At 55.3% G+C, this 57,184-nt stretch carries 56 protein-coding genes and 5 tRNA genes; 39 read left to right on the forward strand and 22 right to left on the reverse strand.

Annotated elements, in window-relative coordinates; translation table 11 throughout:
• The 7 genes from PHN51_09595 to PHN51_09625 form a co-directional block, all read left to right on the forward strand.
• Positions 1–1,285, forward strand: a 1,285-nt coding sequence (locus PHN51_09595) for a hypothetical protein (protein ID MDD2819030.1), incomplete at its 5' end; no start/stop codon positions are given.
• Positions 1,286–1,384: 99 nt separating this feature from the next.
• The gene (locus PHN51_09600) at positions 1,385–3,040 is read left to right on the forward strand and encodes a HEPN domain-containing protein (protein ID MDD2819031.1); all 1,656 of its coding nucleotides are present in this window, start codon (positions 1,385–1,387) and stop codon (positions 3,038–3,040) included.
• Between the two features lie 1,006 nt (positions 3,041–4,046).
• The gene (locus PHN51_09605; protein ID MDD2819032.1) at positions 4,047–4,766 is read left to right on the forward strand and encodes a hypothetical protein; all 720 of its coding nucleotides are present in this window, start codon (positions 4,047–4,049) and stop codon (positions 4,764–4,766) included.
• Positions 4,767–4,843: 77 nt separating this feature from the next.
• Positions 4,844–7,585, forward strand: coding sequence for a hypothetical protein (locus tag PHN51_09610; protein ID MDD2819033.1), 2,742 nt, complete (start codon positions 4,844–4,846; stop codon positions 7,583–7,585).
• A gap of 595 nt (positions 7,586–8,180) precedes the next feature.
• Entirely contained in the window at positions 8,181–8,498 is a 318-nt protein-coding gene (locus tag PHN51_09615; protein MDD2819034.1) for a helix-turn-helix domain containing protein, read from the forward strand.
• A gap of 290 nt (positions 8,499–8,788) precedes the next feature.
• Positions 8,789–10,213, forward strand: a complete 1,425-nt coding sequence (locus tag PHN51_09620; protein MDD2819035.1) for a hypothetical protein — start codon at positions 8,789–8,791, stop codon at positions 10,211–10,213.
• 419 nt (positions 10,214–10,632) lie between these two features.
• The gene (locus PHN51_09625; GenBank protein MDD2819036.1) at positions 10,633–11,118 is read left to right on the forward strand and encodes a hypothetical protein; all 486 of its coding nucleotides are present in this window, start codon (positions 10,633–10,635) and stop codon (positions 11,116–11,118) included.
• Positions 11,119–11,358: 240 nt separating this feature from the next.
• Here PHN51_09625 and PHN51_09630 read toward each other — a convergent pair.
• The 4 genes from PHN51_09630 to PHN51_09645 form a co-directional block, all read right to left on the reverse strand.
• A tRNA-Phe gene (locus PHN51_09630) sits at positions 11,359–11,435 on the reverse strand.
• A 47-nt stretch (positions 11,436–11,482) separates the two neighbouring features.
• Positions 11,483–11,559: transfer RNA gene (locus PHN51_09635), tRNA-Asp, on the reverse strand.
• A gap of 13 nt (positions 11,560–11,572) precedes the next feature.
• Positions 11,573–11,645, reverse strand: a tRNA-Glu gene (locus PHN51_09640).
• An 80-nt stretch (positions 11,646–11,725) separates the two neighbouring features.
• Positions 11,726–12,697 (reverse strand): L-threonylcarbamoyladenylate synthase, encoded by a 972-nt coding sequence (locus PHN51_09645; GenBank protein ID MDD2819037.1) that lies wholly within the window; start codon positions 12,695–12,697, stop codon positions 11,726–11,728.
• Between the two features lie 126 nt (positions 12,698–12,823).
• On the opposite strand from PHN51_09645, the gene PHN51_09650 reads away from it, so the two are divergent.
• The gene (locus PHN51_09650) at positions 12,824–13,960 is read left to right on the forward strand and encodes a trypsin-like peptidase domain-containing protein (GenBank protein MDD2819038.1); all 1,137 of its coding nucleotides are present in this window, start codon (positions 12,824–12,826) and stop codon (positions 13,958–13,960) included.
• 29 nt (positions 13,961–13,989) lie between these two features.
• Positions 13,990–14,892 carry an oxygenase MpaB family protein gene (locus PHN51_09655; protein MDD2819039.1) on the forward strand — a complete coding sequence of 301 codons (903 nt, stop codon included), beginning with the start codon at positions 13,990–13,992 and terminating at the stop codon, positions 14,890–14,892.
• A gap of 8 nt (positions 14,893–14,900) precedes the next feature.
• Here PHN51_09655 and PHN51_09660 read toward each other — a convergent pair whose 3' ends face one another.
• Positions 14,901–15,269, reverse strand: coding sequence for a hypothetical protein (locus tag PHN51_09660; protein MDD2819040.1), 369 nt, complete (start codon positions 15,267–15,269; stop codon positions 14,901–14,903).
• On the opposite strand from PHN51_09660, the gene PHN51_09665 reads away from it, so the two are divergent.
• From PHN51_09665 to PHN51_09685, 5 genes are all read left to right on the forward strand, one after another.
• Positions 15,238–16,974 (forward strand): heparinase II/III family protein, encoded by a 1,737-nt coding sequence (locus tag PHN51_09665; GenBank protein ID MDD2819041.1) that lies wholly within the window; start codon positions 15,238–15,240, stop codon positions 16,972–16,974. The two genes, PHN51_09660 and PHN51_09665, sit on opposite strands and share 32 nt — an antisense overlap.
• A 4-nt stretch (positions 16,975–16,978) precedes the next feature.
• Positions 16,979–17,428, forward strand: coding sequence for a ribose 5-phosphate isomerase B (gene rpiB, locus PHN51_09670; GenBank protein MDD2819042.1), 450 nt, complete (start codon positions 16,979–16,981; stop codon positions 17,426–17,428).
• 59 nt (positions 17,429–17,487) lie between these two features.
• Positions 17,488–18,042, forward strand: coding sequence for a LemA family protein (locus PHN51_09675; protein ID MDD2819043.1), 555 nt, complete (start codon positions 17,488–17,490; stop codon positions 18,040–18,042).
• A gap of 2 nt (positions 18,043–18,044) precedes the next feature.
• A complete protein-coding gene (locus PHN51_09680) occupies positions 18,045–18,944 on the forward strand; it encodes a M48 family metalloprotease (GenBank protein ID MDD2819044.1) in 900 nt (299 codons plus the stop codon).
• A gap of 69 nt (positions 18,945–19,013) precedes the next feature.
• Positions 19,014–19,088, forward strand: a tRNA-Lys gene (locus PHN51_09685).
• Between the two features lie 13 nt (positions 19,089–19,101).
• Here PHN51_09685 and PHN51_09690 read toward each other — a convergent pair.
• Together PHN51_09690 and PHN51_09695 are read right to left on the reverse strand one after the other, a co-directional pair.
• Entirely contained in the window at positions 19,102–20,235 is a 1,134-nt protein-coding gene (locus tag PHN51_09690) for a hypothetical protein (GenBank protein MDD2819045.1), read from the reverse strand.
• Positions 20,236–20,348: 113 nt separating this feature from the next.
• Entirely contained in the window at positions 20,349–21,530 is a 1,182-nt protein-coding gene (locus PHN51_09695) for an FAD-dependent oxidoreductase (GenBank protein MDD2819046.1), read from the reverse strand.
• A 47-nt stretch (positions 21,531–21,577) separates the two neighbouring features.
• Between PHN51_09695 and purU the strand changes: the two genes are divergently transcribed.
• Positions 21,578–22,429, forward strand: a complete 852-nt coding sequence (purU, locus tag PHN51_09700; protein MDD2819047.1) for a formyltetrahydrofolate deformylase — start codon at positions 21,578–21,580, stop codon at positions 22,427–22,429.
• 12 nt (positions 22,430–22,441) lie between these two features.
• Here the strand turns inward: purU and glgA are convergent, their stop codons facing one another.
• Positions 22,442–23,620, reverse strand: a complete 1,179-nt coding sequence (glgA, locus tag PHN51_09705; GenBank protein ID MDD2819048.1) for a glycogen synthase — start codon at positions 23,618–23,620, stop codon at positions 22,442–22,444.
• A gap of 53 nt (positions 23,621–23,673) precedes the next feature.
• Here glgA and glgC point away from each other — a divergent pair, with 53 nt between their 5' ends.
• Positions 23,674–24,897, forward strand: coding sequence for a glucose-1-phosphate adenylyltransferase (glgC, locus tag PHN51_09710; protein MDD2819049.1), 1,224 nt, complete (start codon positions 23,674–23,676; stop codon positions 24,895–24,897).
• A complete protein-coding gene (locus PHN51_09715; protein ID MDD2819050.1) occupies positions 24,894–26,177 on the forward strand; it encodes a serine protease in 1,284 nt (427 codons plus the stop codon). Before glgC ends, PHN51_09715 begins: the two co-directional genes overlap by 4 nt.
• Positions 26,178–26,186: 9 nt before the next feature.
• Here the strand turns inward: PHN51_09715 and PHN51_09720 are convergent, their stop codons facing one another.
• Genes PHN51_09720 through PHN51_09740 form a run of 5 tightly spaced genes read right to left on the reverse strand, consistent with a single transcriptional unit; the run spans position 26,187 to position 32,439 of the window.
• On the reverse strand, positions 26,187–27,110 hold the full coding sequence (locus PHN51_09720; GenBank protein MDD2819051.1) for an NUDIX hydrolase: 924 nt from the start codon (positions 27,108–27,110) through the stop codon (positions 26,187–26,189).
• A gap of 2 nt (positions 27,111–27,112) precedes the next feature.
• Entirely contained in the window at positions 27,113–28,645 is a 1,533-nt protein-coding gene (locus PHN51_09725) for a CYTH and CHAD domain-containing protein (GenBank protein ID MDD2819052.1), read from the reverse strand.
• The gene (locus PHN51_09730; GenBank protein ID MDD2819053.1) at positions 28,642–30,723 is read right to left on the reverse strand and encodes an RNA degradosome polyphosphate kinase; all 2,082 of its coding nucleotides are present in this window, start codon (positions 30,721–30,723) and stop codon (positions 28,642–28,644) included. Before PHN51_09730 ends, PHN51_09725 begins: the two co-directional genes overlap by 4 nt.
• A gap of 40 nt (positions 30,724–30,763) precedes the next feature.
• On the reverse strand, positions 30,764–31,693 hold the full coding sequence (gene mshD / locus PHN51_09735) for a mycothiol synthase (protein ID MDD2819054.1): 930 nt from the start codon (positions 31,691–31,693) through the stop codon (positions 30,764–30,766).
• Between the two features lie 11 nt (positions 31,694–31,704).
• A complete protein-coding gene (locus PHN51_09740; protein ID MDD2819055.1) occupies positions 31,705–32,439 on the reverse strand; it encodes a response regulator transcription factor in 735 nt (244 codons plus the stop codon).
• Between PHN51_09740 and PHN51_09745 the strand changes: the two genes are divergently transcribed.
• From PHN51_09745 to PHN51_09755, 3 genes are all read left to right on the forward strand, one after another.
• Positions 32,420–33,280 carry an alpha/beta fold hydrolase gene (locus PHN51_09745; protein ID MDD2819056.1) on the forward strand — a complete coding sequence of 287 codons (861 nt, stop codon included), beginning with the start codon at positions 32,420–32,422 and terminating at the stop codon, positions 33,278–33,280. The two genes, PHN51_09740 and PHN51_09745, sit on opposite strands and share 20 nt — an antisense overlap.
• Positions 33,268–33,741 (forward strand): thioredoxin family protein, encoded by a 474-nt coding sequence (locus tag PHN51_09750; GenBank protein MDD2819057.1) that lies wholly within the window; start codon positions 33,268–33,270, stop codon positions 33,739–33,741. Before PHN51_09745 ends, PHN51_09750 begins: the two co-directional genes overlap by 13 nt.
• A gap of 75 nt (positions 33,742–33,816) precedes the next feature.
• Positions 33,817–34,281 carry a DUF4395 domain-containing protein gene (locus tag PHN51_09755; GenBank protein ID MDD2819058.1) on the forward strand — a complete coding sequence of 155 codons (465 nt, stop codon included), beginning with the start codon at positions 33,817–33,819 and terminating at the stop codon, positions 34,279–34,281.
• A gap of 3 nt (positions 34,282–34,284) precedes the next feature.
• Here PHN51_09755 and PHN51_09760 read toward each other — a convergent pair whose 3' ends face one another.
• A complete protein-coding gene (locus tag PHN51_09760) occupies positions 34,285–34,644 on the reverse strand; it encodes a DsrE family protein (protein ID MDD2819059.1) in 360 nt (119 codons plus the stop codon).
• 141 nt (positions 34,645–34,785) lie between these two features.
• Between PHN51_09760 and PHN51_09765 the strand changes: the two genes are divergently transcribed.
• Genes PHN51_09765 through PHN51_09775 form a run of 3 tightly spaced genes read left to right on the forward strand, consistent with a single transcriptional unit; the run spans position 34,786 to position 36,723 of the window.
• Positions 34,786–35,331: an FABP family protein gene (locus PHN51_09765; protein MDD2819060.1), complete on the forward strand. Its 546-nt coding sequence runs from the start codon at positions 34,786–34,788 to the stop codon at positions 35,329–35,331.
• Positions 35,306–35,770 (forward strand): Fur family transcriptional regulator, encoded by a 465-nt coding sequence (locus tag PHN51_09770; GenBank protein ID MDD2819061.1) that lies wholly within the window; start codon positions 35,306–35,308, stop codon positions 35,768–35,770. Before PHN51_09765 ends, PHN51_09770 begins: the two co-directional genes overlap by 26 nt.
• On the forward strand, positions 35,767–36,723 hold the full coding sequence (locus PHN51_09775; GenBank protein MDD2819062.1) for a hypothetical protein: 957 nt from the start codon (positions 35,767–35,769) through the stop codon (positions 36,721–36,723). The genes PHN51_09770 and PHN51_09775 overlap by 4 nt, the downstream gene beginning before the upstream one ends.
• Here the strand turns inward: PHN51_09775 and dtd are convergent.
• Positions 36,686–37,135 (reverse strand): D-aminoacyl-tRNA deacylase, encoded by a 450-nt coding sequence (gene dtd, locus PHN51_09780; GenBank protein MDD2819063.1) that lies wholly within the window; start codon positions 37,133–37,135, stop codon positions 36,686–36,688. The genes PHN51_09775 and dtd overlap by 38 nt on opposite strands.
• A gap of 48 nt (positions 37,136–37,183) precedes the next feature.
• Between dtd and PHN51_09785 the strand changes: the two genes are divergently transcribed.
• Positions 37,184–37,471, forward strand: coding sequence for a DUF2516 family protein (locus tag PHN51_09785; GenBank protein ID MDD2819064.1), 288 nt, complete (start codon positions 37,184–37,186; stop codon positions 37,469–37,471).
• Here the strand turns inward: PHN51_09785 and PHN51_09790 are convergent, their stop codons facing one another.
• From PHN51_09790 to phoU, 4 genes are read right to left on the reverse strand one after another with little or no spacing between them, the layout of a single operon-like run.
• Entirely contained in the window at positions 37,472–38,242 is a 771-nt protein-coding gene (locus PHN51_09790; GenBank protein MDD2819065.1) for a phosphoglyceromutase, read from the reverse strand.
• Positions 38,243–38,269: 27 nt separating this feature from the next.
• Positions 38,270–38,773 carry a YbjN domain-containing protein gene (locus PHN51_09795; GenBank protein ID MDD2819066.1) on the reverse strand — a complete coding sequence of 168 codons (504 nt, stop codon included), beginning with the start codon at positions 38,771–38,773 and terminating at the stop codon, positions 38,270–38,272.
• Between the two features lie 12 nt (positions 38,774–38,785).
• Positions 38,786–40,087, reverse strand: a complete 1,302-nt coding sequence (mshA, locus tag PHN51_09800; GenBank protein MDD2819067.1) for a D-inositol-3-phosphate glycosyltransferase — start codon at positions 40,085–40,087, stop codon at positions 38,786–38,788.
• 60 nt (positions 40,088–40,147) lie between these two features.
• Positions 40,148–40,846 carry a phosphate signaling complex protein PhoU gene (phoU, locus tag PHN51_09805; protein MDD2819068.1) on the reverse strand — a complete coding sequence of 233 codons (699 nt, stop codon included), beginning with the start codon at positions 40,844–40,846 and terminating at the stop codon, positions 40,148–40,150.
• A gap of 152 nt (positions 40,847–40,998) precedes the next feature.
• Here phoU and PHN51_09810 point away from each other — a divergent pair, with 152 nt between their 5' ends.
• Together PHN51_09810 and PHN51_09815 are read left to right on the forward strand one after the other, a co-directional pair.
• A complete protein-coding gene (locus PHN51_09810) occupies positions 40,999–42,129 on the forward strand; it encodes an ATP-binding protein (GenBank protein MDD2819069.1) in 1,131 nt (376 codons plus the stop codon).
• Complete coding sequence (locus PHN51_09815; protein ID MDD2819070.1) at positions 42,126–42,806, forward strand: response regulator transcription factor; 681 nt, start codon at positions 42,126–42,128, stop codon at positions 42,804–42,806. The genes PHN51_09810 and PHN51_09815 overlap by 4 nt, the downstream gene beginning before the upstream one ends.
• Positions 42,807–42,809: 3 nt before the next feature.
• Here PHN51_09815 and PHN51_09820 read toward each other — a convergent pair whose 3' ends face one another.
• Positions 42,810–43,388: a hypothetical protein gene (locus PHN51_09820; GenBank protein ID MDD2819071.1), complete on the reverse strand. Its 579-nt coding sequence runs from the start codon at positions 43,386–43,388 to the stop codon at positions 42,810–42,812.
• A gap of 74 nt (positions 43,389–43,462) precedes the next feature.
• Between PHN51_09820 and PHN51_09825 the strand changes: the two genes are divergently transcribed.
• Genes PHN51_09825 through rlmB form a run of 5 tightly spaced genes read left to right on the forward strand, consistent with a single transcriptional unit; the run spans position 43,463 to position 47,550 of the window.
• The gene (locus tag PHN51_09825) at positions 43,463–43,945 is read left to right on the forward strand and encodes a CarD family transcriptional regulator (protein MDD2819072.1); all 483 of its coding nucleotides are present in this window, start codon (positions 43,463–43,465) and stop codon (positions 43,943–43,945) included.
• A 2-nt stretch (positions 43,946–43,947) separates the two neighbouring features.
• Positions 43,948–44,658: a 2-C-methyl-D-erythritol 4-phosphate cytidylyltransferase gene (ispD, locus tag PHN51_09830; GenBank protein ID MDD2819073.1), complete on the forward strand. Its 711-nt coding sequence runs from the start codon at positions 43,948–43,950 to the stop codon at positions 44,656–44,658.
• Positions 44,651–45,157 carry a 2-C-methyl-D-erythritol 2,4-cyclodiphosphate synthase gene (gene ispF, locus PHN51_09835; GenBank protein ID MDD2819074.1) on the forward strand — a complete coding sequence of 169 codons (507 nt, stop codon included), beginning with the start codon at positions 44,651–44,653 and terminating at the stop codon, positions 45,155–45,157. Before ispD ends, ispF begins: the two co-directional genes overlap by 8 nt.
• Before the next feature lie 9 nt (positions 45,158–45,166).
• Positions 45,167–46,561 carry a cysteine--tRNA ligase gene (gene cysS / locus PHN51_09840; GenBank protein MDD2819075.1) on the forward strand — a complete coding sequence of 465 codons (1,395 nt, stop codon included), beginning with the start codon at positions 45,167–45,169 and terminating at the stop codon, positions 46,559–46,561.
• A 38-nt stretch (positions 46,562–46,599) separates the two neighbouring features.
• Entirely contained in the window at positions 46,600–47,550 is a 951-nt protein-coding gene (gene rlmB, locus PHN51_09845; protein ID MDD2819076.1) for a 23S rRNA (guanosine(2251)-2'-O)-methyltransferase RlmB, read from the forward strand.
• On the opposite strand, the gene PHN51_09850 is transcribed toward rlmB, so the two are convergent.
• Positions 47,547–48,815, reverse strand: a complete 1,269-nt coding sequence (locus tag PHN51_09850) for a DUF4032 domain-containing protein (GenBank protein MDD2819077.1) — start codon at positions 48,813–48,815, stop codon at positions 47,547–47,549. The genes rlmB and PHN51_09850 overlap by 4 nt on opposite strands.
• A 90-nt stretch (positions 48,816–48,905) precedes the next feature.
• Here PHN51_09850 and PHN51_09855 point away from each other — a divergent pair, with 90 nt between their 5' ends.
• A complete protein-coding gene (locus PHN51_09855) occupies positions 48,906–49,343 on the forward strand; it encodes a hypothetical protein (GenBank protein ID MDD2819078.1) in 438 nt (145 codons plus the stop codon).
• Between the two features lie 58 nt (positions 49,344–49,401).
• On the opposite strand, the gene PHN51_09860 is transcribed toward PHN51_09855, so the two are convergent.
• Positions 49,402–49,474 (reverse strand) — tRNA-Thr (locus PHN51_09860).
• A 241-nt stretch (positions 49,475–49,715) separates the two neighbouring features.
• Between PHN51_09860 and PHN51_09865 the strand changes: the two genes are divergently transcribed.
• The 7 genes from PHN51_09865 to PHN51_09895 all read left to right on the forward strand — a co-directional run bounded on the left by PHN51_09865 (position 49,716) and on the right by PHN51_09895 (position 57,156).
• On the forward strand, positions 49,716–50,168 hold the full coding sequence (locus tag PHN51_09865; protein MDD2819079.1) for a hypothetical protein: 453 nt from the start codon (positions 49,716–49,718) through the stop codon (positions 50,166–50,168).
• A gap of 217 nt (positions 50,169–50,385) precedes the next feature.
• Entirely contained in the window at positions 50,386–52,521 is a 2,136-nt protein-coding gene (locus PHN51_09870; GenBank protein ID MDD2819080.1) for a DEAD/DEAH box helicase, read from the forward strand.
• A 49-nt stretch (positions 52,522–52,570) separates the two neighbouring features.
• On the forward strand, positions 52,571–53,332 hold the full coding sequence (locus PHN51_09875) for a CPBP family glutamic-type intramembrane protease (protein MDD2819081.1): 762 nt from the start codon (positions 52,571–52,573) through the stop codon (positions 53,330–53,332).
• A gap of 60 nt (positions 53,333–53,392) precedes the next feature.
• Entirely contained in the window at positions 53,393–53,689 is a 297-nt protein-coding gene (locus tag PHN51_09880) for a DUF3263 domain-containing protein (protein ID MDD2819082.1), read from the forward strand.
• A 5-nt stretch (positions 53,690–53,694) separates the two neighbouring features.
• Positions 53,695–54,942 (forward strand): extracellular solute-binding protein, encoded by a 1,248-nt coding sequence (locus PHN51_09885; GenBank protein MDD2819083.1) that lies wholly within the window; start codon positions 53,695–53,697, stop codon positions 54,940–54,942.
• A 138-nt stretch (positions 54,943–55,080) separates the two neighbouring features.
• The gene (gene groL / locus PHN51_09890) at positions 55,081–56,715 is read left to right on the forward strand and encodes a chaperonin GroEL (protein ID MDD2819084.1); all 1,635 of its coding nucleotides are present in this window, start codon (positions 55,081–55,083) and stop codon (positions 56,713–56,715) included.
• 66 nt (positions 56,716–56,781) lie between these two features.
• Complete coding sequence (locus PHN51_09895; protein MDD2819085.1) at positions 56,782–57,156, forward strand: hypothetical protein; 375 nt, start codon at positions 56,782–56,784, stop codon at positions 57,154–57,156.
• Positions 57,157–57,184: the final 28 nt, after the last annotated feature.

Genomic DNA, 57,184 nt, shown 5'->3' on the forward strand with positions numbered 1-57,184 from the left:
TGGCGTGTCGCTGCTGCTTGTATTGGCTCCCAATCGACATCAGATATTGCGGTCGTTCTCGGGAGCCTGTCGGGCGTTGACGGCACGCAAGATCCTTGTCGTTCTGGGTTCGTACCTAATGTGGTCCGCGCTAGTCGTCTATGGCGCGTACCGCCTCGGACTGTGGTCGGTCGAGCTGACGAAGGACACGGTCATCGTCATTGTCTTCGCCGGGCTGCCGCTCGTCTTTGCCGCGGGCAAGTTCGACGGCGGAAAGCAGATCATGCGGAAAGTAGCCACGGAGGTGCTAGGCATCTCGGCGCTGCTAGTCGTCTACCTCAGCCTCGCATTGTTCCCGCTGTGGGCCGAAATTCTGTTGCAATCGCTCCTCCTCATTCTCGTAATGCTTGTGACTGTCGGCGCACGGCAAGCGAGCACGGCGAAGCTGACCGGGTGCCTGAACGCGATAGTCGCCTCCATCACTCTCGGGGTCGCCATCTACGTCGCACTTCAGGTGTATTGGAACTTTGGGTCGTATGACTGGACCGAAGAGGCTCGCACCTTCGCGCTGTCGATTTGGCTGCCGATCGCCCTCATTCCGTTTGTCTACATTTGGGGGTTTCGCATGGCCTGTGAGTTGACCCTGCTCCGCGTGCGATGGCAAGGCGAGGATCGTTCTGTCCCTCGGCGCGTCCAACTTGCGATCGTTCTGGGCTTCCTTGGAAGTCTTCGTTATGCGACCCGATTCAAGCTTCACTGGATCGGAGATCTGGCGAGAGAAACCTCCTTCCGAGGCGCGTGGCGTGCCATGCGCGAATTCCGTCGCGCTGTCCGCGTTAACCGGCGCGCAGAACGTGCACGTAAGGCTCGCCTTGAGCGCTTCGCGGGTGTTGTCGGTCTCGATTCTGCAGGGCTTCAACTCGACCGCAGAGAATTTCACGAGACCAAGGACGGACTTATCGATGTCTACTACACGCAGTCCGGGTACTTCAGCCAGCACCGTCGATACGAGTCCGACGCGGAAGCCATCTTTCGACTGAGCTTGCTCTCCAAGTTGCCTGACGAGCACCAGATCCAGTTTCGAGTTAGCAAGGATCGCAGGACATGGAGAGCCTGGCGTCAGACGCCTGCAGGCTACGTCTTCGCCGTTGGAGGGACGAAGGACATCAACCAGGAATGGCGATTCGATGGTGACGATCCTCCCGAAGACTTTCCGCGTCAGGGGGGCCGGCGGTGGCGAGACATGATGATCGAGGATGAGTCACCAGAGTGGGCCAAGGACGACGCGCCGATTCCAGACGCGTGAGACGCGGCACCCGTCCCCGCTGAGTTCTGTTGGAGCCGGCTTACAGCGGGGATCCCGCCGCCGACGGCAGATCTCATCGGCGTCCGGCAGACTTGTGTCGTGACCGATCCCAACGAAAACACGCTTGCAGCGATGGCCAGCCAGCCGTCGCGGCCCGAGATGTGGAAACTAGCACTCCCGGCTATCCGGGACGTCATACGAGCGATTGAGGACTACCTCGCCGATCCTGGGTGGGTGCCACGACTGAGCGACGGCACTCTGACGTGGTCCAATCGCGGATGGCCCTCCGTTTCCACACCAGTGATTGGCCCACAAGACGGTCGAATCGACTACGCAGCTCTCATCGGAAAGGGCCACAGACCGATCGATGCGACCTCATTTGAGAGTGTTCGGAATTTTGTCGCCTTCGTGCTTGCGGATCCAACTATCTCGCCGCGTCTAAAGCCCGCCATGGATGGAGTCGCTGCGGACACTGTTACGTACTTTGCCGGCAGCCTCGCGAGTGCGTTGCCGATCGACATAGCGACGCACTCCATGACGATCGGGCTGACGGCGGAGGATGACCTTCGTGACCTGTACTGCCAGATCGAGCGCTATTGGCTGGCTCCGACCCTCTCAGTTGACTACGTCGTTCCTTTGGTGCTCACAGCGCTTGACGGTGTGGACCCTATTGAGGTCACGGCGTCAACGCGTTTGGTGAGGATGGACGACGACATGCTTCACGCGCGCGCGATGGCAGGGCAGATGAATGTGCTCGACCCAGTGCCGTCCCCGATAACCGGTGCTGCGACCCACGCGCTAGTGATCGGGACGTTCCAACGGGATAACCAAGGTCCGTTAGAAGCAATGATCTCGCGGCGTAGCCTCGACTTAGACGATGTCCTTAGCGAGGCGGACCTGGCTTGTGAATCGTTGCGCATCCTCGGTGTGAAGGTGGTCGGATACGCAAGTGTCTTCCTGGTCCCGCGCGATTTCTCTTCCGGCTGGCATCGTCGCGGACTTCCAGAGCTATCGCTAGTCAAGACGATGCGACGCTACCCGGAGATTCTCGACAACTATGGCTGGCTTGCCGATATCCCGGCATTCCCAATGAGGTGGCTCGACGGGCTCCCGACGGTCGCGTCCGCGCTGGCACAGGCATCGCCTCGCGTACGGCTGGCCTCGCGACGATTGACACAATCGATGCTCAGATCCGATGAGCTCGACAGACTGCTAGACGCATGCATCGGAATAGAAGCGCTAGTCGGCGGCGACGACAACAACGAGATCACCCATCGGCTCGCGCAGCGAGTCGGGGTTGCCTTGGCGACGTCCCGCACAGCCGACGGTCGCCGTCGGTCGCTTGGTTCGACCGACCTCGACAAGGTGTACGAGACCATGAAGGCGGTCTACTCGGATAGGTCCAAAGTCGTCCACGGCACTACCCATGTACCGAAGACTCGCGACTTCCGTGGCGAACTCATTCCCACACACCTCCTCGCTGGTGACATCCTGCGATACCTACTCATTGAGGCGCTTGACCGCCCCGACGAGATCTCCGGCAAGAAGCTCGACCAACGTCTGCTGCATGGCGCTACACGCGACCTCGCCGAATACTCAACACGCATCAAAGCTTCAGAGGGCACGGTGGCACGCGCAGCAATCAATGCATCCGGTCGAATGGACGAGCCGCCGTTACGACCTCATCCTGATCGCGCTGATCCCCAGGTACCGACCTCACCGCGCTATCCAGACCACGACGGGAACGGTGCCTGATAAGTCGTCACGGGCGAGCGGATCAACGCCGAAGGCTCGCGGCTGGCGACGACCGACACAGGGAGGGGTATATCTTGGGCGGGCTGTGGTGCAGCAACAGAAATCGAATGTGCCAAACGACTCGTAATGCGCAGGTCCGGGGTTCAAATCCCCGAGGCGGCTCCACGCAAAACGGACATTTTTTGTCCCTAATAACCCGCTAATAACCCGGCGTCTTGCGCGATCTTCGCCGAGCCATAGGCCGAGGCGGTGGCTTCATCAGCCGCACGGAACTCGCTGCTCTAGAGGTGTGGGGTAGAGCCAGCGACGCTTGTGCGTCGGGAATGGACCGGCGAAGCCCAGCGCCTGGACCTGACGCTTGCCATCGTCATCGGAAGGCCTATTGCGGCAAGGAGGTACCCCAGCCTCGGGAAGAAGTGGCAATTCGGGGACGTTCTACACGCGCGCCGAAGAGCGTGATCCGCACGCTTCATCCGAGGACGCTCCAGGGTGGCTGAGGAACGAACCCACCTGCAGTCGTTAACATCGGCACGCTTCCATGCGAACCCACTGACGCAAAGAGGAAGATTCAGCGAAATTCCGTTACCACAAAACGCTTGAAAACAAAGGGTTTTTGCGCACCGAGGAAAACAAGGAACCACCCAGATTAATAATCTGGTACTCGTGGGTTCGAGCCCCCTCACGCCCCACTCAGCGAGAGTCGTTGTCCTGCAACGACTCTTGCTTGCGCAGGTTCCCTCCAATTTGCTGGCTAGTGGCTCTCTCATGCCCCCTAAGTGGCACGCTGATGGCGCGGACTCCCTCACGGATTTGGGTCCGGAATATGGGCGTTGGCACGTAGGAGGCACGCTAAGGACGACCAGATTGCGTCCTGCCTCGACCAATTCGGTGAGACCGTGGCCAGGCGGATGTCAGCGTGCGGGACCATGCTTATCCTCGAACTGGACGAATCTTGCCGAAATCGGATGGGTCGAACGTTGCGAGGACAGGTGAAGGGAGAAACGCCGTGGCGTTAGACGAAGGCCAGGTGGCCCGCGTGGTCATCCCGTTCGGCGGCGTCGTACGACACCCCTCAGCAGGGTTGTCGTACATCGTTGAGTCTGGAATCCCCAAGTTCCACGACCTTGAGTTGCGCGACGAAGTCTGGCCGCACTGGATGGCCATGGCGCGCGATTCCTTAGCCAATGCTCTGGCCGCACGGGAAAGGAATCCGGGCTACTCCGTCGAAGGTGAGACCGCCTTCGGTGAGGCCCTGCAACTCGAGATGCGCTCGTCCATGGCAGCCATTTGTAACGCCGCGTTCTCGCTCGAAGCGTTCACGTCCTCGGTCGTTCACTACAATATGGCTGCCGACGTCGAAGTCGAGGGTGCGGCGGCCCGCATTCACCAATCCTTCTGTCGTAGCTTCAGGCTGGACAACACGCAAAGCACCGCCGTTCGCGGGGAGTTGGGGCGGATGTTCGCGTTGCGAAACCGTGCGGTCCACGCACCCGGTAACTTCACACATGTCGGCTATCGAGCGGACTTCCAGGTACACGTGCACCCACGCTTTGTGGACTTCTCGGCACCGGTTGCACAGGTCGTGGTCGATTTCGCCAGCAACCTCGTGAGGCAACTTCTGGAGGTCCCACGTCCGCACTGCTCCGAGCTCGTCGCCTGGAGCGCTGACATGCGGGAGACGCTCAGCAAGGCACGAGAGGCGTCCAACGCGTACTACCCGTTCTGAAGTGGAGGCAGAGGCAAGCGTTGCCACGCCCCAGCAGACGGTTGACGTTAGGCTCACAGTCAACGGGGGGGGGTGTGATGAAGGCTCGAAGTCTGCCGGAGATTGAGGCGGCTCTTGAACAGCTCGTGGATAGATGGAGTCGGTATTCCGGGACCGAGCGCTCCGGGTCGCAAACCTTCCTCAACCAGCTCATCCGTGCTTATACCGGTGCCGAGGATGTCATCGAGGCTGGGGCGACTTTCGAGCAGTTCGGGCCACGCGACGAGGGCGTCGGTTTCATGGACCTCTACTGGCCCGGGGTCACCATCGTCGAGATGAAGGCGCCAAAGGAGTCGGGGCGCCTGGACTCGCACCGTGCTCAGGTCCTGGACTACTGGCGAAATAGCGCTGACCCCGCCACGGGCACGCCTGCGCCGCCGTTCCTCGTGCTATGCAGCATCCGCAGCTTCGAGGTCTGGGAGCCGGGCCGGTTCCCGAATGCTCCGCGCGACGTCTTCACGATCGAGGAACTCCCAAGCCGGGCAGAAGCGCTCCTGTTCCTCGCCGGCAAGACTCCTGTTTACGGTGGGCCCGGGGCAGCTGTCACGCAGGAGGCCGCCCAGCACATGGTCGACCTGTACTTCCAACTGCTCGATCGTGAGGCGGCGCCGGCCGAGGAGCTCAGGCGCTTCATCGTCCAGGCAGTGTGGGTGCTTTTTGCCGAAGACCTCGGACTGGTGCCCGAGCGTGTATTCGCTAACCTCATTGACGCTCTCGCTACGGACTCAACTCGCGACAGCGCCGTCGAGATCACTGACCTGTTCCGTAGGTTCAACCAACCGGACGCTGAGCGACGAGATCGGGGCCGTAGCGTGGCAGTGCCGTACGTGAACGGCGAGTTGTTTGCTGCGACTCCAGAGGTACCGCTCAACCCGGGAGAGTTACGCCACTTGCAGGCCGCGGCCGCTTACGACTGGCGCTGGGTCAACCCGACGGTCTTTGGATCCCTCCTCGAGGGCTGCCTCGGACATGATCATCGATGGGAACTCGGCGCGCACTACACGAACGAGGAGGACATCCTCTCGATTGTCCGTCCGGTCATCGTGCACCCGTGGGCAGCGCGGATCGAGGCTGTCGACGACCCTAAGAAGGCTGTGAAGCTACTGGTCGAACTGACCCAGTTCCATGTACTCGATCCCGCGATGGGCTGCGCCAACTTCCTTGCAATCGCCTACCGCGAGCTGCGCAAGCTCGAGCGACGATTGTCCGACAGGATCTCCGATCTCTACACAGCCGCCGGTATGTTCCCTCCCACGCTTCCTCGCTACCCCCTCCGCAACATCCACGGCATCGAGATCGATCCCTTTGCAGTCGAGATCGCCAAGGCGACCCTGTGGATGACTCATGCACTCATGGCACGCCAGTACGGAGCAGCCGAGGACCCCTTGCCGTTGCAGTCTCTCGACACACTTGACTGCGCCGATAGCCTCAAGATCGAGTGGCCGAAAGTCGACGCGATCATTGGGAACCCGCCTTTCCACGGTGACCGTCGTCTGCGTGAGGTTGTGGGGGACGCGTACATCGACGGGCTCAAGTCCGAGTTCGGTGTCGGCGTGAAGGACCACTGCGTTTACTTCTTCCGCAAGGCGCATACGCACCTTAGCAAGGGTCAACGTGCCGGACTTGTCGCGACGAACACGATCAGTCAGGCCAAGAACCGTGACGCTTCCTTGGTGTGGATCGTCGCAAATGGCGGCACGATCTTCGAGGCCACCAGCACCAAGCCGTGGTCCGGCGACGCAAAGGTGCATGTGTCGATCGTGTGCTGGGAGAAGGGCGTCGTCCCGCCCCCTCCCTACTTACTCGATGGTCGCGAAGTTGAGGGCATCACGCCGTCGTTGACGGCAGGAACAGAGCATCGTGCAGCCGTGAAGCTCGCCGGGAACGCGGGCGTCGGATTCGTTGGGTACTTCCCAAACGGAATGGGGTTCGTCCTTGACGAGGACGAGGCAGCTTCGCTGCTCGGCGGGACCGATGCCGACTATTCGACCGTTGTGTTCCCCTTCATCAATGGCGAGGACATCGTCGATCGGGTTTCGTCCGACCCCAGCCGATGGATCATCGACTTCGGGAGAAGGGCTCTCGAAGAGGCTGGGGCGTTTCCCGCTGCCCTTGACATCGTTCGCGAGAAGGTAAAGCCGTTCCGAGATGGAGTCAGCCGCAAGGCTCACCGCGAACGCTGGTGGCAGTTCGCCGAAACGCGCCCAGGCATGACGGCGGCCCTCGCGCCCCTCACCAGATACGCGCTGGCAGGCCTCACGGGGAAGCGCTGGATCGTCGCGTGGGGTCAGCCAGGGTGGCGCCCGTCGCACGCGCTCGCGGCCTTCGCGTTCGACGACGACTACTCCTTCGGAGTGCTTGCCTCCCGGCCACACGACCTATGGGCGCGCGCCAATGGGTCGACTCTCAAGGGCGACCTGCGATACACGCCGAGCACTTGCTTCGACACGTTCCCGTGGCCGACCAACCCGAACGACGGTAGGCGCGCGACCGTGGCCGAGGCCGCGCGCCGGATCGTGACGGAGCGGAGCGCCGCGTGCCAGTCACTCGGCAAAGGCTTGACCGCTGTTTACAACGCGATGGATGAGGGAGCGTTCGTGAACCTAAAGAAGGCACACGACGACCTCGACCGCGCAGTCCTGGCCTGCTACGGCCTTCCTGCTTCACTAATCAAGGACCGACCTGCCTTGTTGAGTGCCCTGTTCGACCTCAATGAGAAGGCTGCTGCGGACTCCATCTATGACCCTTTCGGAAGGCGAGACTCCGGTGGCCATTCCTGATTTCCAGTCGTTGTTCCGGCCGGTGTTAGAGGCCGTGGCTGATGGTGCGGTGTGGCTGTTGGTGGAGGTCGACACGATCGCCCAGATAGCCGAGAACTGAGGTCGGTTGCTCGGGCGGCGCGGCGCCACTTCTTGGTATCCGGGGCTCCGGTCTGACGCGATTTCAGCCTGATTTCAGATCAAGAAGCCTCCTAAATTCACCCCAAAACGATCCGAAGAATGACTGTTACGAGGTCGTTAACAAGGCCCTCAAGATCCGCAGGCAGAACAACCAACTGCATTGACCCCAACACCTCCCGGGCTGGCATCACAATGCTCCTTCCGGCACCAACGCATCGGGATGCCAGCCCGGGAGGTGTCTGGTCTGTTCTTGTAGGTCGTTGGTGGTTGGTTTTGGAGGCTTGTCATGGACTCTTTGTGGTGGCTGTATTTGTGGATTCTCCTTGGCTTGTCTTTTGCTCTTGTTGTGATTCCGGTGATTTCAGCGTTCTTTGCATCTTTCGCCGGGCGGGAGGTGTAAATGCGATGTACCAAGCACCCCACACCGTTGAGGGGGTATGGCGACCACGTTGGCGCTAGCGAACGGAGGACCACGATGAAGAACGAATTCATGATTGAGACCAAGCGTGCGATGTATCGGTTGCGCAATCTTCAGTACTGCCACGTCAAGATGCGCGAGAAGTCCGATGCACGTCTACGAGTAGCACAGGAGCGCCATGCGCTCGAGATCTCCCGGGCAGAGATGGTCGAAGCCAAGGGGTGGAACGAGCTGATGTCGATTACCGGCATGACGATTCCGACGGCAGCTGCGATCTTGCAGGTCAGCGAATCGACGGTGAGCCGCTGGATTGCGCGCCACGGCAAGGGAGTCGAAGCCACCCCTTCCGCGGATACGTCGGCAGGTGGCGCATGAGTGCCGTGGCATTGACGTCGAGTGTCACGCCACCCGGGCTAATGAGAGCGTTGTTCATCGCCGAGGAAGTTGCCCTCGCCCTGGCAGTTTCGGAAACGCTGGTGCGTCAGCTCACTTTGTCAGGTGAGCTTCCCTGCCGTCGGATAGGGCGACTCGTCCGTTACACCCAGGCTGACCTCGATGCCTTTGTGGACCATTGCGATCAGCGTGGTTACTCGGTGGATTCGAGGACGAGGTGATGTCAGAGGTACAAGCCAGAATTCAAGGAAGGGATCAGGAGAGGATTATCAATGGCTAGGCGCAAAGGAGTGGAGGGATCGGTTCGGGAGATTCCGGCCGGTTCGGGTCCCTGGCAGGCGCGCCTTCCTTCGCGACTGGACGCGTATCGCAGACCGTTGCCGGAGACTTTCGCGAGCGAGTCGATCGCCTGGACGGCACTGCGTGTGGCCATCGTTGACATGGATCGGAACGCGGGCCTTCGCCCATTGGGCAGACCAAGCGGGACGGTGCGCAAAGTTCGCGAGGTGCTCAGCGACTACATCGCAGCACGCCAGAACTCTGCTCTGGCTCCTATAGCGATCCGAACGGTGCGTGACTACCGAAGTGTTCTGGAGAATCACGTTTCCCGGAAGCATGCTGACATTGGCCGAGTCCCGATTCACAAATTGACCGGCCGCGACATCAGGGCGTGGATGGATGACCCCGCCGCCGACGGAGTGAAAGCCGGCACCATTGCAAACGCACGACGGGTGCTTGGCGCGGCTCTGGCATGGGAGGTGCGCGAGGGCCGTTTGGGAGTCAATCCCGCGACTCACGTTCGAGTGGAGACGAGCAAGGCCCGCCGGGCGACGATGCAGACCGTTGATCCGGTATTGCTTCCGTCTTGGGCTGAATTTGCGACGATCGTCGAAACACCGGAATTCGAGCACGACCGACTGCTGCTCGCCCTGATGGGTTGGTGCGGGCTGCGCTGGGGTGAAGCCGTGAGTCTTCACGAGCAGGCGGTGTGGCGGGATCGTCCGCAGATCACAATCGATCGGGTTTTGGTCCGCAGGACGCAGAAGGAAGTTGATGCGCACTCTGGTGTTGGGCTGCACCTGCTCGAAAACAACTACTGGCAGCAGGAGCCGCCGAAAGCTGGCATGACTGCCACTGTCCCGGTACCGCGGCCACTGTGGTTGCGCCTCGTTGCGTTAGCTGACCAACGCTTGCGCGAGACACCGATGCCAATGCCAGCCGGCCGCCTACTTTTTCGACGTCCGATGCTCTCGCCTGGCAATACGCACAGCATTGGCGTGCTCGACAACACCAACTTCCGCCGCGATGTGTGGGTGCCTGCGCGCCTTGCTGCAGGCCTGGTCGGGGATGAGTCTTTACCGGCGCTCGATCCACGGCGTTACCCGATGAAGGTGAAGGACCTGCGCGCCTTTGCTGCCTCGGTACTGCTCGATAGTGGCAGCAGCCTGACCGAGGCGGCGCTCCTACTGCGACATTCGGACAAGCGCACCACTGAGCGGCACTATGCGCGGGCGATGCAAGAACGATCCCATGATCGGGCTCGGCGGGCTGTCCAGATCGACCAGAGTGCGAGCCTGCCCGAGCGGCTTGATGCCCTCTGGGAGGCCTGGGTTGGAGCTTTCCCAACGGTCGTGGCACGTCTCGGGTTGGATGCGGACAACGTCATCGACCTCGGTGCGCGCCGGGGCCGGGCATGAGGGATACGCATGGGTCGGCTGAAGTGGTAATTTTCTAGGGCTGGGCTGGCCGAGAGGCCCTGGTCCACCCTGTAGGCGGGGATATCCCCCGCGTACTGCTACGCGAGCATTTCTCAAATGAGGCGCACCCCATTTCGCGAGCACTCTAGATGAGTCTCGTCGCGGGGTTTACATAATGCGTCGCTCATGCGACTATTTATGTCATGGCGTCAGCGACCGAGACGATGACCAGTTCCGAGGCGGCTCGGCGACTGGGCGTCGGCATGCGGCAGGTCGAGAGACTATTGGCGGCTGGTGACCTCACGCGGGTGGGGACAGTCGGCCGGGCGGCGCTCATCGATGCGGTGTCGGTGCACCGGCTACGCACCCGAGGAGTCCGGCGTGGTCGGCCATGGTCTGCCGCAACGAGTAGCGCAGCCATGGACCTGCTGACCGCCGGGGAGACCGGACGGCTCGGGTCTATCGAACGATCACGCCTGATATCGCGACTGCGCCACATGTCAGCCGAGGATGTGGTGCGGGCGACTCGGGGGCGTGCCAGCGTCCGGCGCTATCGCGCATCCGCCTCGTTCATCGACCGGATCAGGCAGGAGGTGACGCTGACAGGGTCCTCGGCGATCGACGCGGACGGAGCCATCGCCGGGCAGTTTGGACTTGCAGCAGCTCGGCACGATGAGGTTGACGGATACGTCGACCCTGCAACCGCTCAGCAGTGCATTGCCCGTTTTCATCTCGTCGAGGATGCTCGGGGCAACGTGACGTTGAGAGTCGCGGACAACGAACAGGGGGGCAGACGGGTAGCCAGCGCCGTCATCGTTGCCCTAGACCTTGCGGAATCCCTTGACTCGCGCGAGCGCGCAGCTGGGTTGGCGCTGCTGCGAGACCGGTTGGAGTTGCTGCAGTGACCTTGGTGCGCAGGCTCGGGCTTGACGAGCCATACCGGACGGCAGGACAGGACACCCTTCGGATCCTCGCCTCGCCAGCGTGACGATCCCCGAACACATTCCCTCAAACAGACCAATCGGACAGGTTATCCACAGATTGTGCGCTTGTGAAAGGGCAAAAGAAAGGGCAAAAGCGCTTTCCCTGCTAGTTCAGTAGGAATTGCCGAGCACCGAAAGTCGTTGCGCTGCAAGGGATCTTGATGGTGGCCAGGGCCGGGGTCGAACCGGCGACCTTCCGAGTTTCAGTCGGACGCTCGTACCAACTGAGCTACCTGGCCGTGGCTGACGTTCCAGCCGCGATGAATCGGGGTTTCCCCCGAATCGTTGGCGACCCTGACCGGACTTGAACCGGCGACCTCCGCCGTGACAGGGCGGCGCGCTAACCAACTGCGCTACAGGGCCTTAAATGAAGCCGTATCCCCAACGGGATTCGAACCCGTGCCGCCGCCGTGAAAGGGCGGTGTCCTAGGCCACTAGACGATGGGGACCTATATCTCCGTCGACCTTTGTGGATGCCGTTGGTGACCTGAGAACTATAGGGGATGGGTGGCCGGAGGGGTAATTGAGGTCAATTCGGGTGGGCGGCCCGGGTCAGCCGGTCTTTGATCGCGGCCCCAATTCCGCCTATGGGTGGGGCAACCGCCAGCACCTTGGAAAGCTTCAAAGCGTCGGCCTCGCGAAGGGCTGAATAGAGCTGTTGGGCGTACTCCTCGCGGGTGACCGGCGCACACAGGCGCACCATGCCTGCAGGTGTTGGATGTTCGGCCAACGCGATGAGTCCGATGCTTGCGGTGGCGAACACAGGCTCGAGTAGTGCTGCTGCATCAACCAGTTCGACTGTTGCGGTGGGACTGTAATGAGACTCCAAAGTTCCACTTGCGCGAATCTGTGAATCAGTTGTGCAAGGAAGTCCTGTTATCTCTTCCACCTGCTCAACACTGATCGCACCTGGTCGAAGCAATCGCGGATTGTTACCAGTGCAATCAATGATTGTGGATTCAACACCGACAGCACATTCACCACCATCGAGAACAACATCCTCCGCACTCGTGAATTTATTGAGTTCCTCGAGCACGTGCTGCGCAGTTGTAGGACTTACTTTTCCAAAACGATTTGCGCTGGGTGCCGCAATTGCAATGGAAGGATCACCTGTAAGTTCAACAAGAATTCTTTGTACCTCTTGCATTAATGGATGTGCAGAGACTCGAACCGCAACGGAGTTCTGACTGCCCGTGATGAAGTCACCAGCTCGCGGTGAGCGCGGAATAACAAGGGTGAGCGGACCTGGCCAAAAACTCTTCGCTAGTTGATATGCATATTCAGGAATATTTCTTCCCCAGTCATTCATTGCCTCGATCGTTGCAAGATGAGCGATCAGCGGATGGTCGGCTGGACGCCCTTTTGCGGCATAAATCTGAGCGATGGCATGTGGATCATCGGTACGAGCTCCAAGCCCATAGACGGTCTCCGTTGGCACAGCGGCTAGATGCCCAGCGGCCAAGGCAAGTGCTGCCTCTCGGGGACTGGCAACTGCTCGCATGTGCCTATTCAATCTGCTCTTTGTAAGAGGTTTGTCAGGACTCTAGGTTTTCGTGCCCGAACGGGAACGAAATCACTGGTTGGGGTGTCTCATGTCTATATGAGTTCGCCCCACGAAGGAGACCCCGTGTCCACCCCACTTCCACCTTTCACGCCCGCTGAACCGATCGCGACCAGCATTGCTCCGGTCTGGGAACGACCTGCGCCAAAGAAGCGTGGCCGTGGTCCCGCAATTGTTGGCGGGCTATTAGCTACTGCATTAGTTGCAGGCGCGGCAGGTGGTGCCGTGGGATTTGTTGCGGCAAAGCAAACATTGCCGACCTCCGTGGTGGCATCGGCAACTGCTGATTCGAGCTCACCGTCACTACCCGCAGGGAGTTCCATTGCAGATGTTGCTGCTGCTGTGCAGCCTGCCGTGGTTCAACTGAATGTGAGTGGCACTGACGGTGAAGGCACGGGTTCGGGTTTCATTATTAGCAAAGACGGGTACATCATCACCAACAATCACGTTGCAGGTTCTGCGAAAGATGGCGGGATTGATGTGTTGTTCTCCGATGGCACCAAGGCGAAGGGCACCTTGGTGGGTGCCAATGCGGGCTACGACCTTGCAGTCGTCAAGGTAGATAAGCCGGGAGTTAAAACTGTTCCGCTTGGCAAGTCATCAACACTTCGAGTAGGAGACGAAGTCATTGCGCTTGGTTCGCCACTTGGCTTACAAGGAACTGTGACCTCGGGAATTGTCAGTTCACTGAATCGGCCCGTTACCGCAGGAGATGAGTCGTTCATCAACGCGATCCAAACGGATGCGGCAATTAACCCAGGCAACTCCGGCGGACCACTTGTCAATGGCAACGGCGCTGTTGTCGGTGTGAACTCGGCAATCGCCTCGATGGCATCAGGTGAAGCCCAAGCGGGATCTATTGGCCTTGGCTTCTCAATTCCTATCGATACCGCAAAGCGCATTGCGAACGAGATCATCAATACGGGTTCAGCGAAGACTCCAGTGATCGGCGTCCAGCTCGCCATGGACTTTGAAGGTCCAGGTGGAAAGGTTTCGTCGGTTACCTCAGGTGGAGCGGCGCAAAAGGCTGGCATCAAGACCGGTGACATCATCACCAAGGTCAATCGGCAAGTGATTGCTGATGGCACTCAGTTGATCGTGACTGTTCGTTCCTTTGCACCTGGCGATCGAGTACAGCTCACGGTAGATCGCGGCGGGGAAACATTGACCCTTCCACTGAACCTGACGGCCTCGAAGGCATAGACGAAACCACCCTGCGGCAGGCTATGGGCATGAACCCCTTGGCAAACGTGCTCGATCCACTGCGCGATCGCGCTGCCGCAGGGTTTCGTCGCATCGTTTCTGGTGATCCCACTGGGGTTCCAGAATGGGTTGCGCAAATGCGCGAGGGCGAAGGCATCGGCTACTTCGGCCCAGATTCAGCCGCGTGGGCAGTGCATGGTGGGTTACCAACATTGGTCGGTGGGATTCGTGCGCTCTTAATGCAGGCACTACATCCAGCGGCACTCGCTGGAGTGATGCAGCATTCACGTTACGAAGAAGATGCGCTTGGCCGATTAGCAGGCACCACGCAATGGCTCACAGTCGTGACCTTTGGTGACAAAGCACAAGCTGATCGTGAATGCGCACGCGTTCGCGGTATGCATCGTCGAGTCAATGGCGTGTACACGGTCGATGGCGTTGAGTTTCCCTATGACGCAACAGATCCGGATCTCTTGCGGTGGGTGCACATTGCATTTACTGATTCATTTCTTGCAACACACCTAGTGTGGGGCGATCCAATCCCTGGTGGCCCGGACGCTTATGTGCGCGAATGGGCGAAAGCTGGAGAGCTCGTCGGCGTAGAAAACCCTCCGCGCTCAGTCACCGAATTGCGAACGGCGATTGCTGGATATGTATCTCAATTGCGAAGTAGCCGTGAAGCCAAAGAAACCGCAGCGTTTATTCGTAAACCGCCACTTCCGTTTGCCGCACAAGGCCCGTATGCAGCGTTGCTCCTCGGGGCTTTATCAACCATGTCACCACGACACCTCGCAATGCTGGGATTACCTCGGGTCCCGCAAGTAGTCGCTCGCCCTGCAGTGACGGCCATGTTGGGAACGCTCGCATTCGCTCTTGGCCCAACATCCCCTTCCCAACAAGCGGCGATGTCCCGGATTGATAGCAACTCGTAACATTCGAATTACTGATTTCGCGTATTTATGGGTGATGATGGTCGAATGCTTCCCCAGCGCCGCAAGACCAAGACCCTGACGTTCGCATTGACTGTTATGGCGTCGGGTTCGGTCTTGTTGAGTGCATTGCCAGCACATGCTGCTGAAACGCCAGCGCCGTCGACCTCGCCGGCAGTTTCAGCGTCGCCAACGCCAACGCCAACGCCTACACCCAGCCGTACGGCGTCAGCCTCACCCACGGCAACACCAACCATGAGTCCCAGCGTTACACCGAGCGCGACGCCGTCGGTAACAACGCCCGCGTCACCTATGCCTACAGCAGTTCCCGCTGCACCACCCGTGGTGATGCCAACTGCGCTTGGTAGTTGGTGCCGCACGATTTTTCCGCAAACATCGGCTGCAAGTGAACGAGTAGCGGCTCAAAAATTATTGACCAGCGGAACCATTAATTTTGGTAAAGGTGGCACGTATCAGTTGACAGAACATCCAGATTGGAAGCCACAGGCAACGTCTGACACTTCAGGTGATCGGCATGTGAACTCTCTCAATTGGGCATTACCGCTTCTGTTTCGAGGGGTGCAAGTCCAAAACCAAGCAATGGTGGATCGTTTCCGTCAAATTCTTTTGTACTGGATTGCCGACCATCAAGGTAGGCGCGGTGCGTGGGTTGACTCTTCCATTTATGGAGGACTACGCACGGAAACGTTGGTGTGTGCTGCGCAAACCTTGAACGATCCAGTGATCACCGCAGCTGCTATTCGCGATGCGCAAACAATGGTGAAGTCAAATGCAGGAGCACGCGCAATCGCCATTGGTTCAAACAACACCGACTTGATTCGACAGACAGGCGCGCTAGCTGCGTTTTGTTGGACGGGTGACACAGCATTGCGCGACAAGGCCTGGCGGAATCTTGTTGCGATTGCCAATGGAGTCGTTCAGCCTGACGGTAGCGATGTAGAGGGTTCACCTGGCTACGCGGTGTACATTGAGAATTTACTTGGAGATGTGCAAGCGGCCGCCAACACGTGCGGAATTCCGGCCGACCCAATTCCAACTTTGCGTAATAAGTTGTATGACTTTGTTGCGCAATCGATTCGCCCGGACTTTCTCGTTGAGTCGCTCGGTGACAGCATCAATGAATCTCTCAAGGGGTCGTTCGGCGCTGCTGACGGCCAAGCTGAATGGGTGCGTACCGGTGGGAAAAGTGGAACTCCACCTGCACCGATTTATTCGGTGTACGACGGCGGCTATGTGTTTGGACGCGCTGGTTGGCAGCCACAACCTGGGATGCCGGATAGTTTCTATTCAGTACGTTCAAGTTCTACGCGTCCGGCAACTGCTCACACGCATGATGACGGAACTGGTTTGACGTTCTATTCAAAGGGCGTTGAGTGGATAGGCGATCCGGGCCCTTTCCGTTACGAAAACAGTGATTCATTGCGTGCATATTTGAAAACTAGGGCTGCGCATTCGGCATTAACTGTCGGCAAGGTGGCTCGTAGTAAGTGGTCGGGAACCAAACGCATAGTTGCGCAAAGTGACTGGGCCACTGGCGGTAATGACACCACCTGCGTCCAGGACAACACTTGGAAGACAGTGACCCTGGTTCGATGCACGCAATATGTGCGCAGTGTCGATGCGATGATCGTCACCGATTACATCAATGCTGCTCGCGGCGGCAAAAAAGCCAAGGGTCGCTTTACTTGGCAACGATGGCAAATTCCTAACGGCGTTGATACCGGTTACGAAGGCAACAGATTGGTACTGACAAAAGGCGATAAGAAACTTGATGTCGTGAAGTCGGGAACTGATGCGTGGGTGGTTGATCATGCGCAGCCTGGGGGCAAGCAAGGCTGGTTCACTGGCACCTGGGGAACCAAACTTCCAGGTCAGGTCGTAAATCGTCAGGTGCCGATTCCAAAGGCTGGAGTGCGCCAAGCGTTAGTGACAGTTCTCGTTGCACGTAATGCAGGTGAAAGCGTTCCTGTGACCATCAGCTCTACTGGTGTCACGGTTACCCGCAATGGACAAACGATCACAACGCCAGCACCAATGCCTCAGTTGGGTGCTGCATTACTCTGATCCCATGATCATCGCGATTGGTTCTGACCATGCAGGTTTCGTTCTCAAAGAACACTTGCGCGGCTGGCTTGTTGAACAAGGTCACGATGTGATTGACCTTGGGGCGTACTCCTCAGATCGCGTCGATTACCCGCATTTTGGTGCAGAAGTTGGTCGAACAGTGGCATCTGGCAAGGCTGCGTTTGGTGTTGCAGTGTGCGGAAGTGGTCAGGGCATTTGCATGGCTGCGAACAAGGTCCCAGGGGTTCGTGCAGGGATTATTCGGGACACTCAAGATGCCGCGATGACCCGGCAACACAACAATGCCAACGTTGCCTGCTTTGGCGAGCGCGTGACAGACCCAGATGTGGCGGTAGGAGCACTCAAAGTCTTTCTCGAAACAGCCTTTGAGGGTGGCCGTCACGAGGCGCGCGTGGAGCAGCTGGCTGAACTCGATGCGGGTCAAGCAATCTAGTTCTCAGTCAGCAGATTCTGGCTCTCGATAAGTTCGGGAATCGAGCGTAGAATCAAAGCATGTGGATCTTCATTGTTATTGCTGTCCTTGTCATACTTGCGATCTATTTAGTCGCGACCTACAACCGTCTGGTAAAAGCCAATGTTGCGGTTGATGAAGCTTTCGCGCAGATTGAGGTGCAACTCAAGCGCCGCAGCGATTTGATCCCTAATTTAGTGAGCACTGTTAAGGGATACGCTGCCCATGAAAGTGGCACATTAGAAAAGGTAACTGCAGCTCGAGCAGTGGCCGAACACGCAAATGGCGTAGCAGAAGTCGCTGCAGCGGATGGTCAGTTAACACAGGCTCTTCGTGGCTTGCTTGCAGTCGCTGAGGCGTATCCAGATTTGAAAGCATCTGCGAACTTCCTGTCACTTCAAGAAGAACTTTCTTCAACGGAAAACAAAGTGGCATTTTCACGCCAGTTCTACAACGATTCGGTTCGAACCTTGAACACCGCAATTGTCACTATTCCCACCAAGTTCTTCGTTGGTATGACCGGTGTGCATGCTCGCGAATTCTATGAAGTGCCAAATGAAGCGGATCGCAACGCTCCTACTGTTTCCTTCGAGTAATTATGGCGGTCTCGTTTAGAGCCGAGCAGTCAGCGAACAAACGCAAAACCTGGTTGCTGCTCGCATTGATGTTCTTTGCTGTGATTGCCGTTGTTTGGGCAGCAGGCACGATCTTAAATTTCGATGCGTATTGGCTCGTTCCGATGGCTGTCGGGATTTCATTGATTGGAGTGTGGACTTCATATTGGAAATCAGACACTTTGGTCCTCGCGATGACGCACGCAAAAGTAGTCAGTCACGACGATGCACCACAGCTTTACAACATCGTTGAAGAAATCACCATGGCAGCGGGTTTACCAATGCCAAAGGTCGCGATCGTTGATGACCCCGCTCCAAATGCGTTTGCGACAGGCCGTGATCCAGAGCATGCGGTGATCGCATTTACGACAGGAATTCTTCGCGTGATGGATCGCGAGCAACTTCAAGGAGTCGCGGCACACGAAATGGCGCACGTGGGTAACCGCGACACGTTGGTCATGGCTGTTGCCGCCACCACAGCGGGACTGCTCGCGGTGATCGCCGACATGGGCGCCCGCATGGCGTTCTTCAGCCGCAGAGATCAAAACAGCAATCCATTTGCGATAGTGATCTCATTGGTGATTTTGATTCTCGCACCCATTGCAGCACTTCTTATTCGTGCGTCCATTTCGCGCAAACGCGAGTCCCTCGCCGATGCCACAGCAATTGAGTTCACACGCAACCCTTCTGGGCTTCGCCGAGCGTTAGAGACCCTGGCTGCGGACAACACGGTCGTGCAGCAAAAATCGACTGCTGTGGCTCATGTGTGGATTGAATCCCCATTGGATGGCAAGTCGAAATCCATGTTTGATACCCATCCGCCACTGAGTGAGCGCATAAATCTGCTGCGTCAAATGGAAGGTCTTCCGCCGTTAGGGCAGTAGTGCCGGTGAGCTCCAAAGCGCTTGGCGATAGCCTTATCCCTCAGGTTTGTGGGGGAACTCGCAATCCGCGGGATGCTAGCTCAATGGTAGAGCTGCGGACTTTTAATCCGTAGGTTCGGGGTTCGAGCCCCCGGCGTCCCACCACAGGCTCCAGTTCTTACTTCTGGATGATCCTTTTCTTGGCGGCACTGACCTTCTTAAGCAGCCGTTGATTGATGCTCGGCGCTTCCTTAACTGCACCGTCCCCGAGCGCACCAAGGATCGCAGCAACTGCGGCATCGATTGGCAGATCTGCAACATCAGTGTCGGAAATATGTTCCGGACCAGTGAAGCGTGCGCTCAACAGACTGAGGTCACCCATCACATTGACACCCGATGTCCTAATAGCCGCGACATAGGTCGCTCCAAACTCTGCGGCGCGGTCGAGGGCCCACTGTGGAGTTTGCAGTTTCACTTCATCGGCACCTGGAGTGCGACCTTCAACCATTCCTTTAATAAGTCCGTCGTGGACTTCATGGGAATAAGGTTTCCATCCTTTGCCGCCACCGATGGATTGGTTGATGCGTCGGAGTAACTCAGCTTCCGCGAGAGTCAGTGACCGATTCATTGACGTAGGTTTGTTTTGAAGCAAGAACCCTTGAGGCAAACCAGTTAAGGATTCAAAATCTCGATAGATGCTGTCACGATCAGAATCGTCGACCACAACAACAGTCACTCGTTCACTGCCAACAATGTTTGCCCAGCGGCTCACGACTGCATCATGGCGATGTCGAAGCCAAAATACTTCTGATTTGGGTTCGAGTTGTTCTGAGCCCAGCACGTTATTGAGCCAGTGAAGATAACCAAACTCATAACCGGACTTCAAGATTTGTTGCCAAGCCGATGGAAGTATTTTTGCAAGGTTTCGCAGGGTGATCACCACATGGATGTTCTCTTTGCCTATGCGATCAACGATCCGTTCGGCCACTTCGCTGGAAGCCTCGGCAAAAAACTCGCTTGAACACACGGTAATTCCGTCAAAATTCTCGGCCTCACTGACAAACGTTTCCCAAAGTTTGGGATCTGGTGGTGGGGAACCACCTGGGCGCCAACCCACACGACGATTCATTGCTGATGAAGCAATGGCACGATGCGCCTGGCCGGTTCCCGGATATGAGATCCCGAATTCTGTAAGCCGTGCTCGGTTCTGTGCGAAGGCATCTTGGATCGTTGTCGTCCCCGTTTTGTGGACTCCGATATGGAGCAAAATTCCCCCATCTTTCAGGTGAGGATTCTTCACAAAATCGGGCACGAACAGATTCTAGGTATAAGAGGTGAATGCGTGACAAAGCGCAGTGCAATCGGGCACAATCAATCTCGCAAGACCCGTGCAATTGCCCCCCAGCTGCACGGGTCTTTGCATATTTATATGCGCCCGGCAAGGGATCTGCGGTAGCCAGCTATCTGGCTTGTGCGGTTTATCCCGACAACGCCAACGAGCCCTGAGGAATCGAAGTATTCGGCAATGCAACTGCCATCGTCAGCAGATTCAATAATGTTTACTTCGGTCGCGATGGAAGGTATTCCAAAGCTTTGAATTTGGAGGTCGTACTGATCTGACCAAAATGCAGGCACAGCGGCAAATGGGACCTCTGGTTCATTCACAGCATTGAGTTGCTTGGCAAGGCCGCGCCCTGCGTGAGCACCCAGGTCTGCGGCGGTAGTCCAGTGTTCAATTCGGCGAGGCGTCATCCCAAACAGTGCATTTGGATGACGAGCAATGTCACCACAAGCGCGTACCGGTGCAGTTGTTCCAACAGCCTGAAGGTACTGATCCGTCAAGACTCCATTTGATAAGTCAAGGGTGTTTCCGTTTAACCAATCGATATTAGGAATAGATCCCACAGCCTCGACAACGACATCTGCTTGAACTTCGGTTCCATCATCAAGAAGAAGACTTGTGGCTCGTTCGTCACCTCCAAACGCAGCAACAATTCGCTTGGTGCGGAAATTCACTCCGTGGCGTTCATGTTGATTCGCAATTCTTTGGCCGACTTCATCACCAAGGGCCGAACTTAACGGCACCGCTTCTGGAGATACCACCGTGACTTCGCAGCCACGCTCGGATGCGATTGCCGCAACTTCGCACCCAATAAACCCTGACCCGACAATTGCAATACGCGCTCCCGTAACCAGCATCGGTTCGAGAAGTTGCGCGTCGGCAATCGTTCGAAGGGTGAATCGCCCAGCGGTGGGACCGGGCACTGTCAGATGTCGAGACCGAAGACCGCTAGCGATGATCAAACCGTCAAAGTGGATAGTCGATGTCTGGCCATCGGGGTCGGACACCCAAAGGTGCTGTCCATCAAGAGAGCAGTTCACCACTCCATGACCAATGAGCCAGGTGAACTCATCAGCGCTGCGCTTCATTGGCATGCCAAAGCCGTCCAGCACCCTGGATTTGAGGGCTTCCTTGGAAACAGCTGGCCGGTAACTCGGTAGTTCCGGGTCGATAATCAGGATTTCGCCGAGATATTTATGAGCTCGAATTGCCTCTGCGGCGCGGATGCCGGCAATACCGCTTCCCACAACCACCACTGGATTCATCTGGGGCACGCTACCTTCCCACCCAGGTATCTCGTAGATTGCGCCATGTGAGCACTGTTGAGCCGTACATCCTGACCCTGCGTTGCGCCGATGGGCCGGGCATTGTGCATGCGATCACAGGCTCGTTGTTAGGGATTCAGGGCAATATTTTGGAGCAGGCTCAGTTCACCGATGAAGACTCCGGGATTTTCAGTCTGCGCACCAAGTTTGAATCACCCAAAGCCATTGAAATTGTGCGCGCTGCGGTTGAAGCGGCAGCTGCACCATTTAATGCAGAAATGTCCCTGCGCCATGAAAGCGATCGTCGCAGGGCTTTGATTATGGTGTCGAAGTTCGATCATTGTCTTGTTGATTTGCTTTACCGCCATGAAATCGGCGAGTTACCAATCGAGATTCCAGTAATTGTCTCTAATCACCGCGATTGCGAACACATCGCAAACCGTCATGGGATTCCGTTCGTGTATTTGCCTGTCACCTCTGAAACAAAACCAGAACAAGAATCAGCTTTATTAAACCTGACGGTTGAGCACAATATCGATGTCGTGATTCTTGCTCGTTACATGCAAGTCCTTTCTGATGAATTATGTTCGGAGCTTTCCGGACGCATCATCAACATCCATCATTCATTCTTACCAGGCTTTAAGGGTGCTCGCCCGTATCACCAAGCTCATGAACGCGGTGTGAAACTTATTGGTGCGACTGCTCACTTTGTCACTGCTCAACTGGATGAAGGTCCGATCATCGAGCAAGAGGTAGAGCGAGTTACTCATGCACACACAGCGAATGACCTAGCCGAGATTGGTAGAGATGTTGAACGGTTAGTACTCGCTCGCGCTGTTCGACTCTTTGCTGAAGACCGCATCATGCTGACCGGTAAGCGCACCGTGGTTTTCCAGTAGAAAGTTAATTTCCTAGTTGGTGTTCATCGCTGCGCGATACACAGCCATCGTTTGTTCAGCAATTGCATCCCAGCCAAAATGTTCTACTGCACGGGCTCGCCCGGCTTTGCCCATCGCGGAAGCGCGGTTGCCATCTTCGATGAGTTGATTCACCGCAGCAGCAAATTCACGTTCAAATGCGTCAGTATTGACAGCGTCATAGTGAACGAGAAGCCCGGTCGTGCCGTCAGCAACAACTTCTGGAATCCCACCAACATCGCTCGCAATAACGGCGGTTTCGCAAGCCATGGCTTCAAGGTTGACAATGCCAAGCGGTTCGTAGATAGAGGGGCATAGAAATGCTCGCGCATGTGAAAAAAGTTGAATGAGTTTTGCTCGATCAACTTGTTTTTCAATCCAGATCACGCTGTCCTTTCCGCGTGCCTCGCGAAGTTCTTTCACTGCGTTGGCTGTTTCAACTTCAATCTCGGGTGTGTCTGCAGCTGATGCACACATGACCAGCGGAATATCGCCAGCAAATTGCTTTGCTGCGCGGAGCAAGTGCACGAGACCTTTTTGGCGCGTGATACGACCGACGAACAAAACGTATGGCTTATTCGGATCGATACCGAATTCCTCAAGTGTTGCTGTACCTAAATCTGGCTTATAAATCGACGTGTCGATTCCGTTGTGCACTACATGCACACGAGCTGGATCAACAAAGGGATAGGCGCTGAGTACGTCATTGCGCATGCCGTTGCTAACAGCGATCACTGCGCTTGCTTCTGCGTACGCGGAACGTTCAACCCATGACGAGAGCCGATAACCGCCACCAAGTTGCTCTTCTTTCCAAGGCCGCAATGGTTCGAGCGAATGTGCGGTGATCACATGGGGGATGCCGTACAGCAGTGAAGCTGTGTGGCCAGCGAAGTTTGCGTACCAGGTGTGTGAATGCACGAGATCAACGTCAGAAACCGCCATAGCCATTTCGAGGTCAACACCGAGAGTCTGAAGTGCAGGATTGGCACCGTGCAGACTGGTTGGTACCGGGTGCGCTGTGGCATCAGTCCTGTGGCCGCCAAAGCAATGAACATAGACAGGAGTGAGACGACGCAACTCATGGACGAGTTGATCGACATGGACCCCAGCACCACCATAAATTTCGGGTGGCCACTCGCGGGTCAGGATTCCTATTCGCACAGCGTTCAGCATAGGGATGAGTTTTAGGTCTATAAAGATGGGCGCTCGGGGACTATGGTTACAAGGTGAGTAGCGGGCCACATGTGCTGTGCATGGTCCTCGCCGGTGGCGAGGGCAAACGCCTCATGCCTTTGACAGCTGACCGAGCCAAACCAGCAGTACCTTTTGGTGGCTCCTATCGCCTCATCGATTTCGTATTGTCGAATTTGATCAATGCAGGGTTGCGACGCGTATGCGTGCTGACTCAGTACAAATCGCATTCATTGGACCGTCACGTCACCCAGACCTGGCGTATGCCGACTTTGCTAGGTGACTACGTCACTCCCGTACCAGCGCAACAGCGACTTGGGCCACGTTGGTACACCGGAAGTGCCGATGCAATTTTCCAGAGTTTGAACCTGGTGTACGACGAAGAACCTGATTACGTCGTTGTCTTTGGTGCCGACCACGTGTATCGCATGGATCCAATGCAAATGGTGGAGGCACATATTGCGTCCGGTGCCGGCGTCACCGTTGCAGGTATTCGTATGGCAAAGCATGAAGCGCATGATTTTGGAGTTATACAAACGGCACCCGACGGTGAAACCATTACGAGGTTCTTAGAAAAGCCAATCGATCCACCAACCATCCCTGGTGATGACACTTCTTGCTATGTCTCAATGGGTAACTACGTGTTTTCAACAGATATCTTGCTTGAAGCATTGCGTGAAGATGCTGCAGACCCAGCATCACTGCATGACATGGGCACAAACATCATTCCGATGCTCACCAACCGTGGTCAAGCGCGCGTATATGACTTTGCAACCAACGTTGTTCCCGGAGCCACAGAACGCGATGGTGGTTATTGGCGTGACGTAGGTTCACTGGATAGTTATCACGATGCCCACATGGATCTAGTTTCCGTGCACCCAATTTTCAACCTCTACAACCGCCGTTGGCCGATTCTGTCGAACCTGCCGTCATTACCACCAGCGAAATTTGTTGAGGGTGGCAATGCGCATGAATCTATGGTCGGCGCTGGCACCATCATTTCCGGTGCCCATGTACGTACTTCCGTGATTTCTTCCAACGTAGCTATTGGTTCAGGGGCCTACGTCGAAGGCAGTGTGATTATGCCCGGTGTACGTATTGGTAAGAATGCAGTTGTTCGACGCGCAATTCTTGATAAAAACACGGTCATCCCTGATGGTGCTCAAATCGGTGTTGATCTTGAACGCGATCGTGGTTTGTACACCGTAAGTGATGGTGGCGTGGTCGTACTTGGTAAGGGCACTCAGGCTGAGCGATGAGAGTTCGCTTTTTCGCTGCACTGACAGCTATTGCATTGCTGTGTATTCCGATTTCGGCTACAGCAGCGACGATTAAATTTCCACGTGTCATCGGTGGTAGCGCATCATCAATTGATCAATCTCCATGGCAGGTATTGATTGTGATGCGTGGTGTCTCTCAATGCTCTGGGTCGTTGGTGTCGCCAACGGTGGTAGTGACTGCCGCTCATTGTTTGGCGGGGATGTCAGCAAGTGATATTCGTGTGTGGTCTGGGATTACGAAGACCAGTGAAAGGTCACCAGCTCAAGAGTCGCCAGTTGCAGCGGTAACAGCGCACCCCTCCTTTGATTCACGCACCTTCGCCAATGACATTGGCGTCATTACGTTGGCAAAACCCATTGATCTGCTTGGCAAGGTGCGCACTATTGCATTGCCTTACGGCATGGATGCTCTGACTTGGCCTGCAAGCGGCACACCCGCAACTGTGAGTGGATGGGGTGTCATCGCACCCACGGGTGGCGCAACGTCAGATCAGTTGATGCGTGCGGACCTTGAGGTGTTAGCGAGCCCAAATCAACCCTGCGGTCAATATGGGCCAGATCTTGATCCCAATCAAGACATTTGTGCTGGCACACCGGCGGGCAATATTGATGCCTGCCAAGGCGACAGTGGTGGTCCGTTGGTCATCCAAGGCACGGTTCCCGTCCTTACTGGTTTGGTAAGTAGTGGAAATGAATGTGCGAAGGCCGGATATCCAGGGTTGTATAGCCGGATCACAACGTTTTTGCCATGGCTGACATCTCAGGGAAGTATCCCCGCTGCAAAACCGGGTGTTGCAACAAATCTGACAGCGCGCAATAACGGTGGGCGGGTGACGGTTTCTTGGTCAGCCCCGAGCGATGCAGGCGCAAACACAACGATCTGGAAAGTCACAGCGTTTCCTAGTGGTCAGTCGTGCACGACTATGGAAACCGTATGTGAGTTCGATGGATTGCCGGGTGGCCAGGCAACAACATTTGCCATTTCGGGTTCGAATGCTTTTGGCGAAGGCAATGCTGCGCAGCTCACGGCCCCCTTCGTTTCTGGAATCACTGCACGCAAATCCGGAACTGCTCTCACCTTTGCCGCAATCGCACGCCTTGCTGGGCTTTCTGGAAAACCAACCATCAAGGTTGCACCGATTGCTGCACGGATCTGTGCAGTTAGGGGTTCAAGCGTGGTGCTGAAGCAAACAGGCACGTGCATCATCAGCTTGAAAAAGGGCAAAGCCCGCCACTCACTGTCGGTGCAGGTGCTTTAACAACGAATGTCAATCTTCGAGTTGATGTCGTTCCATGCTGACGATTCTCGGAGTGCCGTCAGGGGCGAATGCGCGATGCAACACAATGAATGATCCTGGTTGAAGCTTGGGGTCCCACTGTGGTCTTGACGCATCGCCGCCAGTGGCTTGGGCCAGGGCAGATAAAATCGTAGGCATGACGGGCCTATGTGAGCACACAACCATCGCTTGGTGCTGACTCAAGAGATCCAGCATTCGGTTTTCAACTTTTTTTGGATTGTCGAGAAAACGTTCTTCACTTAAAGCCGGCTCAGGGATAACGGGCACATTTATAGATTTTGCATAGCGCTTCACGCTTTGCATACAGCGTTCTGAATCAGATGAATGCACAGCGGTGATGCCGTAGGCATCAAGCAGCGGCATGAGTCCTTTTGATTGGCTGCGTCCCTTGCCACTAATCGGACGTTCATAATCATGCTTGCCCTTGAAGTCCGAGCGCTTCACGGCTTGGGTATGGCGCAAAATAATGAGTGGAACAGTCTGGGGCAACGTTGCGGCCTGTTCCACGAGCGCGATGTCGTGCTCGTAGGTCAGCAGGCTTTTTGCTTGCTGAGCAGGTATCCAACGAAGCTCATCGACCTCGTCATTAGGAACAAACTCTTCTTCGTTTCGAGCCTGGGCAACCCAATATTCAACAGTCTTTGCTCGGCCTAAGGCGATGTATTCCTGGGTGGGTAAACGCGATCCGAGAATTGCTTGGATACCCGTTTCTTCATCACACTCGCGAATTGCGGCATTAATGACGTGTTCACCCGGATCAATCTTTCCCTTTGGGAGTGACCAGTCGCTGCGATGAGGCCGATGAACGACGAGGGTTTCATAACGCCCTTGGGTGCCTCGAAGCAAAATCACGCCAGCTGCGCGAACCGGAGTTGAACCTTGATCAGGGGCCACGGTTACACCAGTCCCGAACTCTGCGCAGTTTTACGTGCTTTATCCCAAGTATCCGCGAAGGTGTAACGATCCTGCATTTCGTAATTGAGTTCCACTCCGTGTAGGAGACCGAGTGCGAATCCAGTGGTGGCGTCAACTTCATTGGTATTGGCTAATTCACGCAAGAACTCTTGAGCAACAAATGCATCTTGGTGCTCGCCTAGGAGTTCTGTGACTTCAGATAACGACTTTGCGAACTTCTTGGCTTGATTTCCGAAAATTGGCACGACGACATCGACTGCGTACCTGGCACGTTTAGCTTTGATGCGTGCACGATGCCACTCAGGCGCGGGTCCATGGATTTTTAACTGGCCACAGGATTTCGCAAGGGCCTTCCATGAGCGCTCAATCAGAGGGGGAAACACGATTTCGCATGGCTGATATGCAATATCGAGCATTTGGGGCGAGCGCGTAGCAGTCACGAGATCTTCAATAAGGTACGTATGTCGATCACTTCGTAACGCAGCCATGGCTCCTGCACGTGCGGTCTCAATACGCCGATCGAGATATACACGAATAGCGCTTGAAGCTAATTCCGCATCACCTGGCAGTAAGTCATTGGCATGATTAAGAAGGCGCTCTTCGAGAACCTCACTGTCGCGGATCATGCCCATTTCATCAGCGAGCCAAGCGAGTTCTTCTTCGAGAGCCAATGCCCACTCATGATTTAACAATGACTCAAATGTGCGTAAGTTGCTACGCAGTCGACGTGCCGCTACCCGAACTTGGTGTACAGCGTCTGGCAGGTTCCTGCGCACGGCGATGTCAGCAAAAATGAGGGCACGTACATGGGTTGCGATTGTGGAACGAATCGCATCGACAGCCATCCCGCTTGGCCCCGGCATTGGGAGTTCTGGAACATCTGCAGGTGCAGTGGCTCGTGGGCCTAGAGCGCTTGCGGCCTTGCTCATTGTTCCCGGAATTGCACCAACATGCATAAGTAGCGAACTGACTTCTTCAAGAAGCTCATGGGCCGCAGGATCATCGTTATCAAGGAGTTCAATTTCAAGCTCTCGGAAAATCCCGACCGCCGTACCGTTGAGATCAATAACAGTGACGACATCGTCGACCACTTCAACCAGTGGTTTGCCTTCTGGTGAAGTCAAGACTCGGGGGCTACGTTCAGTTCGCAGTTCCACCACTGGAGCTAGTGGTAAGTCGCGCACAAGTGGGGTGATGATGTCGGCGAGTTCAGCAGGAACTTGACCAACTGCTCCAGCGTTTAACGCAACATGAAGTTCATCGCGCACACCTTCGGACATGCTTTCCACTGGAAGTTTGAGATGCCAACCTGCATCAAGACCTCCTTCACGGCGACGGAGAGTGACCTTCCATCGAAAGAGGGTGAGTTCAGCAGTGTCGTGATACACCGCGCGCATTGAAACTGTCGGGTGTTCCTGAACAGTTGCATTGAGATCCGAGAGCTCCGGCCACGCAAATAGAGCGTGAACGCGAAACTTGCGCTCAATTTCACGATGCGTGGTTGGGGTACTCACAATGAAGCACCACCGTGTTTGGTCCGTGCAATCAACGTTTCTTGATAGTCGGCAAGCAATGCGCCGTCTTCGCGATGCAGGCGCCTATTCCAAACGCCGTCGGAGTCCAGACTCCAGGCTGAGAAGTCAGGACTCATTGCCATATCGAATAAGTCATTCACCCAGGCAATATGCACAGGCTCAGCCAATCGCACCAATGTCTCAACTCGTCGATCAAGATTGCGATGCATCATGTCTGCTGAGCCAATCCAGACTTCGCGTGCACCGTTGTTCTCGAAGCAGAACGCACGGGAGTGCTCAAGGAATCTACCCAAAATGCTAATGACTTTAACGTTCTCGCTTAAGCCTTGAACGCCTGGACGCAATGCGCAAATGCCACGCACAAACACTTCCACTGAAACGCCCGCCTGAGATGCGCGGTAGAGAGCATCGATCACAATTTCGTCAACCAGAGCATTGCACTTGATGCGAATCCCGCTGGGTAAACCGGCTTCGCTGTTTGCGATTTCACGATCGATACGTTCAATGAGTCCGGTACGAACGGAGTGTGGTGCAACTAAAAGACGTGCATATTCAGTATTCATGGAATAGCCGGACAGCACATTGAAGAGATTTGAAATATCTTCGCCAACATCAGCTGAACAGGTAATCAGACCGATATCTTCATACAGGCGAGCGGTTTTTGGATGGTAGTTACCGGTACCCAAGTGGCAGTAACGTCGAAGTTGGTCGCCATCATTGCGCACAACCATTGAAGCCTTGACGTGTGTCTTAAGACCAACGAGGCCGTAGACAACGTGCACACCGGCTTCTTCAAGTTTGCGGCTCCAGTCGATATTGTTTTGCTCATCGAAGCGAGCCTTAATCTCAACAATTGCCAGTACCTGCTTGCCATTTTCGGCAGCCGTGATGAGTGCATCAACAATTGGTGAGTCACCCGAAGTGCGGTAGAGCGTTTGTTTAATCGCCAACACGTGGGGATCGTTTGCGGCTTGCTCTAGGAAGGCTTGCACGCTAGTGCTAAACGAATCGTATGGATGGTGCAGGAGTACGTCATGTTCGCGAACGACGGCGAAGATGTCAGGCTGAGTGGAACTTTCAACTTCAGCGAGCTGGCGCGAAGTTCGGCCAACAAAGTTTGCTTGCTTTAAATCAGGCCGATCAAGACCGACAAAGGACCAAAGCCCGGTGAGATCAAGTGGTCCCGGAACGCGGAAGACTTCACTGTCAGTGACATCGAGTTCACTCATTAATAGTTCAAGCACATATGAGTCAATCGACGCTTCAACTTCGAGTCGTACAGGTGGCCCAAAGCGGCGGCGCATGAGTTCTCGCTCCAGTGCAAGCAAGAGGTTTTCCGCATCGTCTTCTTCTACTTCAACATCTTCGTTTCGAGTTACGCGGAAACTGTGGTGTTGCAGAATCTGCATTCCTGGGAATAGTTCATTGAGATGCGATGCCATCAAATCTTCCAATGGCACGAAGCGTTGTGAACCCAGTGCTACGAAGCGCGGTAGGAGCGGGGGAACCTTTACGCGTGCGAAGAGTTCGTTTCCTGTCACTGGATTGCGCACCACTACTGCAAGGTTGAGCGACAATCCACTGATGTACGGGAACGGGTGTGAAGGGTCAACTGCAAGCGGAGTTAGCACAGGGAAGACTTGTGCATGGAAGAACTTGTCGAGGAAATCGCGTTCATCTGCTGTGAGTTGCTCATAACGAAGCAATTCGATGCCTGCTGAACGCATCTCTGGGAGAACTTCACCCTGAAATACCTGTGCATGCTCGCGTTGGAGGGCGTGCGCACGTTCCCAGATTGATTCCAGTACATCCTTGGGGCTTTTGCCACTGGCTGATCGCACCGCGATCCCGGTAGCGATGCGTCGTTTAAGGCCCGCGACTCGCACCATGAAGAATTCATCGAGGTTACTTGCAAAAATCGCGAGGAATTTGGCCCGCTCCAGCACCGGGAGATTGGCATCCTCGGCTAGTTCCAAGACCCGTTGGTTAAAGGCCAGCCAGGAGAGCTCACGATCCAGAAATCGATCGACGGGAAGGTCAGTAAATGAATTCGACACCCGTGCATGGTGTCACAAGAAGATGAACAGTTCTTGGCCGTTAGGTGAGCGATCCATGGCGATACATGACATCGACATCCCAGCGGGAGAACCCAAGGGTTTCGTAGAGGGTGATCGCGGAGGTATTTGAGGCGTCCACGTACAACATGCTCTGCACCAGCCCTTGGGCCCGCAGGTGATGCAATCCAGCCAAGGTCAGGGCCTTGCCCAAGCCCTTGCCCTGGAGGGTTGGGTCTACGCCCACCACATAAACCTCGCCGATGGCATCGTGAACATGAGGATTTTCGGGTGTCGCCTGAACGACCCCGTGGATTTTCGTCCAGTGAAAGCCCAGCATTTTCCCACTGTCTCGATCGGCCGCTACGAGGAAACCCGGGATGGAAAACCAAGGCTCAGCCATTCGACGATGAAGATCGTCAAGAGTCCAGTCACCTTGTTCATCGTGGCCAGCAAAGGCCTTTGCGTTGAGAGCAACCCACTCTTGGTCATCATGACCGGGAATAAAGGAACGCAGGACGACATCGTCGCTGAAGCGCGCTGGTGGAAGTGGTGCAAGAAGTGATCGACGCATTTGCCACAGTGTTCGTGCGTGGCGAAATCCCATGGCTTTAGCCCATTGACCTGCGATCGCTTGTTCGCCGTGTGCCCAAAGGCGCAAGTTGCCAGCCGGTGCAGCATCGACAAGTGCTCGAATTAATTCCGTTCCAAGACCTTGTCGACGAAAGTCGGGCGCGACGGCGATTTCTGCACTTGGCCCTTCGACCTTGTCAGTGATGTCAAGGTGTGCGTATGCGATGAGTGCGGACTCTTCAAACTTCAGGAAATGCAAGCCTTGATCATCGCCGCCGTGGCGAAGGTGCAGGAATACGTGCTCCGATATTGGGGAAAGTCCATCGTGCAGGGTGATTTCATCAATAAGCGCAACGGCTTCGTCGATTTGCGACTGGTCAAGACGCGTAACGATCTCCATTTGGCCCACTGCTAATTCAGCCCAATGCCGACTTCATCAACGGCGAGTACCGCCATCGTTGCTTGGTCGATGTTTTGTGGAACAAAGCGGTAACCGACGTTTCGCACTGTGCCAATCATGGCCTCGTGTTCAGTACCGAGCTTTGCGCGCAAACGACGGACGTGAACGTCGACAGTGCGGGTGCCGCCGAAGTAGTCGTAACCCCACACTTCTTGAAGGAGTAGCGCACGCGTGAATACGCGCCCAGGGTGTTGGGCTAGGAATTTCAAGAGTTCGAATTCCTTGAACGTGAGATCAAGTGCACGCCCGCGAAGTTTGGCTGTGTAGGTGCCTTCATCGATCATGAGTTCACCGCTGCGAATTTCTTCGTTGTTGCCCGATTCAAGATCAACACCTGGAGTCAAGCGCGATGCAGCCAACCGAAGACGTGCTTCGACCTCTGCAGGCGAAGCGGTATCTAGGAGCACTTCATCGATGCCCCAGTCCCATTGCACTGCGGAGAGACCGCCTTCGGTCGTCACAAGTACGAGTGGTGCGTCGATGCCTGTGTGCTGAAGTAGGCGAGTTAATCCACGCACGGCTGGTAGATCCCGGCGGCCATCGACCAGCAAGACATCACATTCAGGTGCATTGAGAAGAGCTGTGGGTTCGGCAGGAAGAGTGCGCACTTGGTGGGTAAGCAACGCCAGTGCCGGGAGAACCTCTGTCGAGGATTCAAGCGCGCGAGTGAGCAAGACGATTCGCATCTTGATCACCTCCGTTATTGCTCTAGGGGACAATGCTCCCATGGATCAGTCCAGTGCGGCCACTCTGGTGACAGCGGACGGCGTCCAGGTCAAGGTTCGATTGACGTCGGGGCCCGGCTCGCTGGCCTTCGTTGTGGCCCATGGCATCACCGGACACGGCGAGCATGAACACGTCAGGTCAATCGTTGATCACCTGAGTGAGTATGGCGCGGTCATCACCGTGGACCTGCGAGGTCACGGTGGTTCTGGTGGTCAATCAACTGTGGGCATGTGGGAAGTCCTCGATGTTGATCGTGCTGTGGCTTGGGCTCGGGAACTTGGGTTTCGGAGCGTAGTTTCGGTTGGCTTCTCTTTGGGTGCGGCGGTGTGCATTCGACAGGCCGCCTTGGCCTTGCATCCAGAATTGACGTCAGAGGCCGATCCTGGAGTGGGCAACCCCGTTGATGCAATCGTGACGGTCAGTGGCCCGGCATTTTGGTACTACCGAGGCACCAAGGTGATGCGCCTATTGCATTGGTGTGTTGAGACAAAGCCTGGTCGTCTCCTCCTTCGAGCAAAGGGCACGCTTATTCGACCGGTGGAGTGGCCGCAGCTGCGCCCTATTGAGCCGCACGTGGCAGCAGGACTGCTGGACAGCACGCCGTTGTTGGTCGTGCATGGCACCAAGGATCGGTATTTCCCTGTGGAGCATCCCCAGGCAATTCATCGTGCCGCGGTGACAAGCGGGCATCCAGATGTTGACCTTTGGCTCTTAACTGGGGTCGGGCATGCGGAAGCCGCAGTTGCGATGGATACGATCGATGAAATTGCGAAATGGAGCTTGGCTAGATGCTCGGATTAATTCTGCTTGTCGCGGTACTCGCGCTTGCCAGCATCTTTGGCCTATGGCGCAAAAAGACCGACGGCACGATGAAATCAGTGGCTGCGCCTGTTCCTGTCGCTGATGATGCTCCCGAAGTTGGTGTTGAGACAGCTTCCGTTGCCGAGCATGGAGGAGAGAGGCTCAGCGCTGAAGCGCTGGGGTCTTCCCTTGGTACCCATGCCACGCTGGTGCAGTTTTCTACAGCTTTTTGCCAACCGTGCCGCGCTACTCGCCGCATTTTGGACGAAGTTGCATCCATGGTTCCAGGCACCGTTCACCTTGAAATTGATGCGGAAGCTCACCTTGATTTGGTCCGGCAACTTGATATCCGCCGGACCCCAACAGTCCTTGTGTTGAACTCAAGCGGAGTGATTACCAAGCGAGCTGTGGGTATGCCACGTAAGGCAGATGTGATCGCCGCTCTCGGAGACGTGCTGTAGGTCTTTAATTGCAAAGGCTTTGCATGAACATTTTCCGGCCTTGTTGCACGTAGGTACCTGTGTAACTCTAGGGAAATGTCATCCCCAGCGTTGTGTGATCCAGAGGTAGAAGTTGATGTGCGCGGCCCACGTTTCGCCGCAGCTATCACTGTGCTGGTACTGGCCGCATCACTATTAACAGTCGGCACAGCAGTGGCAACGACACTCCTCGTGATTCAAACGGTGGTGTTTGGGTTGGGGGCCTTTATCGGATTAAAGGCTCAGCCATACGGAATTATTTTCCGCACAGTTGTGCAGCCACGACTTGCACCTGCAACGGATTTTGAAGCGATTGCACCACCTCGCTTTGCAGCGTTGGTTGGATTCATATTCACCGCAGTTGCACTTATTGGTGTGGTTACGGGCGTTGACGCTGTCACATACATCGCTGTGGCATTCGCACTTGCGGCTGCATTTTTGAATGCAGCCTTTGGTTTTTGCTTGGGTTGCGAAATGTTTTTATTGGGCAAGCGGGTCTTCTCTCGCCCAGCCGGTGTCTAAAACCTAGTAGACCAACGCTTGCACTTCGGCGCCAAGAATTTCTTCCACAAAGCTCGCAGCCCCCGCGATGCGAATTTCATCGATGACATCGCTAGGTGAAATGTCGCGGCGTTGAGCGCACTGCGAACATAACGTGACACTTCCCTCTGCCAGCACCGCGTCTAGAAGGTCATTGAGTGCTGCTGCATGCGCCAAGGTGAATTCCCCGGCTCGGCCAGGTAAGGCGAACCAGGCAGCCTCTCCCGTGAGCCAAAGCGAGACCTGAGCGCCTGAAGCAACGGCTGTTGCAGCCACGGTGAACCCCTGAGCGCAGCGCTCAGGATCATCTGCTCCCGCTGTGACCTTTACGACCAACTGCCTCATGCCATTTACTCCCATGGACGATAGGCTGCCGTACATGTTAGAAATCGTCTACACGAGTCTGTTGGTCGGCGCTCTTGCTCTTGCGGGTTGGGTTGCCTTTGTTGTCGTCTTTCGGCTGTTTAAGAGCCAAGGCTGATCTCAATGGATGCGGACGCAGTCAAAGCTGAACTTGCGCCCATCTCTTGGCTGATTGGCCACTGGGTTGGCGTCGGCACGGGGCATTACCCCACCATTGAAGACTTCCGGTTTGGCCAGGAGATTGTCTTCAGCACCGACGGACGCCCATTCCTGAACTATTCCTCTCGCAGTTGGTTGCTCGATGAAGAGGGCAATCGCCTTCGTCCGCTTGCATCGGAGTCGGGTTTTATCCGCCCACGCCCTGATAACCACCTAGAGATGCAACTCTCGCACCCCACGGGCTATGCCGAAATTTGGTACGGCAAGGTTGAAGTCACTGGCATTGAACAGGCAGTGATTACTGGTGCACGCGCAGAAATGCGCACTGATCTTGTTGCGCGTACGGAAAGTGCAAAGGAATACACCGAGGGCCATCGCCTCTATGGATTAGTTGAAGGCAAGCTGCTTTGGACCTTCGATATGGCAGCAATGGGCCAGCCGATCAGCAATCACCTTGCTGCATCGCTACAACGTGCAGACGTGCGTGAGCCCGAGCAGTCGAGTGAATAGCGATTGGGATCAGCGGTTACGCGAACACGGGTTTCGCATTACCCCGCAACGCCAGTTGGTTCTCGAAGCTGTTGAACATTTGCGGCACGGGACACCGGAAGAAATCCTTTTCGAAGTCCAACGAACGGCATCAGGTGTCAATCTTTCGACGGTGTACCGCACGCTAGAAGTACTTGAAGATGTTGGCTTGGTTACCCACGCGCATATTGGCCATGGCGCACCGACGTATCACGCAGTTGATGAAGACATTCATATTCACTTGGTCTGTGACACCTGCGGAAAAGTTTCCAGCGCACCAGGGTCAGTCGCTGATTCCTTCATTGCAGCGCTTCGAGCCAATCATGCGTTCGTCACTGACATTTCCCACATGGCGATGCACGGTGAATGTGAATCATGTTTCAACATGTTGAGTGACAACAGCCTTGAGGTTCAATCATGAGTGTGCAACCACCGGTAGAGGTCTTTGATCAAGGGATGGCGTGGCATTGCGGAGATCCACTAGGCGAGCAACGAAATCTCGTTGGTGGCATTGGGGTTGTTGACCTCAACAATCGCGGTGTAATCACTGTCAGTGGCCCAGATCGATTGACCTGGTTAAACGATCTGACGACACAACTTGTGAAAGATCTTGCTGTTGGGCAAAGCGCATTGGCACTGATCTTGAGCCCAAATGGTCATGTCGAATACGAATTGCACATTGCCGACGATGGTGAAACCTGCTGGATCATCACGCAACCTGGTCAGACCGAATCACTGATCGCTTATCTGGATCGCATGCGCTTTATGTTGCGCGTTGACGTTGCTGATGTGACGGAAAATTTTGGTGTTGTTTGGGAGCCAGTGCACTCCGCAGATGAGCATCATCCAACGTGGTTGGTTCCAGAACCCTTTGCAGCTCGAGGGTTTGCTGGGCGTGAAGTGGTGATTCCTCGTAATCAATTAGCCAGTCGTCTGGGAGCTGCACCTCAAGCAGGTTCTTGGGCCTTGGAAGCTTTACGGGTTGCAGCGGGTATGCCGCGCATGAATTGCGAAACCGATCACCGCACAATTCCCAATGAAGTGAACTGGCTAAATTGCGCTGTTCATCTCAATAAGGGTTGCTATCGAGGCCAAGAAACCGTTGCCAAGGTGCATAACCTTGGGCAACCACCACGTCGATTGGCACTGATTCACCTTGACGGATCTGATGATGAACTGCCCGTTCATGGTGAAGAAATCACCTGCAAGGGCAAGGTTGTTGGTTGGGTTGGAACAGCCGCTCGTCATTATGAAGACGGAAACATTGCGGTAGTGATGTTGAAGCGCAATGTTGCCGTAGGTGAGCAGTTAGTCATTGAACATAATGGTCACCAGATCACTGCGTTGGAGGATCCAGCTCCAGCAGGATGGTGATCGGGCCGTCATTGGTGAAGGTCACTTTCATATCTGCACCGAATTTGCCAGTTTCAACATGTGTTCCCGCATCTTGCAAGGCTTGAACAAACGCATCCACCAAAGGTTCGGCAACTGATGCGGGAGCAGCTGCATCCCAAGTAGGGCGTCGACCTTTCTTGGTGTCCGAATACAGGGTGAATTGCGAGATCACGAGTATGGGCAAACTCAGATCACTGGCTGAAACTTCACCGGTGTCACTAGGAAAGATGCGTAGATGGTGAACTTTTTCGGCCAGTTTCTTGGCTGTTGCTGCATTATCAGTGTGGGTGACTCCAACGAGTACAACTAAGCCCGCACCTTGGAATTGACCAAGAATCTGGCCATCAACGCTGACGCTGGCATCAAGTGCTCGTTGGACAAGGGCACGCATGCGATCACCCTTTCATAAATCCCAGATCAGATCCGTTACCGTTGCCATGTGCTGTATCAAACCCAAAACATCGCGTATCTCTTGCTCACGATTTTGATTGTTGGCCTGAGTGGATTCGCCTTCATTGACTGTGTGCGCCGACCAGCACAAGCCTTTCCAGCTGTGAGTCGTCAGACCAAGGTGTTGTGGCTCGTACTTACGGGCATTGCAGCGTTAGCCAATCTTGCTATCGGTGATCCGCTATCGATATTTGGTATTGCAGGTGCTGTGATCGCGTTGGTCTATCTCTTCGATGTGCGTCCGCGCATCATCGAGATTCTCAACAACCGCTGGTAGCTACTTCTTTTTACCTTGCGCCGCGACTGCAGCAGCAGCCGTTGCTGCGGCTGCAGGATCTAAGTACTCGCCACCAGGAATAAGTGGCTTGAGATTTTCATCCAAGCGATACACCAGCGGAATGCCTGTCGGGATATTCAAACCTGCAATATCAGCATCTGAAATTCCATCAAGGTGCTTCACTAATGCGCGCAATGAATTTCCATGTGCAGCAACGAGCACCGTTTTTCCGGCACGAAGGTGCTCGGCGACAATCACGTCTTCCCAATATGGAATCAGGCGCGTAACGACGTCCTTCAAACATTCGGTAGCGGGCACCGCTTCAGGCGGCAATGCGCTGTAGCGAACTTCGTGTGTCTGCGCCCACTCATTATTTGGATCAATGGCCGGTGGTGGAGTGTCATATGAACGGCGCCACAACATGAATTGATCTTCACCAAACTCTGCAAGGGTTTGTGCCTTGTCTTTGCCTTGAAGCGCCCCGTAGTGACGTTCATTTAACCGCCAGTTGCGCACAACGGGAATCCAGTGCAGGTCAGCAGCTTCAAGGGCGATCTGGCTGGTCTTAATCGCGCGCTTCAACAGTGAGGTGTGAACCACGTCAGGCAGGATGCCGGCTTCCTTCAGCAATTCACCGCCACGCTTAGCCTCGGCAAGGCCCTTCTCATTGAGGTCAACGTCGACCCAACCGGTAAAGAGGTTCTTGGCATTCCATTCGCTTTCGCCGTGGCGAAGCAGGATCAAGGTGTAAGGCGCCTGGCTTGTGGTCATAGACCTATTTTGCCGCCTCGACTGGGGTTATTGCTCACCGGGATGTTCGAGGAGGTGGCGCCAGGCTTCGAGGTTAAAGGTTGGTTCCCCTCGAGAAATGCGCCAATCCCACTCGCGCTGCATTGCGCTCAGGAAGCCCATTTCCAAAATGGGGTTGAACGATTCATCTGAATATTCCAGAACAGAGCCCAGGAGACGATCGAGTTCGTCATCATCAATGGCTTTGAGTGAGACGCGGCCAGTCAAATAAATATCGCCGTACTGGTCGATGGAAAAGGCGACCCCATACATGCGGCGGTTCTTCTCTAGGAGCCATTCATGCACCGCTGCGTTGTTCTCTTCGGGGCAACGCGCGACAAATGCACTGACAGATACGGCATGTGTGCCCACGGCAAGCGCGACGTTTGTTTTGAGTTTCTTCACGCCTGGCAGGGTTGCAACAAAGGTTGGTCCTGCAATTTCTTCAAATTCAATTTCACTTGCCTGTAAGTACTGGCGAATGGTTGACGCAACTGCGGCTTTATCAATCATGATGCACACACGTTACAACGCGATGCTGGTCGCGCGTGTTCGGTAATCAATAAGTGCTTGTGAATAGGAATCAAGGAGACCTGACGCCGTTGATTGCCAGCCGAATTGCTCAGCATGCGCACGACTGCCTTGGCGAAAAATTTCAAGCTCCCTCGGGGCACTCAGCAAAGTATTCATCACCGACGCATAGTCCGCTGGGTTATGGCCAGTAATCAAGCGCCCACTGACGTGATCGTTCACGGCTGTGCGCAATCCACCCACACTTGCTGCAACCACGGGCGTGCCACAAGCCTGAGATTCGATGGCTACAAGGCCAAATGATTCTGAGTAAGACGGCACAACTGTGAGATCTGCGGCGCGAAACCAGTCCGCGAGAGTGTGGCGATTCGTTGGCGGTTCAAAACGAACCAGATCAGCAATGCCCAGTTCATTTGCAAGATCCACCAAGGCTGTTGGCCGATCAAGCCCATTGCCTGAAGGACCGCCTGCAATAACGACGAGCAGCCGAGAACGTAGTTCAGGATTAGCAGAAACCATCTCTGCTGCTGCGTGGAGCAACACATCGGGCGCCTTCAACGGCTGAATGCGACCAACAAATAACAACACATGTGCATGTGCAGGAACATTTAAACGCTTGCGAGCAGCCTGTTGATCACCTGGAGCAAAGAGCGAGAGGTCAACACCTGGGTGTACGACATCAACGCTTGATGGGTCTGCACCATAAAGATTGATGAGTTCGTTTGCCTCGTCGTCAGTATTGGCAACAAGCCGTGTGGCTGCTTCTACAACTTGCTCTTCACCAATGACGCGACCCATGGGTTCTGGTTTGTCACCAATCGCGAGGTCGGCATTCTTCACTTTCGCCATCGTGTGCATGGTGTGCACGAGTGGAACGCCCCAACGTTCAGAAGCTAGCCAGCCCACTTGCCCTGAAAGCCAGTAGTGCGAATGGATGAGATCGAACCAACCTTCAGGGCGCGAAGCTTCAGCGCGCAAGACACCGGCAGTAACCGCGCAGAGTTGCCCTGGAAGATCCTCTTTGCGCAAACCTTCAAAAGGACCAGCAGTGACATGGCGAACTAAAATGCCAGGTTCAACTTCAACAATGGGATCAACATCAGACCGAGTGGCGCGCGTAAAAATTTCAACAGCAACGCCAGCTTGAGCCAGCTGCTTCGCGCTTTCCAGGACGTACACGTTCATGCCACCGGCATCGCCGGTTCCGGGTTGGTCAAGGGGGGAGGTGTGGATGGAGAACAGAGCAACGCGCTTTGGTTTTGGTCGCAGCGAACGCATCTCGCGAATGTTCATCATCACCTCCCTCAAGGATCTAGTGAGGGCAGCCTTACATATCGGCGCGAGCCTGACAAACGATTACGGCTTGAGCGAAACTCCTACGTATGGCTCACCGGTAACGATCGTGATCAGGCGCCGGGTGACGGAGACCGCATGGTCGGCATATCGCTCGTAGTAGCGCGAGAGCAAGGTGATGTCGATTGCTGTCTCGACGCCATGCTCCCAGCTGGAATTGAGTACGGCCCGGAAGAGCTCACGGTGGAGGCGATCAACAACCTCATCGTGAGCTGCAATGTCTGTGGCAAGGGTCAAATCTTTGGTGGCGATCACCTGAGCAGTCTTGGTGACAATGGCTTGGGCAAGCGCGCCCATTTGTTCAAAGGTTTCGCGGAGATCTTCGGGAACCACTGCATTTGGGAAGCGCATCCGTGCTTGCTTGGCCACGTGCGAGGCTAAATCGCCCATGCGTTCAAGGGAAGCAGCGATGCGCAAAGAGCCGATCAGGATCCGAAGATCGCGATCGGTGGGCTGCTGTAGGGAGATGAGATCAAAGCAGCGCTCTTCGATTTGCGAGGTCAGGATGTCGATGCGCTCATCTTGGGCGATGACGGCCTGGGCCAAATCATTATCGGCATCGAGTAAGGACTGGGTGGCCATGAACATCGCGGAGCCCACGAGATCGGCAACTTCAACCAATCCCGCGTTAACGGCTTCTAGATCTTCGGCATATGCCACTGGAACGCTTTTCCTCCTACGGCGTGGAGCATACGTTGCCATGAGTCCATCCTTGAGTTGCAACATGGCCAAAGGTTGAACGAAAGGCAACGAGTTGGTGAACGCTTAGAGGGAAGGATGAACCCTAAGCAAATGGTTCGTGGTTTCGTGCGAATAATTTTCATCTGACCCACTTGGCTGCCTATCCTTCAATAGTGGCCAGCACCTTCCTTCGAGCGCAAACGGCAGATGGGCTTGTAGTGGACTACCAAGAGATCCCAGACGAGGTTTCCCGGATTTTGGCTGTTCTGCCCTCGGTCTCCATCGTGGTTGATCAAGATGGCACCGTTCTTCGGGCTAGCGCGAAAGCCTTGGCTCTGGGCTTGGTGAATCGCAACACCATCGCGATTCGCGATTTGGCCAAGTTGGTTCATGCAGTGGCTGACGACGGTGAAGCTCGCGAACAAGAGATGCGTGTGCGCCGTCCACCACTTGGTCGCGAACTCCTAGAACTACGCGTTCGAGTTGCGGACCTTGGTACGGGCGCAATCTTGGTTTTGATTGACGACCTTGCTGAAGAGCGTCGAGTTGATGCCGTGCGTAGAGATTTTGTTGCCAACATCAGTCATGAACTCAAAACTCCCGTCGGTGCGCTTTCTGTACTAGCAGAAGCGATTCAATCGGCGAGCGAGGATCCAGAACAGGTCCGACACTTTGCCCAACGCATGCAGATGGAAGCAACGCGTCTTGGACATCTTGTACAAGACGTTATCGATCTATCTCGCTTGCAAGGTGATGATCCACTGAGCCATGCAGCAGTCGTAAACATTGACGAAGTAATTGCGCTTGCCATTGAAGATGTACGCATGCTTGCGGAAACTCGCGAAATTGATCTCGTCATCGCTGCGGAAGCGCCAACGTTTGTATATGCGGATGCAGGCCAAGTGCAAACAGCTGTGCGCAACTTGTTGGTCAATGCCATTGCCTATTCGTCCGATGGTACGAGTGTTGCCGTGCATTCACGTGAAATCGACTCAATCGTAGAAATCATGGTGAAAGATCAAGGTGTAGGAATTCCTGCTAACGATCTCGATCGCATTTTTGAACGCTTCTACCGTGTTGATCCGGCTCGTTCGCGAGTAACCGGTGGTACTGGGTTGGGATTAGCGATCGTGAAACATGTGTGTCAAAACCATGGTGGAGAATGCACCGTTTGGTCCGAAGTTGGCGTGGGTTCAACTTTCACCTTGCGCCTACCAACATTTGTTGGCGAAGACGCTAACCAGCAAGGTGATGAGGCAACGATTATTGAGATATCGGCACCATTCGGGGAGCTGCAGTCATGACCAAAATTTTGATCGTTGAAGACGAAGAGTCTTTTTCTGAAGCTCTGTCATTCATGTTGAAACGTGAAGGCTATGAAGTAGAAGTAGCGGCCGATGGCCATAAAGCTGTTGAACTGTTCGAACGCAATGGTGCAGATCTCCTGTTACTTGACCTTATGTTGCCCGGCCTGTCGGGCACTGAAGTGTGTAAGCACATTCGTGCAAAATCTTCTGTTCCCATCATCATGCTTTCAGCAAAAGATGGCGAGATCGACAAAGTGCTAGGGCTAGAGCTCGGTGCCGATGATTACGTCACGAAGCCATTTTCTTCACGTGAGTTACTCGCTCGAGTCAAGGCAGTGCTTCGTCGTCATGGAGAAGTTGAAGATTTACTTCCCACCACGGTTGAAGAAGGACCCGTGCGTATTGACTTGGATCGTCACGTAGTTTCGGTGCGTGGTGAACAGATCACGATGCCGCTTAAAGAATTCGATCTCTTGGAGTTCTTGGTGCGTAACGCAGGTCGCGTCATGACCCGTAATCAACTCATCGACCGTATTTGGGGCGCTGACTACGTCGGTGACACCAAGACTCTTGATGTTCACATCAAGCGGTTGCGCGCAAAGGTTGAAGTAGACCCCGCAAATCCCGTGCACCTGCTGACGGTGCGTGGGTTGGGTTACCGCTACCAGGCTTGAGTTCTACTCAGCTGAAGTGGCGCTTGCAGCTGGAGTCGCTGCAGGGAGCACGTCACTCAAGGTCACCGTGTTGGTGATGCCTGCGTAGAAGCCAGTGTCAGGAACCGTCATGACTGAGATCTTCAGTTGTCCGGCATTTTGGAAGTTAAAGGTCACAGGAACGTAGGTGCTAACCGCCGGTTTGGCACCACGAACGGGAGCCTTCGTTGCGGCATTTTGGTAGCCAAAGGCGACTGCACCGCCACCCAGAATCGGCTTGAGTGCTGGGGTGAAGGAGATCGCCTTGCCATCAACCTCGACACTGTCGACCACATCAACGGTGATGCCGTTGTTGACGATCGTTCCGATGAGTTGAGCCGGGCCAACTCCCTGACCCTTGACCAAGGTCACGTTCACCACTTCCATATCGCCAACCTGCGCCTCAATCCCGTTGCCGGTATTCATGCCAGATTGCATGTTGGTGGTGGCCTCTTTGCCGTTCCAGCAGCCTGAGAGGGCTGGCAGGGCCACGAGGGCGATAGCAGCCATGGCAATTGAGCTGCGGCGGGCAAGGGCGCGTTGGGTCAGGTTTACGTTCGTCACAAGGGAAGAGTAGCGACCAGATTTTGGGGTGTCTTCTCGTGGTAGTCTTAACCCCTCGAAAGGGGTTTTACTCAATGGCTTTCAACGTTGGCGACACTGTCGTCTACCCACATCATGGGGCGGCAGTTATCGAAGCCGTGGAGATGCGCAAGATCAAAGGTGAGGATCGCGAGTACCTCGTCCTCCGCGTGGCTCAGGGCGATCTGACTGTTCGCGTTCCCTCTGACAATGTCGATCTCGTCGGCGTTCGCGATGTGGTCAATGCCGCTGGCTTGGAGCGCGTATTTAACGTGCTTCGCCAGCCATATACCGAAGAACCCACCAACTGGTCCCGCCGGTACAAGGCAAATCTTGAGAAGCTCGCTTCAGGCGATGTCATCAAGGTGGCTGAAGTAGTGCGCGATTTGTGGCGTCGTGAAAAAGAACGTGGTCTTTCAGCTGGCGAAAAGCGGATGCTGGCCAAGGCTCGTCAAATTCTTGTGAGTGAGCTGGCTCTAGCTGAGAAGACCAACGAGGTTAAGGCTGAGGCCATCCTCGATGAGGTCCTCGCCTCCTAGACGTGAGTGTTCTAGGGCGCACTGCTGCCCTGGTACCAGCCGCCGGGCGCGGTGAGCGTCTGGGTGCTGGGGTTCCAAAAGCACTGCGACCAATTGGTGGAACACCGATGCTGGTGCATGCAGTGCATGCGTTAGCTGGTTCGCGCAGCGTTGATCTCATCGTTATTGCTGCTCCAGAAGAAGCCGTAGAAAGCGTGCGGGCACTGTTTCTCGAAGATATTGGCGCTGAAGTTATCGTTGTGAGTGGCGGTGAGACCCGGCAAGCCTCCGTCTCTCACGCACTGCTCGAGCTTCCTGATGATGTCGATGTGGTGCTCGTTCATGACGCCGCTCGACCATTTGTGCCAACCGAAATTGTGAGCGCAATCGTGGCAGAGGTACGCAATGGATATCCCGCTGTTATCCCAGCACTTTTGGTCACTGACACCATCAAGCAGGTCAATGCGGATGATCTCGTGATCGCTACCCCCGACCGCAGTTCCCTTCGTGCTGTGCAAACCCCCCAAGGCTTTGATCGCGCTGTTCTACAAGCAGCGCACGCAGCGGCTGTTGAGGATACGGCGACTGATGATTCAGGTCTGGTCGAACGTCATGGGGTACAGGTTCGCGTGATCGCTGGTCACGAGGAAGCCTTCAAGGTAACTCGACCAATAGATTTGTTACTCGCGGAAAGCGTGCTTGCTAAGCGAAGGGCGGCGCTCACTCATGGCTAATCACGAATTGGCTTCCCCGTTGATCGGGATGGGAACCGACGTCCATGCCTTCCAAGAAGGTCGTGAAATGTGGATGGCCGGATTGCACTGGCCTGGCGTGAATGGGCTTGCAGGCCATTCGGATGCTGACGTTGCTTGTCATGCCTTATGCGATGCGTTGCTATCTGCAGCTGGACTTGGAGATCTGGGGTCAGTGTTTGGGACAGACGATCCACGATGGAGCGGCGCATCGGGAATTTCGATGCTCACGCATACTGCTGCGTTGGTCAAAGCAGCCGGCTTTGCCATTGCTAATGGATCAGTGCAAGTCATTGGAAATAGTCCACGGATCGGAACCCGCCGCGAAGAAGCTCAAACTGTGTTGAGCAAAGCGGTTGGCGCACCTATTCGAGTATCCGGAACTACGACTGATGGCTTAGGACTCACTGGTCGCGGTGAAGGCGTAGCTGCAATCGCCGTTGCTCTTGTGCTGCAACAAGCACCATCGGTAGATCGGTAACCTGCGCTCGTGGCACTTTCCTTTTATGACACCGCAACGCGCACTCAGCGCGAGTTTGTCCCCATCGAGCCGGGCAAGGCTGGGATCTACTTGTGCGGTGCCACCGTGCAGGCGCCGCCACATGTTGGGCATATTCGTAGTGGCGTCGCCTTTGATGTGCTGCGCCGCTGGTTGATTGCCCGCGACTACGACGTCACTTTCATTCGCAACGTCACCGATATTGATGACAAGATCATCAACAACGGCAAAGCGCAGGGAATCCCTTACTGGCTTGTTGCTATCAATAACGAGCGCGCTTTCACCGATGCATACAACATCTTGGGTTGCTTGCCACCAACCTATGAGCCACGCGCGACCGGTCACATCACCGAGATGGTCACATTGATGCAGCGTCTCATCGAAGCGGGGCATGCCTACGAACTCAATGGCGATGTGTATTTTGATGTGAAGTCATTTGCAACCTATGGAAATCTGAGTGGCCAAAAACCAGACGACATGGTTGCCTCCGCTGACTCTGAAGCAATGGGTAAGCGTGATGCGCGCGATTTTGCGATGTGGAAGTCAGTAAAGCCTGGTGAGCCTTCATGGCCAACACCTTTTGGCGATGGGCGGCCAGGTTGGCATATTGAATGTTCGGCGATGGCAGGTAAATACCTTGGCCCGAATTTTGATATTCATGGGGGCGGCCTTGATTTAATCTTTCCGCATCATGAAAATGAAATTGCGCAGTCGCAAGCTGTAGGCGATGGTTTCGCGAACTATTGGATGCATAACGCCTGGGTGACTACTGCTGGCGAAAAAATGAGCAAGTCGTTGGGTAACTCACTACTCGTCTCTGAAGTTGTGAAGCGCATCCGGCCAGTTGATCTGCGCTACTACTTGGTTTCCGTTCATTACCGCTCGATGCTTGAGTATTCGGATGGATCTGTTCAAGAAGCAGGCCAAGCATTTCGTCGCATTGAGGGCTTTATCGCACGTGCACAAGAGTTTCTTGGTGCGCAAGCTCAAGGTCTCACTGAAACGCGACCACAGCAATTCGATGATGCGATGGATGATGATCTTTCGGTCGCTCAAGGATGCGCGGTGTTACACGACACTGTGCGGGCGGGCAATGCGGCTTTGACTGAGCAGAACCATCAGGATGTCGCCGTGGCACTTGGTTCAGTTCTTGGAATGTTGGATGTGTTGGGCTTACATCCCCGCGATTGGCCAAAAAGTGCTGGTGGAAGTGACCAGACCACTGAAGTGATTGACGGTTTGGTGCAGGCACTGCTTGTTCAGAGGCAAGAAGCACGCGCACGTAAAGACTTTGAAGCAGCTGATGCGATTCGCAATGGATTGGACTCCATGGGAATTCGCATTGAGGACACTCCGCAAGGGGCACGTTGGACTCTCGAGCAATAACTCATCGCGCACGATCTTCTAGCAAGGGGTAACAACACATGGCAGGCAATTCACAGCGTCGAGGCGCGATGCGCAACCCTGGCACAAAGAAGGGCGCAACTGTTGGCTCTGGAGGCCAGCGCCGCAAGCAGCTCAAGGGCAAGGGACCAACACCAAAGGCTGTTGAGCGCCCGTATCACCAAGCGGCCAAGCGAAAGAAGGCTTCAGAGCGCGCTGCGGATAGTCCTCGTTCGACCTCAACTGGTGGCCGTCGTCCAGCTCGCCGCGAAGACTCAAGCATGCTCATGGGGCGTAATGCGGTGGTTGAAGGCTTGCGTGCAGGTGTTCCAGGAAAGACCCTCTACATGCAAACGCGCGTAGAAGCCGATGATCGTTGGCGCGAGTCACTGCGCCGCGCGATCGCGTCAAATATCCCTGTGCTTGAAGTAACGAAAATTGAACTCGATCGCATGACCGATGGCTCCGTGCATCAAGGCATGGTGCTTACCGTTCCCGCATATGAATACTCAGAGCTCAGTGACATCAGTGACAGCAACTTGATCGTTGCGCTTGATGGCGTGACTGATGCACGCAACCTAGGTGCGATTGCAAGATCTGCTGCCGCTTTTGGTGCCGGTGGCATCGTGGTTCCTGCGCGCCGCTCCGCTGGCGTGAACGCTGGCGCTTGGAAAACATCTGCAGGTGCTCTCGCCCGCGTTCCAGTAGCTCAGGTCACTAACCTCACGCGTGCATTGAAGTCCCTGCAAACCTCCGGCTATGCAGTTGTTGGCCTGGCTGCTGAAGCTGAACACACATTTGCTGATTTACCAAAGCGTGTTCTTTCTGAACCAGTCGTGATTGTGATCGGCTCGGAAGGCAAGGGCCTTTCGCGGTTGGTCGCCGAAACCTGTGACTGGCAAGTGCGTATCGAGATGTTTGACGGCAATGAATCGCTCAATGCTTCCGTTGCCGCGGGTATCGCTTTACATGCAGTGAGTATCGCTCGCTAGTACTCATCCTCGTGCGGAAGATGAAGCAATAGTTCTTGGGTGGTGTCATTGGCATTGCCGATGCGTGCGCCGAGAACTGATTGCTCGTCTGGCTTCTTTGACAACACATTTTCAATGTAGTCATTGACTGAATCTTCAAACTTCACACTGCTTCCTGCACGCTCTGACATAAACCAGCGATGCTCTAAGACTTCGTGAAAGATTTGGGCGGGCTCAAGTTTTCGACGCATGTCGTATGGAACTTTTTCCATGACCTTCTCGAAACGATCATTGACCCAGCGGTGTGCCGCAAATTCCTCATCGTCTGGGCCTGATTCAATTTTGTAGCGATATGAATCAAGGTCGTTGAGTAGGCGACGGGCTTGTTGCTCTTCCGCATCGATACCGGTCAAACGCAAGAGACGATGCATGTGATGACCAGGATCCACCACCTTTGGAGTCACCACGACCTGGTCCTTATCTTGACCAGTGGTGACTTGAAGTTCGGCGACGTCAAACCCAAGATCGTTCAGTCGGCGAATCTGCGCTTCTAGTTCAAAACGATCGGCTCGAGAAATCACAAGCGTGCGCTTGAGTTCATTCCAGAGTTTTTCGTAACGCTGGTGCAGGCTGATGCCTACCTCAATTGGGTCGATGCCTTCATGGAGGCGACCGCCTGCTTGTAGATCAAGGAGTTCGCCAGCAACGTTCGTTGCTGCTGTTTCGAGATCGTAGGCGCGCTGACCATCGCTGAGCTTCTCGTGTAATTCACCGGTTTCTGCATCAACGAGATAGGCGGCGAATGCGCCAGCGTCGCGTCGAAACAAGGTGTTGGAAAGGGAGCAGTCGTTCCAGGAGAAACCCGCAAGATGCAGTTGAACGAGTAACACTGCCAGCGCATCGAGCAGGCGAGAAGCAGTATCAAGGCGAAGGCTTGAAGAAAAGAGTGCTCGATAAGGCAATGAGAACTTCAGGTGCTCGGTGATCAAAGCAGAGGGTAGTGGTTCGCCTAGATGGTCGAAGCGTTCGGAAATCACTGCGACGGGTGAAACGGTAGGAACATCGCGATCAAGTAATTCATGAAGTAGTGCGTATTCGCGCGATGCGTAGTACTGCTCAATTTCCTTCACCGCATAGACACGATTGTTGATGCGAACAAAACGCACGATGTGTCGGCTAATTCCGCGCGGCAGTGCCACGACAAGTTCGTCAGACCATTGCTCCAAGGGAATTTCCCATGGCAAGAACGCCAGTTCAGGTTCCGTCGAGTTACCGGTGAGGAGCACGTCGAAAGTCTGACATGTCAGTCCGGGATATCGCGAAGACTCTTGGTTACAGTCAATTGCACAAACGTTGCATTTAATACTGGAGGAATTGTGATTCGTACTCGTGGAGCAATGCTGCTCGCAACCGCACTCGTTGCAGGCGCAGCACTTGCAGGATGTTCAAGTAGTGACAGCACTTCAGGTGATGCAACACCAAGCGCATCAGCTTCAATGGTGGGTGGCATGACTGAGTGCACCGAAGCTGCCATCAAGCCAACCTTGGAACAAGGCCTAGCAAAAGACGTGACATTGATGTCATGGGATGCCTTGTCGTGTGCTGACGGTTGGGCAGTTGTCGGCGCAACAATCGGTGACGGTGAACATGGTGCGCCAACATCGTTCATCTTTGAACAAGAAGGTCAGTTCTGGATTCCAAAGGAGCAGGCAGACGTGTGTGGCACCGTTGACTACAGCAAGACCCCAACGGCGTATCCAGCGGACGCAACAATTCCCGAGGCACTTTTCGAAGGCGGATGTCTCGCTGGCTAAGGAGCACGGTTACATGAAAGAGGGGCACCGGATTTGCGGTGCCCCTCATTCATTGCAGAGCCCCCAGTCGGAATCGAACCAACGACATCCTCATTACAAGTGAGGTGCTCTACCAACTGAGCTATAGGGGCAGGCTGATAAGTCTAGAAGAGTGCTCGCAGGGACGTGATTCGCCCTCAGAATCGGGGTTTATAGGGGGAGTTGTCGCGATCACAACGTTTACATGGGATCAGGCGCGAAAGTAACGATTTGGCTGGTTTCGGAAAAAGATTCTTCAACTCTTCCCATTGCGGCAACTTGATGTATATATTCACGCCACAGGCGAAAGACCCAAGGCAGCGACCCCCGTCGTTGCTAACAACCGGAGGAATAATGAAGAAGACTCTTATCGGCGCAGCAGCTCTTGGCATGGTTGCAGCAGCAGCTCTCGTTGCAGCACCAGCACAGGCAGCTACCTCGAACGTCAACGTTCAGGTCAAGCTCGTCGACTCATCAATCTTGGCATCAGACGGTGTGCCAGCAGCGAAGACTGCTTGCGTGACCGAAGATGGCCCAGCAGCAGGCGCAACTTTGAAGACCCCAATCGTGTTCAAGGACAAGTCAGGCAAGGTTGTTGGCACCGGCAAGGTAACTAAGGTCAGCCTTACTTACGCAGGTGGCGACTTCGCAGGCTTCTTTACCTGCACCGTGTCAGGCGTTGTCAGGGTTGACACTGCAAAGGCAGCAACCGTGACTGTGGGCAAGACCGCTCCAGTCAAGGTCACCGCAGCTGGCATCACGAAGGACAAGAACTTCGTGAAGATCGAACTCTCAGCAGCTGAGTAATTCTCGACGCTGAAATCCCCCTGTCGACCTTAGGGTTGGCAGGGGGATTGTCGTTTTCGTGAGGGGATTTCGCTTTCAGCGGATCTTCGCGTACCTTAAAAGGGTCATCAACCGATGACTGGGAGCTTTAGAGCTCACGAGCGAGTCTTGATCTTTCGCGGCCAACTGTCGCCATTCGAGACACGCAAATTCGTCTCGAATGAGAGTTGTGTTTGTTATGCCTACTTCCCCTGCCTCAAATCCTTCGTTCACCGATCTTGGTGTTGACCCAGCCTTCGCGTCGGCTCTGGCCCGCCAAGGAATCATGGAACCGTTCGCAATTCAGGTAGCAACATTGCCTGACGCAATTGCTGGTCGTGATGTCCTGGCCCGTGCCCAAACAGGATCAGGAAAGACCCTTGCCTTCGGCCTCGCGGCGCTGACCAACTTGCTTGGTAAGACCGCGCATCGCCGTCAGCCACTCAGCTTGATTTTGGTGCCTACCCGCGAGTTGGCAATGCAGGTCAATGACACACTTCGCCCAATTGCAGATGCTGCTGAACTTCGCTTGCGTCTCATCGCCGGCGGTATGCCATACGCAAAGCAGATCGATGCACTTGATCGTGGTGTGCACATGCTCGTTGCAACGCCAGGTCGTTTGATGGACCTTGCGGACCGTGGATCCGTTGACTTAAGCAGTGTTGAAATCACGGTGCTTGATGAAGCTGACCAGATGGCAGACATGGGCTTCATGCCAATCGTCCGTGAAATCTTGGACCTCACCAAGCCAGGAAGTCAGCGCTTGTTGTTCAGTGCGACGCTTGATGGCGACGTTGATGCTTTGCGCAAGGCATACATGAACAATCCTGTTACCCATTCCCTCGCACCATCGTCTGCATCCGTTGACACGATGGAGCATCACGTTCTTCTCGTGCACCCGATGGACAAAGAACTCATCACCACGCAGATTGCTGCACGCGAAGGTCGCACGATTTTGTTCGCACGCACCCAAGCTGGTGTAGATCGCATCGCTGATCACTTGCAGTCACAAGGTGTTGCCGCTGGCGCACTTCATGGTGGCAAGACTCAAGCAGTGCGTACTCGCACCTTGGATGCATTTAAGAATGGCGTGACTCCAGTGCTTGTTGCAACGGACGTTGCAGCTCGCGGTATTCACGTCGATGGAATTTCTTTGGTTCTACACGTTGACGCTCCAAGTGATCCAAAGGATTACTTGCACCGTGCCGGTCGCACGGCTCGCGCAGGTGAGTCCGGCACCGTTGTCATCCTCGCCGCTCCAAAGCAACAGCGCACAGTTTCGGCACTTACTTCACGCGCGGGCGTTGACCCAGATGTAAAGCGCGTTCGCCCAATGGATCAGCACTTGGTTGAAGTAACAGGTGCGCGCGAACCTTCAGGTGAGCCTTGGTTCCCACCACGCGAGCCTGCTCGCGGTGGTCGCGGTGGTTCACGTTATGGCAGTGGTGGCGGCGATCGTGGCCGCTCATCAGGTGGGCGCTCAGATCGCGGACCACGTCGTGATGATCGCGCACCACGTTCTTTTGATGACCGCCCTGCACGTTCATACGAAGATCGCCCAGCGCGCACGTACAACGATCGCCCACCACGTTCTTTTGATGATCGTGCTCCGCGTCGTGATGACCGTGCACCACGTTCTTTTGATGATCGTGCTCCGCGTCGTGATGACCGTGCACCACGTTCTTTTGATGATCGTGCTCCGCGTCGTGATGACCGCGCACCACGTTCTTTTGATGATCGTGCTCCGCGTCGTGATGACCGCGCACCACGTTCTTTTGATGATCGTGCTCCGCGTCGTGATGACCGCGCACCACGTTCTTTTGATGATCGTGCTCCGCGCAAGTTCGATGATCGCCCAGCTCGCTCGAGCAACGATCGTCCGGCGCGTTCTTACGATGATCGTGCTCCGCGTCGTGACGATCGCGCACCACGCAATTTCGATGATCGCGGACCTCGTAAGTTCGATGATCGCGCTCCACGTAAATTTGATGATCGCCCGGCTCGCTCGAGCAGTGATCGCCCAGCTCGTACATATAACGATCGTCCAGCACGTTCATACGATGATCGTGCTCCGCGTCGTGATGACCGTGCACCACGTTCATTCGATGATCGTGCTCCGCGCAAGTTCGATGATCGTCCTGCTCGCTCGAGCAGTGATCGCCCTGCGCGTTCATATGACGATCGCCCAGCTCGTTCAGGTGCAGGCGCACCAAAGCGTGCCGACAAGCCTCGTCATGGGTCAGTTGCGCGTAAAGCAGCAGCCGGTGGGCGTCCAGCAAAGAGTGGCCCAGCAAAGCGCAAGGGCGCGCCAGCAAGTGCTCGCAAGGGTCGCTAACTAGGCTCGCTTGCGCGAGTGATGAGCTCGCAATACGGCGGGAGCCTTGATGATTAACTGGGTCGTACCTGAGCAAGTTTCAGGTTTGGCGCTGTGGCCGCTTGCGGTTGTTGTTGTCGTGCTGATTGCACTCAACATCATCAATCATCGGGTAGCGCCGCAAACCCATTACTTGTTGTGGGCCTTTGCGTTTGCCGTCGTCTTTCTTGCGATTGGTTTGCTCGATGGTTGTTCCTGGACCGATATGGGTCTTGGGAAGGGCTACTTCATCCCAGGGCTCGTATGGGCCGCGATATGCATCGGCGCAATTGCGTTGGTCTATTTCGTCGGTTCACTGATCAAGCACACACGTACCGCCTTTCATGATGAGCGGATGGCCGATCTCAGTGCTCGAGGAGTGCTGTTTCAGTCATTGATTGAAGTTCCCCTTGGCACAGTGCTGCTCGAAGAGATCGCTTTTCGATCAGTGTTGTTTGCCATGTTGGCCCGGCGCTTTGGATTGACCTGGGCCATCGTGATTTCCTGCCTGGCCTTTGGCCTTTGGCACATCTTGCCTTCGATTGGCACCCATGAGCAGAACCCTGCTTTGGGGTCAATGGTCGGGGAGGGACGGCGCGCAAACATCCTGGCCGTGCTGATCAGCGTGATCACGACAGGGGTTTCGGGCGTGCTCTTCATTGGTCTGAGATTGGTCTCTGGCAGCGTTTTGGCCCCGATGGGCTTCCACTGGGGAACCAACGGGCTTGGTTATGCCTTTAGCTGGGTCCTGATCAGAATTCGAGACAGAGGGGCAAAATCCGGACCTAAATGACAACGGTGTTGTTTGCCATCTACGATAGGCACACTGTTGTTCGCATGGAAGGATTTCGGCATGGACGCTGCCCGTCAGAGCTTTGGTCATCAGGCCACCGCACTGTCTGATCGCGACCGGGAAATCCTGGAGTTCGAGCGTCAGTGGTGGAAGTACGCAGGCGCCAAAGAGCAGGCCATTCGTGACCTCTTCGATATGAGCGCTACTCGCTACTACCAAATTCTCAATGGCTTGATCGATCAGCCAGCCGCAATGGAGTTGGACCCAATGTTGGTCAAGCGTCTTCGTCGCATGCGTTCATCACGTCAAAAGGCACGCTCAGCTCGTCGTTTGGGCGTTGAGCTCGAGTCACGCTAAATCCCATGACTGCTGTGGGGGCAATGCGTAAAGCGCTCGTCAGTTGTGTCGGGCTCGGCATGGTTGCGGGCGTTGTGGTTCTGGCTCCAACCGCACAAGCAGCAAATCCACCAATCGTGGTGTGGGCTGACCAAATTCGCGCAGATGTATTGAATGCGCAGTTCCCGCAAGGTTTCCGCGGCACCAAAATCAAAGTCGTAGTCAAAGACAGTTTGGCTGCGATCAAAGATGAACTCACAACAGTGAAGTCTGCGGATGCACCGGATGTGATTGCAGCAGAGCATGAATCAACAGGCGAGCTCGTTGACGCCAAGTTAGTGCGAAGCCTTGTACTTGGTAGCGATCGCATCTCTGTGTTTCCACCCAATGTGTTATCGGGTTTCCGTTATAACGGCAAGATCTTTGGCGTACCAGTGCAATTTGAAAACCTTGCAATGGTGACCAACGTGAGTCTGGTGCCAAAGCAACCACAAGACTTCAAAAAAGTTGTTGCGATTGCAACCCGCTTGATGAAAAACAAGAAAGCAACCGCAGGTGTTGCCGTGGGCCAGGGAGCAAATGGCAACGCCTACAACATGTATCCCTTCTTTAGCGGGCTTGGCGGCTATGTCTTTGGCAAAGACGACAAAGGCAATGCCAGCACCAGTGATGTTGGAATCGCAAACCCGGCCTTTCTTGCATATTCGACTCTGATTAAAGACTGGAACTCGGCACGAGTCATTGACTCATCGCTGAATACCCAGGAAGCCAAAGACGCTTTCGCCGCAGGCAAAGCACCGTTTTGGATTACCGGGCCGTGGGACCTCAACGCGATCATCGCTTTACCTTTCGGTTACCGGATCACTTCAGTGCCGGGCATGGTGAGCGGAAAGTCCCCAGCACCATTGCTAGGGATGAAGGGCTTTATGGTCACGATTTACGCCCAAGCTCACCAGGTTCGAAAGGCCGCTTCGGATTTCGTCGTTGAAGGATTATCGAAGGCTGGGATCCAGGCGGCCTTTGCCAACGCTGCCCGTCGGATGCCAGCCAGCAGTAAAGCGGTCTCGGGAGTTACCGATGCCCGCCTCAAGGCCTTTGGCGCTGCCGGCGCTGCCGGTATTGCGATTCCAAACGTGCCTGCCATGGGTGAGGTCTGGGCTCCTCTAGGCAAGGCCTGGGCGGTCACGACAAAGGGCTCAGGGGCAAAAGGGCCAGTACCTGCCTTCACCGACGCTCAAAACAGCGTGGTTCAGGCCATCGCTGCCCGGGGTTAAGCCCAATCTGGGCCACTTCGCCCCTGGCGAAACCGGGAAATCTTATTTGCACTCTCAGGGTCCGAGTGCTAAAAATGGGTTAGCACTCGACACCTGAGAGTGCCATTTTCCGCTCGGCGTTCCTGGAGGAACAGATCAATGTCAAAGATCATCGCATTTGATGAAGAGGCTCGTCGCTCGCTTGAGCGCGGCATGAACGTGCTCGCAGACGCAGTCAAGGTCACCCTTGGACCTAAAGGTCGCAACGTTGTGTTGGAGAAAAAGTGGGGCGCTCCCACCATCACCAACGACGGTGTTTCCATTGCTAAGGAAATCGATCTCGAAGATCCATACGAAAAAATCGGCGCAGAGCTCGTCAAGGAAGTCGCCAAGAAGACTGACGACGTAGCTGGCGACGGCACCACCACCGCAACAGTGCTTGCACAGGCACTCGTGCGCGAAGGTCTTCGCAACGTTGCCGCTGGCTCAAACCCAATGGGCTTGAAGCGCGGCATCGAGAAGACCGTTGACGTTATCTGTGCAGAGCTCCTAGCCATGGCAAAGGATGTTGAAACCAAAGAGCAGATCGCATCAACCGCTGCAATTTCAGCCGGTGGCGACGCAGAAGTTGGTGGCCTCATCTCTGAAGCCATGGACAAGGTTGGCAAAGAAGGCGTCATCACTGTTGAAGAAAGCAACACCTTCGGTCTTGAGCTTGAGCTCACCGAGGGTATGCGCTTCGACAAGGGCTACATCTCTGCGTACTTCATGACTGATCCAGAGCGCATGGAAGCAGAACTCGAAGATCCATACATCCTGCTGACTAACCAGAAGATCTCATCAGTGAAGGATCTCCTTCCACTGCTTGAGAAGGTCATGCAGTCAGGTAAGCCATTGGTGATCATCGCTGAAGACGTTGATGGCGAAGCGCTTTCAACTCTCGTCGTGAACAAGATCCGTGGCACCTTCAAGTCAGTTGCTATCAAGGCTCCAGGCTTTGGCGATCGCCGCAAGGCAATGCTGCAAGACATTGCAATCCTTACTGGTGGCCAGGTCATCAGCGAAGAAGTTGGTCTCAAGCTTGAAACTGCAGGGCTCGAACTTCTTGGCCGCGCTCGCAAGGTGCAGGTCAGCAAGGACGAAACCACGATCGTTGAAGGTTCAGGCAATGTTGATCAGATCAACGGCCGTGTGAATCAGATCCGCGCAGAAATCGAAAACTCAGATTCAGATTACGACCGTGAGAAGTTGCAAGAGCGTTTGGCGAAGTTGGCCGGCGGCGTTGCAGTCATCAAGGTTGGCGCTGCAACTGAAGTTGAGCTCAAGGAGCGCAAGCACCGCATCGAAGACGCAGTGCGTAACGCAAAGGCTGCAGTCGAAGAAGGCATCGTCCCTGGTGGCGGCGTCGCTTTGATTCAGGCTATGGCTTCAGCCTCAGCAAAGATCGATGCACTTGGACTTACGGGCGAACAGCTCACTGGTTCAAACATCGTTCGCGTTGCGGTGAGTGCACCGTTGAAGCAGATCGCTGAAAACGCAGGACTTGAAGGTGGCGTCGTCGCTGAAAAGGTTCGCGAACTTCAGGCAGGTTGGGGCCTCAACGCTGCAACTGGTGAATACGTCGACATGATTGCCGCTGGCATCATCGACCCTGCAAAGGTCACCCGTTCAGCACTCCAAAACGCAGCCTCAATTGCGGCACTGTTCCTCACCACTGAAGTTGTTGTTGCTGACAAGCCTGAGAAGGCTGCTCCAGCAATGCCTGGTGGCGACATGGGCGGCATGGACTTCTAGTTCAACGCACAGCATTTCAACGAGCGGCATCCCTTTGGGGTGCCGCTCGTTGCATAGGGTCAGCAAATGATCATTGCCGGAGCCTGGAGTAAAACTCCTGCAGCAGTTGCCTTGACGCTCACCTCACAGGTCAACGGCAAGAACCTCACCCTGACCGCGCCCGTTGACTCCGCCGATCTCACTATCGATGCTGCCGGCTGTGTACTCACGATGAGTCTGGGGATAGACAGAACCAAGACCGGCAACTTCCTCTTGGATCTAGGCCTGAGTGCATTCCTCTCCAGTTACGGTGCCAAGGAACTGATGTACGTGGGTTCAGGGCCTGCTGGAGTGGATCCACTGCTCGTGGGGGGTGTGGCCACCTCAGGGCGTGTTGCGGTGGATCTGGAGCTTGAACTACACCTCAGTGCCGGTCAATCCAGACGTCGTGCGCACTGTTGACCAACACATCAGTCACTCCGGGCTGACG

This window comes from Candidatus Nanopelagicales bacterium (assembly GCA_028687755.1).
Lineage (GTDB): Bacteria > Actinomycetota > Actinomycetes > S36-B12 > S36-B12 > UBA11398.

Bases quoted from the DNA above. Each gene is read 5' to 3' on its own strand.
- PHN51_09610 (MDD2819033.1), top strand. From the start codon at position 4,844: ATGAAGGCTCGAAGTCTGCCGGAGATTGAGGCGGCTCTTGAACAGCTC.
- PHN51_09615 (MDD2819034.1), top strand. From the start codon at position 8,181: ATGAAGAACGAATTCATGATTGAGACCAAGCGTGCGATGTATCGGTTG.
- PHN51_09620 (MDD2819035.1), top strand. From the start codon at position 8,789: ATGGCTAGGCGCAAAGGAGTGGAGGGATCGGTTCGGGAGATTCCGGCC.
- PHN51_09625 (MDD2819036.1), top strand. From the start codon at position 10,633: ATGGACCTGCTGACCGCCGGGGAGACCGGACGGCTCGGGTCTATCGAA.
- PHN51_09645 (MDD2819037.1), bottom strand. From the start codon at position 12,697: ATGCGAGCAGTTGCCAGTCCCCGAGAGGCAGCACTTGCCTTGGCCGCT.
- PHN51_09655 (MDD2819039.1), top strand. From the start codon at position 13,990: ATGAACCCCTTGGCAAACGTGCTCGATCCACTGCGCGATCGCGCTGCC.
- PHN51_09665 (MDD2819041.1), top strand. From the start codon at position 15,238: ATGCCAACTGCGCTTGGTAGTTGGTGCCGCACGATTTTTCCGCAAACA.
- rpiB (MDD2819042.1), top strand. From the start codon at position 16,979: ATGATCATCGCGATTGGTTCTGACCATGCAGGTTTCGTTCTCAAAGAA.
- PHN51_09675 (MDD2819043.1), top strand. From the start codon at position 17,488: ATGTGGATCTTCATTGTTATTGCTGTCCTTGTCATACTTGCGATCTAT.
- PHN51_09680 (MDD2819044.1), top strand. From the start codon at position 18,045: ATGGCGGTCTCGTTTAGAGCCGAGCAGTCAGCGAACAAACGCAAAACC.
- PHN51_09695 (MDD2819046.1), bottom strand. From the start codon at position 21,530: ATGAATCCAGTGGTGGTTGTGGGAAGCGGTATTGCCGGCATCCGCGCC.
- glgA (MDD2819048.1), bottom strand. From the start codon at position 23,620: ATGCTGAACGCTGTGCGAATAGGAATCCTGACCCGCGAGTGGCCACCC.
- PHN51_09715 (MDD2819050.1), top strand. From the start codon at position 24,894: ATGAGAGTTCGCTTTTTCGCTGCACTGACAGCTATTGCATTGCTGTGT.
- mshD (MDD2819054.1), bottom strand. From the start codon at position 31,693: ATGGAGATCGTTACGCGTCTTGACCAGTCGCAAATCGACGAAGCCGTT.
- PHN51_09740 (MDD2819055.1), bottom strand. From the start codon at position 32,439: ATGCGAATCGTCTTGCTCACTCGCGCGCTTGAATCCTCGACAGAGGTT.
- PHN51_09750 (MDD2819057.1), top strand. From the start codon at position 33,268: ATGCTCGGATTAATTCTGCTTGTCGCGGTACTCGCGCTTGCCAGCATC.
- PHN51_09755 (MDD2819058.1), top strand. From the start codon at position 33,817: ATGTCATCCCCAGCGTTGTGTGATCCAGAGGTAGAAGTTGATGTGCGC.
- PHN51_09760 (MDD2819059.1), bottom strand. From the start codon at position 34,644: ATGAGGCAGTTGGTCGTAAAGGTCACAGCGGGAGCAGATGATCCTGAG.
- PHN51_09765 (MDD2819060.1), top strand. From the start codon at position 34,786: ATGGATGCGGACGCAGTCAAAGCTGAACTTGCGCCCATCTCTTGGCTG.
- PHN51_09775 (MDD2819062.1), top strand. From the start codon at position 35,767: ATGAGTGTGCAACCACCGGTAGAGGTCTTTGATCAAGGGATGGCGTGG.
- dtd (MDD2819063.1), bottom strand. From the start codon at position 37,135: ATGCGTGCCCTTGTCCAACGAGCACTTGATGCCAGCGTCAGCGTTGAT.
- PHN51_09790 (MDD2819065.1), bottom strand. From the start codon at position 38,242: ATGACCACAAGCCAGGCGCCTTACACCTTGATCCTGCTTCGCCACGGC.
- PHN51_09795 (MDD2819066.1), bottom strand. From the start codon at position 38,773: ATGATTGATAAAGCCGCAGTTGCGTCAACCATTCGCCAGTACTTACAG.
- mshA (MDD2819067.1), bottom strand. From the start codon at position 40,087: ATGATGAACATTCGCGAGATGCGTTCGCTGCGACCAAAACCAAAGCGC.
- phoU (MDD2819068.1), bottom strand. From the start codon at position 40,846: ATGGCAACGTATGCTCCACGCCGTAGGAGGAAAAGCGTTCCAGTGGCA.
- PHN51_09815 (MDD2819070.1), top strand. From the start codon at position 42,126: ATGACCAAAATTTTGATCGTTGAAGACGAAGAGTCTTTTTCTGAAGCT.
- PHN51_09825 (MDD2819072.1), top strand. From the start codon at position 43,463: ATGGCTTTCAACGTTGGCGACACTGTCGTCTACCCACATCATGGGGCG.
- ispF (MDD2819074.1), top strand. From the start codon at position 44,651: ATGGCTAATCACGAATTGGCTTCCCCGTTGATCGGGATGGGAACCGAC.
- rlmB (MDD2819076.1), top strand. From the start codon at position 46,600: ATGGCAGGCAATTCACAGCGTCGAGGCGCGATGCGCAACCCTGGCACA.
- PHN51_09865 (MDD2819079.1), top strand. From the start codon at position 49,716: ATGAAGAAGACTCTTATCGGCGCAGCAGCTCTTGGCATGGTTGCAGCA.
- PHN51_09870 (MDD2819080.1), top strand. From the start codon at position 50,386: ATGCCTACTTCCCCTGCCTCAAATCCTTCGTTCACCGATCTTGGTGTT.
- PHN51_09875 (MDD2819081.1), top strand. From the start codon at position 52,571: ATGATTAACTGGGTCGTACCTGAGCAAGTTTCAGGTTTGGCGCTGTGG.
- PHN51_09880 (MDD2819082.1), top strand. From the start codon at position 53,393: ATGGACGCTGCCCGTCAGAGCTTTGGTCATCAGGCCACCGCACTGTCT.
- PHN51_09885 (MDD2819083.1), top strand. From the start codon at position 53,695: ATGACTGCTGTGGGGGCAATGCGTAAAGCGCTCGTCAGTTGTGTCGGG.
- groL (MDD2819084.1), top strand. From the start codon at position 55,081: ATGTCAAAGATCATCGCATTTGATGAAGAGGCTCGTCGCTCGCTTGAG.
- PHN51_09895 (MDD2819085.1), top strand. From the start codon at position 56,782: ATGATCATTGCCGGAGCCTGGAGTAAAACTCCTGCAGCAGTTGCCTTG.